This window comes from Chitinophaga caseinilytica (assembly GCF_038396765.1).
In the GTDB taxonomy this organism is placed as follows: Bacteria; Bacteroidota; Bacteroidia; order Chitinophagales; family Chitinophagaceae; genus Chitinophaga; species Chitinophaga caseinilytica.
Map to the genome: position 1 here is coordinate 4,951,492 of NZ_CP150096.1, position 57,671 is coordinate 5,009,162.

Annotated in this window: 46 protein-coding genes and 1 tRNA gene (2 of these 47 only partly in view); 27 read left to right on the top strand and 20 right to left on the bottom strand. The window is 56.8% G+C overall.

Annotated features, from left to right (window positions below; all coding sequences use genetic code 11):
* The 6 genes from WJU22_RS20415 to WJU22_RS20440 form a co-directional block, all read left to right on the top strand.
* Window positions 1-411: the 3' end of an NAD(P)-dependent oxidoreductase gene (locus WJU22_RS20415; protein ID WP_341840021.1), read on the top strand. The gene continues 597 nt to the left of window position 1, outside the view; 411 of the gene's 1,008 nt are visible here — the last part of the coding sequence; the start codon falls outside the window, past its left edge; the stop codon is at window positions 409-411.
* Window positions 404-1,849: an FGGY-family carbohydrate kinase gene (locus tag WJU22_RS20420; protein ID WP_341840022.1), complete on the top strand. Its 1,446-nt coding sequence runs from the start codon at window positions 404-406 to the stop codon at window positions 1,847-1,849. The genes WJU22_RS20415 and WJU22_RS20420 overlap by 8 nt, the downstream gene beginning before the upstream one ends.
* Window positions 1,850-1,876: 27 nt before the next feature.
* On the top strand, window positions 1,877-3,292 hold the full coding sequence (locus tag WJU22_RS20425) for an FGGY-family carbohydrate kinase (protein ID WP_341840023.1): 1,416 nt from the start codon (window positions 1,877-1,879) through the stop codon (window positions 3,290-3,292).
* Window positions 3,285-3,881 carry a histidine phosphatase family protein gene (locus tag WJU22_RS20430; RefSeq protein ID WP_341840024.1) on the top strand — a complete coding sequence of 199 codons (597 nt, stop codon included), beginning with the start codon at window positions 3,285-3,287 and terminating at the stop codon, window positions 3,879-3,881. The genes WJU22_RS20425 and WJU22_RS20430 overlap by 8 nt, the downstream gene beginning before the upstream one ends.
* Before the next feature lie 4 nt (window positions 3,882-3,885).
* Window positions 3,886-4,809: a glycerophosphodiester phosphodiesterase family protein gene (locus WJU22_RS20435; protein WP_341840025.1), complete on the top strand. Its 924-nt coding sequence runs from the start codon at window positions 3,886-3,888 to the stop codon at window positions 4,807-4,809.
* A 116-nt stretch (window positions 4,810-4,925) separates the two neighbouring features.
* Entirely contained in the window at window positions 4,926-5,288 is a 363-nt protein-coding gene (locus WJU22_RS20440) for a DUF1304 domain-containing protein (protein WP_341840026.1), read from the top strand.
* Here WJU22_RS20440 and WJU22_RS20445 read toward each other — a convergent pair.
* The 3 genes from WJU22_RS20445 to WJU22_RS20455 form a co-directional block, all read right to left on the bottom strand.
* Window positions 5,265-6,545: a DUF5690 family protein gene (locus WJU22_RS20445; RefSeq protein WP_341840027.1), complete on the bottom strand. Its 1,281-nt coding sequence runs from the start codon at window positions 6,543-6,545 to the stop codon at window positions 5,265-5,267. The genes WJU22_RS20440 and WJU22_RS20445 overlap by 24 nt on opposite strands.
* 92 nt (window positions 6,546-6,637) lie before the next feature.
* The gene (locus WJU22_RS20450) at window positions 6,638-8,974 is read right to left on the bottom strand and encodes a family 10 glycosylhydrolase (RefSeq protein WP_341840028.1); all 2,337 of its coding nucleotides are present in this window, start codon (window positions 8,972-8,974) and stop codon (window positions 6,638-6,640) included.
* Window positions 8,975-9,278: 304 nt separating this feature from the next.
* Complete coding sequence (locus WJU22_RS20455; RefSeq protein ID WP_341840029.1) at window positions 9,279-9,941, bottom strand: hypothetical protein; 663 nt, start codon at window positions 9,939-9,941, stop codon at window positions 9,279-9,281.
* Between the two features lie 174 nt (window positions 9,942-10,115).
* On the opposite strand from WJU22_RS20455, the gene WJU22_RS20460 reads away from it, so the two are divergent.
* From WJU22_RS20460 to WJU22_RS20470, 3 genes are all read left to right on the top strand, one after another.
* Window positions 10,116-10,469 carry a hypothetical protein gene (locus WJU22_RS20460; RefSeq protein WP_341840030.1) on the top strand — a complete coding sequence of 118 codons (354 nt, stop codon included), beginning with the start codon at window positions 10,116-10,118 and terminating at the stop codon, window positions 10,467-10,469.
* 11 nt (window positions 10,470-10,480) lie between these two features.
* Entirely contained in the window at window positions 10,481-10,888 is a 408-nt protein-coding gene (locus tag WJU22_RS20465; RefSeq protein ID WP_341840031.1) for a hypothetical protein, read from the top strand.
* A gap of 222 nt (window positions 10,889-11,110) precedes the next feature.
* Window positions 11,111-12,373, top strand: coding sequence for a DEAD/DEAH box helicase (locus WJU22_RS20470; RefSeq protein ID WP_341840032.1), 1,263 nt, complete (start codon window positions 11,111-11,113; stop codon window positions 12,371-12,373).
* Window positions 12,374-12,420: 47 nt separating this feature from the next.
* Here WJU22_RS20470 and WJU22_RS20475 read toward each other — a convergent pair whose 3' ends face one another.
* The 8 genes from WJU22_RS20475 to WJU22_RS20510 are packed head-to-tail and all read right to left on the bottom strand — an operon-like array spanning window position 12,421 to window position 26,726.
* Window positions 12,421-14,031 (bottom strand): IPT/TIG domain-containing protein, encoded by a 1,611-nt coding sequence (locus tag WJU22_RS20475; RefSeq protein ID WP_341840033.1) that lies wholly within the window; start codon window positions 14,029-14,031, stop codon window positions 12,421-12,423.
* Window positions 14,032-14,038: 7 nt separating this feature from the next.
* Entirely contained in the window at window positions 14,039-14,740 is a 702-nt protein-coding gene (locus WJU22_RS20480) for a hypothetical protein (RefSeq protein WP_341840034.1), read from the bottom strand.
* A gap of 20 nt (window positions 14,741-14,760) precedes the next feature.
* A complete protein-coding gene (locus WJU22_RS20485; protein ID WP_341840035.1) occupies window positions 14,761-16,257 on the bottom strand; it encodes a RagB/SusD family nutrient uptake outer membrane protein in 1,497 nt (498 codons plus the stop codon).
* 18 nt (window positions 16,258-16,275) lie between these two features.
* Window positions 16,276-19,509, bottom strand: a complete 3,234-nt coding sequence (locus WJU22_RS20490; RefSeq protein WP_341840036.1) for a SusC/RagA family TonB-linked outer membrane protein — start codon at window positions 19,507-19,509, stop codon at window positions 16,276-16,278.
* Window positions 19,510-19,541: 32 nt separating this feature from the next.
* The gene (locus WJU22_RS20495) at window positions 19,542-20,603 is read right to left on the bottom strand and encodes a DUF5007 domain-containing protein (protein WP_341840037.1); all 1,062 of its coding nucleotides are present in this window, start codon (window positions 20,601-20,603) and stop codon (window positions 19,542-19,544) included.
* 11 nt (window positions 20,604-20,614) lie between these two features.
* The gene (locus tag WJU22_RS20500; protein WP_341840038.1) at window positions 20,615-22,237 is read right to left on the bottom strand and encodes a carbohydrate-binding protein; all 1,623 of its coding nucleotides are present in this window, start codon (window positions 22,235-22,237) and stop codon (window positions 20,615-20,617) included.
* An 11-nt stretch (window positions 22,238-22,248) separates the two neighbouring features.
* Complete coding sequence (locus tag WJU22_RS20505; RefSeq protein ID WP_341840039.1) at window positions 22,249-23,733, bottom strand: RagB/SusD family nutrient uptake outer membrane protein; 1,485 nt, start codon at window positions 23,731-23,733, stop codon at window positions 22,249-22,251.
* 17 nt (window positions 23,734-23,750) lie between these two features.
* Window positions 23,751-26,726: a SusC/RagA family TonB-linked outer membrane protein gene (locus WJU22_RS20510; RefSeq protein ID WP_341840040.1), complete on the bottom strand. Its 2,976-nt coding sequence runs from the start codon at window positions 26,724-26,726 to the stop codon at window positions 23,751-23,753.
* A 997-nt stretch (window positions 26,727-27,723) separates the two neighbouring features.
* Between WJU22_RS20510 and WJU22_RS20515 the strand changes: the two genes are divergently transcribed.
* The 6 genes from WJU22_RS20515 (at window position 27,724) to WJU22_RS20540 (ending at window position 34,994) form a co-directional block, all read left to right on the top strand.
* Complete coding sequence (locus WJU22_RS20515) at window positions 27,724-28,068, top strand: YciI family protein (RefSeq protein ID WP_126246436.1); 345 nt, start codon at window positions 27,724-27,726, stop codon at window positions 28,066-28,068.
* A gap of 10 nt (window positions 28,069-28,078) precedes the next feature.
* Window positions 28,079-29,299 (top strand): RNA polymerase sigma factor, encoded by a 1,221-nt coding sequence (locus WJU22_RS20520; RefSeq protein ID WP_341840041.1) that lies wholly within the window; start codon window positions 28,079-28,081, stop codon window positions 29,297-29,299.
* Window positions 29,300-29,606: 307 nt separating this feature from the next.
* The gene (locus WJU22_RS20525; RefSeq protein WP_341840042.1) at window positions 29,607-30,410 is read left to right on the top strand and encodes an SDR family oxidoreductase; all 804 of its coding nucleotides are present in this window, start codon (window positions 29,607-29,609) and stop codon (window positions 30,408-30,410) included.
* Window positions 30,411-30,533: 123 nt separating this feature from the next.
* The gene (locus tag WJU22_RS20530; RefSeq protein ID WP_341840043.1) at window positions 30,534-31,358 is read left to right on the top strand and encodes an SAM-dependent chlorinase/fluorinase; all 825 of its coding nucleotides are present in this window, start codon (window positions 30,534-30,536) and stop codon (window positions 31,356-31,358) included.
* Between the two features lie 19 nt (window positions 31,359-31,377).
* The gene (locus tag WJU22_RS20535) at window positions 31,378-31,674 is read left to right on the top strand and encodes an antibiotic biosynthesis monooxygenase family protein (RefSeq protein WP_341840044.1); all 297 of its coding nucleotides are present in this window, start codon (window positions 31,378-31,380) and stop codon (window positions 31,672-31,674) included.
* A 257-nt stretch (window positions 31,675-31,931) separates the two neighbouring features.
* On the top strand, window positions 31,932-34,994 hold the full coding sequence (locus WJU22_RS20540) for a DUF2723 domain-containing protein (RefSeq protein WP_425165372.1): 3,063 nt from the start codon (window positions 31,932-31,934) through the stop codon (window positions 34,992-34,994).
* Window positions 34,995-35,111: 117 nt separating this feature from the next.
* Here the strand turns inward: WJU22_RS20540 and WJU22_RS20545 are convergent, their stop codons facing one another.
* The 4 genes from WJU22_RS20545 to WJU22_RS20560 all read right to left on the bottom strand — a co-directional run bounded on the left by WJU22_RS20545 (window position 35,112) and on the right by WJU22_RS20560 (window position 38,198).
* Window positions 35,112-35,795: a hypothetical protein gene (locus tag WJU22_RS20545; protein WP_341840045.1), complete on the bottom strand. Its 684-nt coding sequence runs from the start codon at window positions 35,793-35,795 to the stop codon at window positions 35,112-35,114.
* Window positions 35,796-35,808: 13 nt separating this feature from the next.
* On the bottom strand, window positions 35,809-36,627 hold the full coding sequence (locus WJU22_RS20550; RefSeq protein WP_341840046.1) for an AraC family transcriptional regulator: 819 nt from the start codon (window positions 36,625-36,627) through the stop codon (window positions 35,809-35,811).
* Window positions 36,628-36,727: 100 nt separating this feature from the next.
* A complete protein-coding gene (locus WJU22_RS20555) occupies window positions 36,728-37,228 on the bottom strand; it encodes a hypothetical protein (protein ID WP_341840047.1) in 501 nt (166 codons plus the stop codon).
* A 127-nt stretch (window positions 37,229-37,355) separates the two neighbouring features.
* Window positions 37,356-38,198, bottom strand: a complete 843-nt coding sequence (locus WJU22_RS20560; protein ID WP_341840048.1) for a sugar phosphate isomerase/epimerase — start codon at window positions 38,196-38,198, stop codon at window positions 37,356-37,358.
* A 160-nt stretch (window positions 38,199-38,358) separates the two neighbouring features.
* Between WJU22_RS20560 and WJU22_RS20565 the strand changes: the two genes are divergently transcribed.
* From WJU22_RS20565 to WJU22_RS20610, 10 genes are all read left to right on the top strand, one after another.
* Entirely contained in the window at window positions 38,359-39,453 is a 1,095-nt protein-coding gene (locus WJU22_RS20565) for a vWA domain-containing protein (protein WP_341840049.1), read from the top strand.
* A 4-nt stretch (window positions 39,454-39,457) separates the two neighbouring features.
* Window positions 39,458-40,963: a magnesium chelatase gene (locus WJU22_RS20570; RefSeq protein ID WP_341840050.1), complete on the top strand. Its 1,506-nt coding sequence runs from the start codon at window positions 39,458-39,460 to the stop codon at window positions 40,961-40,963.
* 66 nt (window positions 40,964-41,029) lie between these two features.
* Window positions 41,030-42,316 carry a Gfo/Idh/MocA family oxidoreductase gene (locus WJU22_RS20575; protein ID WP_341840051.1) on the top strand — a complete coding sequence of 429 codons (1,287 nt, stop codon included), beginning with the start codon at window positions 41,030-41,032 and terminating at the stop codon, window positions 42,314-42,316.
* A 5-nt stretch (window positions 42,317-42,321) separates the two neighbouring features.
* Window positions 42,322-43,062 carry a DUF1080 domain-containing protein gene (locus WJU22_RS20580; protein WP_341840052.1) on the top strand — a complete coding sequence of 247 codons (741 nt, stop codon included), beginning with the start codon at window positions 42,322-42,324 and terminating at the stop codon, window positions 43,060-43,062.
* An 84-nt stretch (window positions 43,063-43,146) separates the two neighbouring features.
* Complete coding sequence (locus tag WJU22_RS20585) at window positions 43,147-43,722, top strand: sigma-70 family RNA polymerase sigma factor (protein ID WP_341840053.1); 576 nt, start codon at window positions 43,147-43,149, stop codon at window positions 43,720-43,722.
* A 72-nt stretch (window positions 43,723-43,794) separates the two neighbouring features.
* Window positions 43,795-44,946 carry a FecR family protein gene (locus tag WJU22_RS20590; protein ID WP_341840054.1) on the top strand — a complete coding sequence of 384 codons (1,152 nt, stop codon included), beginning with the start codon at window positions 43,795-43,797 and terminating at the stop codon, window positions 44,944-44,946.
* A 344-nt stretch (window positions 44,947-45,290) separates the two neighbouring features.
* A complete protein-coding gene (locus tag WJU22_RS20595; RefSeq protein WP_341840055.1) occupies window positions 45,291-48,482 on the top strand; it encodes a SusC/RagA family TonB-linked outer membrane protein in 3,192 nt (1,063 codons plus the stop codon).
* An 11-nt stretch (window positions 48,483-48,493) separates the two neighbouring features.
* Window positions 48,494-50,020 carry a RagB/SusD family nutrient uptake outer membrane protein gene (locus WJU22_RS20600; protein ID WP_341840056.1) on the top strand — a complete coding sequence of 509 codons (1,527 nt, stop codon included), beginning with the start codon at window positions 48,494-48,496 and terminating at the stop codon, window positions 50,018-50,020.
* A 3-nt stretch (window positions 50,021-50,023) separates the two neighbouring features.
* Window positions 50,024-50,554, top strand: a complete 531-nt coding sequence (locus tag WJU22_RS20605; protein ID WP_341840057.1) for a discoidin domain-containing protein — start codon at window positions 50,024-50,026, stop codon at window positions 50,552-50,554.
* Window positions 50,555-50,784: 230 nt separating this feature from the next.
* Window positions 50,785-53,157: an ABC transporter permease gene (locus WJU22_RS20610; RefSeq protein WP_341840058.1), complete on the top strand. Its 2,373-nt coding sequence runs from the start codon at window positions 50,785-50,787 to the stop codon at window positions 53,155-53,157.
* Between the two features lie 90 nt (window positions 53,158-53,247).
* On the opposite strand, the gene WJU22_RS20615 is transcribed toward WJU22_RS20610, so the two are convergent.
* From WJU22_RS20615 to WJU22_RS20635, 5 genes are all read right to left on the bottom strand, one after another.
* The gene (locus WJU22_RS20615; protein ID WP_341840059.1) at window positions 53,248-53,748 is read right to left on the bottom strand and encodes a hypothetical protein; all 501 of its coding nucleotides are present in this window, start codon (window positions 53,746-53,748) and stop codon (window positions 53,248-53,250) included.
* Between the two features lie 482 nt (window positions 53,749-54,230).
* The gene (locus WJU22_RS20620) at window positions 54,231-54,893 is read right to left on the bottom strand and encodes a pirin family protein (RefSeq protein WP_341840060.1); all 663 of its coding nucleotides are present in this window, start codon (window positions 54,891-54,893) and stop codon (window positions 54,231-54,233) included.
* The gene (locus WJU22_RS20625; RefSeq protein ID WP_341840061.1) at window positions 54,877-55,104 is read right to left on the bottom strand and encodes a hypothetical protein; all 228 of its coding nucleotides are present in this window, start codon (window positions 55,102-55,104) and stop codon (window positions 54,877-54,879) included. Before WJU22_RS20625 ends, WJU22_RS20620 begins: the two co-directional genes overlap by 17 nt.
* 60 nt (window positions 55,105-55,164) lie before the next feature.
* Entirely contained in the window at window positions 55,165-55,758 is a 594-nt protein-coding gene (locus tag WJU22_RS20630; protein ID WP_341840062.1) for a Crp/Fnr family transcriptional regulator, read from the bottom strand.
* Between the two features lie 257 nt (window positions 55,759-56,015).
* Window positions 56,016-56,086, bottom strand: a tRNA-Cys gene (locus WJU22_RS20635).
* Between the two features lie 107 nt (window positions 56,087-56,193).
* On the opposite strand from WJU22_RS20635, the gene WJU22_RS20640 reads away from it, so the two are divergent.
* Both WJU22_RS20640 and dapF read left to right on the top strand, forming a co-directional pair.
* A complete protein-coding gene (locus WJU22_RS20640) occupies window positions 56,194-57,069 on the top strand; it encodes a nucleoside phosphorylase (protein ID WP_341840063.1) in 876 nt (291 codons plus the stop codon).
* Window positions 57,070-57,103: 34 nt separating this feature from the next.
* On the top strand, window positions 57,104-57,671 hold the 5' portion of the coding sequence (gene dapF / locus WJU22_RS20645) for a diaminopimelate epimerase (protein ID WP_341840064.1). It continues 212 nt past the right edge of the window; the window shows 568 of its 780 coding nt (coding positions 1-568); its start codon is at window positions 57,104-57,106; its stop codon lies beyond the right edge, outside the window.

Consider the following 57,671-nt stretch of genomic DNA (forward strand, 5'->3'; position numbering starts at 1 on the left):
CTCTTCGCTACCAGCGACGTTGTGTCCGTTCACCTGCCCGTTACGGAGGAAACGAAAAACATGATCGACGGCCGCCTGTTGACATTGATGAAAAAAGACGCCATTTTTGTGAATACAGCCCGTGCTGCGGTGGTGAAGCGGGAAGACCTGCTCGCCGCCCTCGAGGCCCGCGCGATCCGCGGTGCGGTGCTGGACGTGTTCGACCACGAACCGCCCGATGAAACGGATTACCGGATCATCGACCAGCCGCACGTGATCGCCACGCCGCACATCGCCGGCGCAACTTTCGAGGTGGAAGACCACCACGTCGCCATCATGAACAACGCACTAACACAATGGTTCGCCAACGGAAACCGCCAGGTACGAGAACTGGCGAACCGCCAAATACTGCCAACTCCCGTCAATGGATAAACAACCCGCATACATCATAGCAGACATCGGCACCGGCAACGTGCGCGTGGCCATCGCAACGCCCGGCGGCGAAGTGCTCGGCGTTTCCCGCGAAGACATCCGGTACGAAAAAGACCCGCTGTACCCAGACGCCCTGCAGTTCGACCCGGGCGCGCTCTGGGAACAGATCCTCCGCCTGGCGAAGCAATCGCTCGCAGCGGCGCCCCAGGCCGAGATCCGCGCCATCACGGCCACCAGCCAGCGCGAAGGCATCGTTTTGCTCGACGCGGACGGTAAATCGCTCACGGGCCTTCCCAACATCGACCACCGTGGCCGCGAATGGGAACACATCATTACCGATAAAAGCCGCGTCTACCAACTGACCGGCCGCTATCCCACATCGCTGTTTTCCGCGCTCAAACTGGTGGGCATCCGCGAAAGGAAACCCGAAATCTGGTCGCAAACGGCATCGTTCCTCAGTATTTCCGACTGGGTGGAATACCAGTTCTCCGGCGTCGCCAAATACGAACATTCCCAGGCTTCGGAAACGCTGCTATTCGACGTAGAGCGGAAGGAATGGAGTGATGGGCTTTGCAGCATTTTCGGATTAAGCCCTTCCCTCCTGCCGGAATTACGGGCATCTGCGAGCGTTTTGGGCGAAGTAAAAAAGGAAGTGGCGAAGGAATTGAACATCGCGCCTTCGGCGATCGTGGTTGCCGGCGGCGGAGACACCCAGCTGGCCATCAAGAGCACGCGGCCGGCGGTAGACGATATGGTCATCGTATCGGGCACCACCACCCCCATCGTGAAGCTCACGGGCGGCTATACACTCGATGCCGAAGAACGCACCTGGACGAGCAGAGACATCGTGCCGGGGCGCTTCGTCTTCGAAGCCAACGCCGGTGTAACGGGACTGAACTATCAGCGACTGAAAGAAATCTTCTATCCCAACGAAGGCTACGACGTCATCGAAAAGGAACTCGCCGAAAACCGGCACACCTTCTGCATGGCGAGCCTCGGTTCGCTGCTGGCAGACGAGGAAGTGTCGCTCACCCGCGGCGGCTTCATCTTCCCCGCGCCCGTTTCGCACCTGCTCACCCGCGGCAGCTTCGTTTGGGCCACGATGGTAGACATCGCCTGTTCCATCGTGAAAAACTACAAAATACTCGCCGAAGTGGCCGGCCATCATCCCGATTACATCTGGGGTTGCGGAGGCGGCCTGCAAAGCCTCACCCTCCGCCAGCTCATCGCCAACCTCACCGGTAAAAAAGTGCAGATGCGCAGGGGCTTCCAGCAATCGTCTGCCGTGGGCGGCGCGCTCATCTGCAATGAAGCGCTGGGGATCGACGGGCGGATGGACGACACCATCGAAACGGTGAACCCGCAAGACGAGGCGCATTACGCCGGCATCTATGCGGAATGGGAAAAAACGCGGGATTATTTCAGGAACATGAACTGATCTCCGCGGTACAACAGCAAACAATTCATGGAACATACTTTTATCGGACTGGACGTGGGCACCCAGGGCGCCAGGGCCATCCTCGCCGATGCGCATGGCCGGGTGCTGGCGTCTTTCAGCGAGCCCTTCGCACTGAGCGCCGCATCGCGGGAAGAACAATCCCCCGAACAATGGTGGGAAGCCTGCGAACGGCTGCTCTCACAAATCCTCCAACAGCCGGAAGCTGCATCGTTGCGCGCTATCGGCGTCACGAGCACTTCCGGCACCGTGATCCCCGTAGACGAAGCCGGCACCCCGCTCCACCCGGCCATTATGTACAGCGACGGGCGGCAGGCCGAAACCGGCCAACGCTGCAAAGCCCTCGCCCAAAAATACCACCCGCAGGGATACACGGCGTTCAATACCACCAGCGGATTGCCGAAAATGGTCTGGTTCGCGGAACAATTCCCCGAAAAGGCGCGCCGGATCCACAAATTCATCCATGCCGCCGATTTCATCACCGGCAAACTCACCGGCAATTTCAACGTCACCGATTTTACCAATGTGTTAAAATCCGGTTACGACGTAGCAAACGAACGCTGGCCGGAATATATTTGGGGCCATTTGCCCATCCGCCGGGAATGGCTGCAGGAGGTGATCCCCTCCGGAACGCCCGTCGGCAGCGTAACCGCCCACATCGCCCGTATGCCCGCAAACGTGCTGGTAACGGCGGGCATGACAGACGGATGCGCTTCGCAGATCGCTTCGGGCGCGGTAACGCCCGGCGCCTGGAACACCACGATCGGCACCACCCTCGTCGTGAAAGGCGTGACGGAAAAACCGGTACCCGACCCGCTCGGCCGTTTGTACAACCACCGCCATCCGCAAGGTTTCTGGATGCCGGGAGGTGCCAGCAACACGGGGGCCGACTGGATATCAAAACACTTCCCCGGCAACCTGGACGCGCTCAACGAAGCCGCCGCCGCCATGGTGCCCACCGGCAAATTGTACTGGCCGCTGGAACAACCGGGCGAACGCTTCCCTTTCGTAGCGCCGCAGGCGAAAGCTTTCGAAACGCCGGGGCTGGAAGGTGCGGAGAAATTCGCGGCCGGGATGGAAGGCGTCGCCTACATCGAAAAAATGGCGTATGAACTGATCGAACAGCTGTCCGGCGAAACGGTGAAAGCCGTGTACACCGCCGGTGGCGCCAGCAACAGCCATGTGTGGCTGCGCATCAGGGCTTGCGTGCTGGGCGTGCCCGTGCATAAAATGCAGGAAGTGAGCGGGGCCGCGGGAGCCGCCATCCTCGCTGCTTCGCAGACGCATTACGGCAGCATCAGCGAAGCAGCGGCAGCCATGACACACATCGACAAAACCATGTTGCCCGAACCCGGCCTGCAAGGCGCCTACGCCGAAGGGTACCGGTCGTTCAGGGAAAAACTGAAAGAAAAAGGATATGCTTAACGTTTATTTGCTCCGGCACGGACAAACGGCCTGGAACGCAGACAACAACCGGTATTGCGGCCGGACAGACATTCCGCTCACCGCCAAAGGCATCCAGCAGGCGGAAGCCGTTCGGGAACAGCTGAAAGGCATCGAATTCGACGGCGTGTATTCCTCGCCGTTAGAGCGCGCGTTCATGACGGCGAATATCGCTTCGGGGGCTTATGTCAAAAAAGACGAACGGTTGATAGAGGCGGATTTCGGGGGATGGGAACACAAAACCAAAGAGGAATTCATTGCCGAAGCGCCGGAACACTGGCACCGCTGGATGGAAGACCCCTACGCCCACCGTGCCGGCGGATCGGGCGAAAGCGGCCGGGAGATCGTGGAGCGGGTAGACGCCTTCTTCACCGACGTCCACCGCAAACACCCCGCAGGCAATATCCTCGTGGCCGCCCACAACGGCGTCAACCGCCTGTTCCTCGCATATAAACTGGGCATGCCCCTGCGCAATTACCGCATGCTCGTCCAGGAAAACGCTTCCGTCACCATGTTCACCCTCGACGCCGGTGGCGGTTTCACTTTACAACACCTAAATGCCAAATTCTGATCCCATGAAACGAATCCTCATCGGCAGCGCATTGCTTTGCTGCACCATCACCGGCTTCGCCCAATCGGGCCTGCATGTGCTGAAAATCAGGAATGCAAAAGACCTCCGTTCCTTCTTCCGGTTCACCGGTAACGATATCCCCTTCATCTCCGGCCACCGTGGCGGCGTCAACAAAGGCTTCCCGGAAAACAGCATCGAGGCGTTCGAAAACACCCTCCGCCATACGCCCGCCACGTTCGAGATCGATCCGAGGCTCACCAAAGACAGCGCCATCGTGCTCATGCACGACGCCACCCTCAACCGCACCACCAACGGTACCGGCAAAGTGGGCGACTACACACTCGCAGAGCTGAAAAAAATGCGCCTGAAAGATGTAGACGGCAACCTGACCGATTTCCAGATCCCCACGCTGGAAGAAGCCATCAAATGGGCGCGCGGCAAAACCGTCCTCATCCTCGATAAAAAAGACGTGCCGTTCGAAATGACGGCCGACATTATTCGTAGAAACAAAGCCGAAGGCCACGTCATGGTGACCGTCCACACCGCGAAAGAAGCGAAATGGTACCACAGCCGCAACCCGAAAATCGTGTTCGAAGCCTTTGTGAAAACGCAAAAGGCGCTGGAAGAATACGAACAGGAAAACATCCCCTGGACGCACATCATGGCCTATGTTGGCCCGGATAACAAGCCGGAGCTCAAGCCGCTCTACGAAAATCTCAACAAACGCGGGGTCATGTGCATGATTTCCACGGCGCCTACGTACGACAAACTCCCCGATGCCGCGGAGCGCACAAAAGCGTACCAGGCCATCATCAAAGACGGCGCCAGCCTCATCGAGGCAGACCGCTCGCTGGAAGCCGGTGAAGCCATCCTGCCCCTCATTCCGGCCAAAAGCCCGAAAAAGAAATTCTTCTCCATTACGAAATAGTGAGTATTACCAGTAACGTGTATGACGGCCGGTCCTTTTGCCAGGACCGGCTTTTTTATGGAAGGGAATTGAACAATGCGGTGATAAATTGGGTAAATTGAAGGAAAAGCATCCCCATGTCAATCGTTATCCTCGTTCTCATTGCGCTCATCGCCATCGAGCACCTGTACATCCTCTGGCTGGAAATGTTCGCGTGGACTACGCGGGCGCCGAAAGTGTTCCGGCAGATACCCAAAGAAATGTTCGAGCCTACGAAAGCGCTGGCCGCCAACCAGGGCTTGTACAATGGATTCCTGGCGGCGGGGCTCATCTGGTGCCTCTGCATAGGAGACCCGGCCTGGCAGCAGCATGTGGCGGTATTTTTCCTGGTTTGCGTGGCGGTGGCGGGAATATATGGGGCGGTAACGGCAACCCGGCGCATCTTTTTCGTGCAGGCGCTTCCTGCGCTGGTTACCTTACTGCTGATCTGGCTGCTGTAACAGCGGCGCGCTTTTCCGGTACTTTCTCCGGAACCAGTACATCGCCGCTACGGTACCTGCAAGGCCCGTGACGCCGGCGATCTTCACAAGCCCGGTATAGAACTCCAACCAGTTCAGCTGCAACTGGAAAACGGATTTGGCGAGCATCACGCCTACGCTGCCCAGGTACCCGAAAGCGTCCGCGATATAGATGAGGAAACCCACGTTCCCCGTAAACCGGAAAGCGGCGATGAAACGATCGAACAGCAGGCTATTGAACGGAATATACACCATGTAAAGCCCCAGGCCCGCCAGGAGCATCCAGGCATACATGCCCAGGTGGCCGGCGGAGAACAGCATGGCCCCGCAAAGCGTTAGGGCGAATCCCGCGAGCATGATCCACTGCGTAACAATGAACGCCCTGAAATTATGGTTCAGCCAGCTCATAGCCGCGATCAATACCAAAATGATGAGCGAGATCAGGCTTTCCGTTCCCGCGAAAACACCCGGCTGAAATGGTTCACCGGACGCGCGCCACATGTCGGCCATGAAGCTGTCGCGCACTTCGCGCAGGATCGTTACGAGAATGTAGATCACCACCAGCAGCGCGATCCCCGGCCAGAAGCGCCGCAGCAGTCCGCGCCGCTCCGCCGCAGACATCGGCAGCCTTTCCATCCGCTGTTTCCTGTCGGCAGGCCCGGGCGGAGGGATTTTTTCCAGCAGCAGCACGAACACGATCAATACCGGCATGAACACGCATCCCACCACGAACGGCATCCCGTATTCGCTCACGCCCCATCCTTCCATCACCCACTGCGCCACGCTCTTCGCCAGGCCGGAAGCGAAAATGAAGCTCACGGCCAATGCCGCGCTGATCATGTCTGTGGTACGCCGCCCTTCGATATACGAAAATACGACGCCCCACAGCATCCCCAGCGGAAACCCGTTGAGGAACAGGCACCACCAGTTATGCGGCGGCGGCACCACGGCAAAAAGCGCCCAGGCCAGCCAGGCAACGCCCGTCAAACCCAGGATGAGCCAATGCCGGTTTTTTCGCTGCATCGCGGCAATGAAACGGATTCCGTAAAATTTGCTGAGCATATACCCGAACACCTGCGATACGACCAGCACCGTCTTGTAATCCATCCCCCAAAGCGCATATCCCCCGAAAGCCCCAACGTTAAAGGCTTTCCGGAAACTGAAGATGGCGGTGTAGGCGCAAAAGGCGGTAACGGCCGCAAAGGCCGCCACACCCAGCTCGCGGCGGGAAAATTGCATGTACGGAATATACGCTGAATTACCGGAAATGAAAACAGGGCCGCCAGCTGGCAGCCCTGTCGGGTAAAAAGATCCGGATGTATTTACCATTTCTAATGCCCCAGCTTGATCACTTTCATGACCTGGCGCACGTTCACCTGGATAATTTCGATGTAATAAACGCCCGGCTGGTAATTGCCGCCCAGCGTTACGGAACTGTTCGGCGCCAGGCCCTGCCTTGTTTCCACCAGCTGGCCCGCATTGTTGTACACGCGGATGTTGATAGGTTGCTGGTTTTTACTGATCAGCATAAGCACGAACTGATGGAACGTGGGATTGGGCAGCACCGTGGCCGCCAGCCCGTCGCCATGCGTCCAGGGCTTGTTGCCCGGTACGAGCACATGCGTGGTCTGTACGCTCGATTTGCCGGCAGTATCTGTAGCCGTCACCGTTATCGTATATACGCGTCCGTTACCTAACGGGTTCCGTTGGGCGCGGAGCTTCACGGTATTGTCGTTCACGATCTCGATGTCGGGACTGCCGCTGTCGGGCTCGTTGCTGGTGACTGTCACGGTCCGCTGAACAGGACTGCAATCCGTCACCGAATAACCCAGCGAAACCGTCACCATCTTGTTGTTCGGCGTATTGAGCAGCGCCGGCGACGGTGTGATGTCGGAAATAACCGGCGCCAGCGTGTCTTTCATCCAGATGGCGAAAGAAGCCGTATCCGATTTGCCGCCGGCGTTCGTGGCGATGAGGTGTACGTAATCATCGTGCCGGACGCGACTGCCGGGAACGGGGTATTGGGTGATGGTCACGCCTTCGGCAGGTTCTACCGTTGCAGAATCGCGGTAATCCGGCAGGGAAGCGCCGCAATCCGGATCACCGGTCAGCCACTGGTTCCCCGGGCCCTGCAGCGTGGGCGCCAGGTTGGCCGCCAGCGCCGAGCGCGGACTTTCGTTATGATAGCGGTCCAGCGCCGTCACGGCATAATAGTACGTGACGCCGGGCAGCGCCGAAGTATCGGTATAAGCGATGGAATCCATGGGTGTTACAGCCAGCAGCTGGCCCATGTCGCCGGTGTCGATCGCGGGCGTGGTGGAGCGGTATACTGCGAACTGGCGGGCCCGGTTCAACTGGTCTTGCGGATCGCCGTTGTGCCACCAGATGAGGCGCACATCGTCTCCCGCCTGTTCGGCATATAAACCGAAAGGCGCGGCCGGAGCGATGCTGTCCCGCCATTTCATGGCCGGCAGCAGCGCGGGTTTCGCGTACATGAAAAGGCGCAGCGAATCGCGGAAACCTTTCCTGGTGTTCACCCGCATGCTCGTGGTGTTGTATACCGACTGGCCATACACGTTGGCATGGCTGCGGTTCATGCGTATCTGCCGCGGGATCTGGGTGGAATCCGTCCATCCCGCACCGGCGGCGGCATCCCCCATTTTGTACCCGGCGATGCCGATGTAGATATGCCGGCCGTTGGCCTGGTTGTTCCACCAGGGCACGATCACACCGTAATTGGCGCCCGGCTGTCCGATCCACCAATATACCTGCGGCATGATGTAATCTACCCAACCTTCCTGCAGCCAGCGTTTCGTGTCGGCGTACAGCGTGGTGTAATGTTCCAGCCCGGAAGTGGGCGAACCGATGTCGGGATTGGTGCTGTTTCGGTAGATGCCGGACGGGCTCACGCCGAATTTTACCCAGGGCTTGATGGTCCTGACGCTGTCGTACACCCGCTGGATGAGCAGGTTGACGTTATCCCTCCGCCAGTCGTTTTTCACGGTGAACCCGCGCGGATAATCCGCGAAAGTGGCGGAATCGTTGTAGGGCGCCGTGCCGGCGGGTGCGTTGGGGGGATAGAAGTAATCGTCGAAATGGATACCGTCCACATCATAACGGTGGAGGATATCCGAGATCACGGCGGAGATGTGGTCGCGCACGGGCGGCAGGCCGGGATCGAGGACGCGTAGCGTGCCCTGGCTGAGGAGCCATTCCGGGTGCGTTTTGGCGACGTGGGAATTGGCGAAGCCCGGGAGGTTGTTGGAATTGCCGACGGCGCGGTAGGGATTGATCCAGGCGTGGAATTCCATGCCCCGTCTGTGGCATTCCTCGATGGCGAAGGCCAGCGGGTCCCAGGGCGTGGAGGGCGGTGCGCCCTGCGTTCCGGTGACGTCGGCAGACCAGGGCTCCAGATCGCTGGGGTACAGCGCGTCGCACTGGCTGCGCACCTGCACGTAGAGGGCGTTGAGGCCCGTGGCGCGGTGATGGTCGGCGATGGCGATGAAGGCGGCCCTTTGCTGGGCGGGCGTTTGCGTCTTGTTCGGCCAATCGATGTTCAGATAAGTGGCTACCCAGGCGCCGCGAAGTTCACGTTTCGGGGGCGACTGCGCCAGGGTTACGGCCGGGAAAAGGCTGCAAAGCAGCAGGGTTCGTAAAATTCCAGGCATACAGGGGTGTTTTGGTTGACGAAAAGCGGTTTTCTTCCTATAAGAGCGATTGATGATCTCAAACCGTTATGCCGTTCCAAAAAAAGGCCGCCCCGGGAAAGGGCGGCCACTGCGGTATGTAACCTGCAGCCATCGTGCTCTGTTTCTTCGGTTTTTCAGGCGGCACCATAGCAGCCGAGCGATGAAATTCCGCCACGGGCCGCACATTGGATATGGCCATTTGTAACCTCTCCGTATGTACTCCCTGTCCTGGGAAGATTTGGACCCGAATCCGGCGTTTCGCCGGGACGGGTGAACTGTTTTTTTAAGGCAATGCCGCGATCTTCTTTGCCAGCGAAGCTTCCAGCGTATGCCCGCTGGTTACCTCCCAGATGGCTTGCTGGGCGATGGCGAGGCTGTGCACATCTGCCAGGGATTTATCTTCCAGCGTCATGAGCAGGGCTTGCAGGTCGAAATTGCCTGCCACCGGGCCGAAGCGGTAAGGCCCCTCGGGGCCGGGATGTACGATAGATTCATTGAGTCCGAAAAGGTCGAGGTGCAACCAGGGTGCGGCACCTGCGGGCAGCACGAGGGTGACGGGGCGTGCCAGGAGCGCATCGTTGGCGCGGTCTGCCCGGTGGCGGAATACGAGGCCCGCCGGGAGCACGACCTTCACGGGCGCTGCGGTGTGGTTGCGGAGGCGGAAGCGCAGCCGAACTATGCAGCCGTCGCCGTAGCGTTGAACGGTTTGGGCGCTTTCGCAGGAGCATTCCAGGGTGTTGTGCCCTTTCATAGTGCCCTGGTCGAGGGAAACGCCGGCAGGCAGGCGGAAGGCCTGGCCTTCGATATGTAGTGGCCGGGAAGCCGGTCGGGCGATGGGGGCTTGCGGGGCCGGGGGCTGCTTCGTCCGGCCAGAACGCTTGCCTGCAGCGGTTGCCAGCAGGATGAGCGGCACGATGGTAAGGAATAGCAGGGTTAACTTTTTCATGATCTTGTTTTTGTCGCCGCAAAGATATCCCACTCACCCGTTCCGGCACCTACGCGAAACGGAGCAAAACCTACGGAAAACGGATTTCCATCCACCGGTTAAATATTTTTCTTTCAATATGTTTTGAAAGTTCAAAACTTACTTATACCTTTGACCTATCAAAAGCAAGCCAATATGAATACGATGGCATACTTCGTTTACGGCTGCATCACCGGCCTCATTACCTTCAAAGTAGGATGGATATTTTTCCGCAACGGCCGCGCCTTTATCCTGCACCTCCTGCACGGCAATACGACGTTAACGGACGCCATCAACCGCCTCCTCCTCACCGGGTACTACCTTCTCAACCTCGGCTACGCCGCGCTGATGATCAGCACCTGGGACCGCGTGGAAAACTGGACGGGCCTGCTGGCCAGCGTTACGGTCATGACCGGGCGCATCGTGCTCACCCTGGCGCTCGTCCATTATGGCAACATGGCCGCTATCTATTATTTCAGCAAGAAACATACAACGATACCTCATTCCTAAATGCACTCATCATGACCACCACATTTCACTTCCTCGCCTATCTCGTATACCTGCCCGCCGTTATTTTCCTGACCTGGTTCGTAGCGCACACGCTCTTCCGCAACAGCCGCGTGTTCATGCTCGACATCTTCAACGGGAAAACGGACATCGCCCTGGCCACCAACAAATTATTCGAAACGGGCTTCTACCTGCTCAACCTCGGCTGCGCGTTCTACATCATGACCATCGCCAGCGAGGTGCCCGACCGGCAGACCATGTTGGAAGTGCTGAGCACCAAGCTGGGCGGCTTCTGCATCTATCTCGGCATCATGCTCTTTTTCAACCTGTACCTCTTTTTCCGCGGGCGCCGGATCAGCAAACAGCGCGCACATAATGCGCAGATACTGGCCGGCATGCGCCAGACGCCGCCCGCACCCTGACCGGCCCATTCATCCCTTTACCCAGCCGGAAGTCCGCCCAGCGCGGCTTCCGGCTTTTGTTTCCGGGCAAATGCATGATTATGGCCGATTTAATGATGAATCGTGCCCGCAGTGCCGGATAAATCCTTATCTTTACATATTACCTATATTTAAAAAAGCATATATACATTGTATTTTCACGAATTTGATTTTGACGATGATCTGTTGGATGGTATAGATGCGATGGGATATAAAACCGCTACACCGGTACAGGAACAAGTTATCCCCGTCATTTTATCCGGTCGGGACCTGATCGCTTCCGCGCAAACCGGCACCGGCAAAACGGCAGCCTTCCTGCTCCCCACCATTCAGAATATCCTCACTCATACGAAAGACGACCACCAGATCAATTCCATGATCATCGTTCCCACCCGGGAACTGGCCGTCCAGATCGCCCAGGCGCTGGAAGGGATGTCTTACTTCACGAACATCAGCTCCATTGCCGTTTATGGCGGGGGCGACGGCGCATCGTTCGCCATCGAGAAGAAAGCGCTTTCCCACGGTGCGGATATCGTTATCTGCACGCCCGGCCGCATGATCGCCCACCTCAACATGGGGTATGTAAAACTGAAGGGACTGAAATATCTCATCCTCGACGAGGCAGACCGCATGCTCGACATGGGTTTCCACGACGATATCGAGAAGATCATCTCCTTCCTTCCGAAAGACCGCCAGACGCTGCTTTTTTCCGCCACCATGCCGGACAAAATGCGCAAACTGGCGCTCAAGATCCTCCAGGACCCCATCCAGGTGAACATTGCCATCTCCAAACCGCCGGAGCGCATCAAACAGGAAGCGTTCGTGGTGTTCGATGAGCAGAAAGTTCCCCTGGTCAAACATATCCTCGACAGCCGCAAAAAGGAAAGCGTGATCGTATTCTGCTCCCGCAAGCAGAACGTGAAAACGCTCACCGCCGTGCTCAGCCGCGCCAAGTACGCCGTGGAAGAAATCCACTCCGACCTGGAGCAGGACAAGCGCGAGCAGGCCCTCCTGAACTTCAAGAACGGCAAGTCGAACATCCTCGTGGCAACAGACATCCTCAGCCGCGGGATCGATATCGAAGACATTGACCTGGTGATCAACTACGACGTGCCGAACGACGGCGAGGATTACATCCACCGCATCGGTCGTACCGCGCGTGCCGCAACAGACGGTACCGCCTACACGTTCATCAGCCCGAAAGAGCAGGGCCGCTTCTCCCGCATCGAAGAGTTGCTGGGCGCGCCCGTAGCCAAGACCACCGTTCCCCCGGAACTGGGCCCCGTACCGGAATACTCCCCCAAAACCCGCAGATCGGGTGGCGGCGGCGGAGGCAACCGTGGCGGCAGCCATCGCAGCGGCGGGAAAGGTAAGCCCCGCAGCGGCAATAGCGGCGGCGGCGGTGGAAACGGCAGCAGCGGCAACAAACGAAGAAATAATCGTCCCAAACAACAGAAAAAGCCATAAGACAGAAGTCTTATGGCTTTTTTCTTTATCGTCCTTTTTCGAAAACCCTACTGGAATTTCAGCTTCACGATCCGGTTGGCCATCCGGTTGTCGAACACATCGAAGTTGCCCACCAGAATCACCGAATTCTCCCCTTTCACATTCATGATATCCATCACCGTACCATCGTCTGACGCCGTTGCGTAGCGCAGGCCGCCGATGGCGTTGTAGGTGGGATGGATAGAACCGTCGGCATTGAGCACGATGAAGTTGTTGCGCTGGAGGTTGTTGAATTTCCGGAACGTACCCGTGAGGATGATCACGCCATTGGGCAGTACGCCGATCTGGTCGATCTTGGTGCCGTCCGGCCCCGCGCCCACGCTGAACGTGGGGTCTACGGCGCCATCGGCCGTGAGCCGCACCACGCGGTTGGCGCCCGTACCGTTGAACCGGGTAAAGCCCCCCGCCACAATGATCTTCCCGTCTTGCTGCACGAACAGGTCATAAATGAGCAGATCCGCACCGGAACCGGGGTTGAACGAGTTGTCCAGCGTACCGTCCGCATTGATCCGCGCGATGCGCGGCGCCGGCTGGCCCTTGTAGGTCGTGAAGTTCCCCGCGATGAGGACCTTCCCGTCGGGCAGCAGGTGCGATTTATAGATACGCCCGTTCACCGTGGGCAACCCACGATGCTGGGCAAGGTCGTAGTTCCAGGAAGAATCCAGTTCGCCGTTGGGATGCAGCTTGATGATATGCTGCACGAACGTGGAGTCCAGGTGCATGGAATCCACTCCCGAAGTAGCCACCAGGTTGAAGTTGGGCCGTACGTAATACCTGAAATCGCCTACCAGGAGCATTTTCCCGTCGGGCAGCAGGTGCAGGTTGTTCACCACGCCCCGCACGCCGCCTGCCAGTGAAGAGGCGATGGCCGTGTTCTGCGACGGCAGTTCGATGATGGTGGAATCGATCATCCCCCCGAAACCCAACCGTGCAATACTGAACACGTTCTGCGTACGGGCGTACCGGTTAAAGCTCCCCGCTACGAGGAACTTCTGTTCGTCGGGCAGGTAAACGCCGGAGTAGACATCGCCCTGCGGACCGGTTTGCCAGCCGTATTCCCAGGCGTTGTCGAGCGAGCCGTCGTTGAGGAGGCGCGCCATGCGGTTCACGCCGCCGGGCTTGTTGACGTTGTCGTAGTTATTGAAACGGCCGGCGATGATGTACTTGTTGTCATTTCCCGGGAAAATAGCGGTGATGAGCGCACTGGCGCCGCCTTTCGTGGCGAAGGTGGTATCTACCACCAATCCGCCGAACACCTGGAAGAAAGGCCCGAAATAGAATTCGTCGCCCACTTTCACGTTAATGGCACCGGTGCTGGCCATGGCGGGGATGCGCACGCGCACGGCGGAATCCGTAGTTTCGAGGATTTCGGCTTTTTCGCCGTTGAAAAGCACTTCGAGTTTGTCTTTGTTCTTGAGGAAACCCGTGCCGCGAACGAGCACTTCATCGTTCACGAACCCTTTCGCCGGGTTAACGGAATTTTCCGCGAAGGTGATGGAAGGCAGGATGGGATCGCCATAAGGGTTCTTCCCGCTGCTGTTTACCGTTTCCCTGGTACAAGCCGCCAGCAGCGCGATCATCGCCAGGGCGAGCAGCTGTTTGTGTATGCAGATTTTCATGTTTGCGTTATTCTTTGGTCCTTAAATAATCGAGCGCCACCCGCCTGAATTCCGCGCCGCGGAAACCGAGCGTATGCAGATAACTCAATGCATGTATCACGCCGTTGCGCGGCTGGATGTCGGAAGATGCTACGCGGATGTAGCTGTTCTTCCGGAAATCCACCGGGTCGAACGTTACATCTGTCAGCTGGATGATCCTGGCGCCCACGGCTTCCACACCGCGGTAGTTCGTGTATTCCAGGCCGATGTTGAGGATGTACCCGTTCAGCATGATGTAGTTGATGCCGGGGAAAGCGCGGATATTGTCGCGCTGCACCCGCGGGAATGCGCTTGCGAGCCGCTTTCCGGTGAGGATGTACATGCTGATGAACTGTTTCCAGACTTCGGGCCCGATATCGTCGAGGGTCACGGAATCTTCCTGGTTGGCGAAGCGCTGGGCGTTGAGATCGTCCATCGCCGCTTTGATGGCATCGTCGGTGAAGGCGAAGAAAGTGATCGTGTCTTTGACGAACATGTCTTTCATGCCGGCCAGGTCGATGATATGTTTAACGCTGTCGAAATACAGTGTTTTTTCGGTCAGGTAATCGTATATGGTGCCGTCGTATATCGGGTTGGCGAGGCCACCGTCTTTATAGTACTCCTTCTTGCAGGAGGTGAACAGCATGCAGCCGGCTACCAGGAGCAACATGCAGGTGATCGTTTTTTTCATAATCATCTGGTTTGGGTAGGTTATTGGGCCCAAAAGGCTGTTTGCGTGATCTTGGGATTTCTGCGCATGGCGGATATGGGGATGGGCCACGTCCAGGCGCCGCGTTCGTACTGGTCTTGCGTGAGAGCGTTCTCGCACTGCGAAAAATCGGTCACACGGCCGGTGCGCACGAGGTCGTACCAGCGGTGGCCTTCGCCCCAGAGCTCGCGCGTCCTTTCCAGGAAAATGGCGTCTTTCAGCGCCGGTCCTTCCAGGCCGATCACTTCGGATGCCTGTGCGCGGCGGCGGATTTCGTTCAGCAGTTCGCGCGCGTCGCCGTCCTGCCCGATATTGGCCAGCGCCTCGGCGCGGAGCAGCATGAGCCCGGAGTACCGGAAGATGATCATATTGGCGTCGTACCGGCGTGCCACGGGGTCGGAAATGCTGGAGAACTTCAGGAACATCTGCGACTGGGGGTTCACGGAATTGTACGGGTCATCGAACCAGAGGTCGAACCGCTTGTCGGATTCCCCGGGCGGATACAGGATGTCCATATACTCGCGCTTCACGGTGATTTCGCTGCCGAGGCCGCCGTAGAGGGTCGACGAAGAAGCGATGACCGGCTGGTGCAGCACCCATTGCGAGATGAAGTTGCCGGTTACGTTGCCGTAGTTCACGTCCATGGAAATTTCCCAGATGCCTTCTTCGGAACGGCCTTTGAAAATGGTATGGAAAAGCTCTTCCTCGTATGGCAGGAGCTTGTAGATGTTGAGGTCCATCACTTCCTTGCAAACCGCTGCCGCACTGCGGTTCAGCTCGGTGGCCCTCCCCTTGTCGAACCCTGCCTGCCACATGTACATATGGGCCATGAGGGTAAGCGCGGCGCCTTTGGTGGCGCGAACGGCGCGGTAGGTAGGATCGTTGTAGGAAACGGGCAACACGTCGGCCGCCTTCCGCAGATCTATAATGCAGGAATCGAGGATCTTCACATGGTCCGTTTTCGGTTTCATCTCGATGTCGTACGGCGAAAACTGGAAAGGCACGCTGCCGTAGCTCTGTACGAGGCAATAATAGTCGTAGGCGCGGACGAACCGGGCTTCCCCTACCAGCTGCGCCTTTTCGGATTCGGAAATCTGCGTACCGTCCATCGCGCTGATGCGGGCCACGGCGAGGTTGGCCGCGGCGATGGATTTGTACCAGACGTCCCAGCCTTCGCGCGGCGCCTGGGCGCCGTCGGTTGTCCCGATGAGCGGGCTGCGCAGATCGTTTTGGGCGATGGCGCGGAAATTGGTTTTATTCCAGAAGTCGTAATTCCCCGGTCTGAAATCCCCGTAATTATACTGGATGCAGCGGGTAAACTGGTCGCGCAGCAGCGAATACGCCGCATTCACGCCCATCTGCGCGTCTGTCGCGTTCCGCCAGTAATCGGCCCCTGTGAAACTGTCGTTGGGCTTTACGTCCAGGAAATTCTTGCAGGAGCTCAATCCGGCCCCCGCCATCAATCCTGCCACACACCCTATAGTTAACCACTTTTTCATTGTCTTGCTTTTTCTACGTTAAAACTCGGCTGTGAAACCCGCGGTGTAAGTACGTGCGGAGGGATAGCCATTGATATTGTCGCGGCCCAGCTGGCTCACGTTTTCCGGGTTCGGGCCGGAATAGGGCGAGAAGATGGCGACGTTGAACGCTGTGGCATAAGCGCGCAGCGAGCGCAGCTTCAGGCGTTTCATGAAGTTGAAATCGCGGAAAGTGTACGCCAGCGTCACCTGGTTCAGCTTGAAATACGAACCGTCTTCTTCCCAAAGCGTCTGGTCGGCGCGAAAAGGCTGGATCTGCCCGTTCCTCCACACATAGTAAATGTTGGGGTATTTGGACATGTCGCCCGACTTCTGCCAGTAATCGATCAGGTCGAGGTCGTAGATGTTGACGGACCCGCCGCCAGGGCCGGTATATTCCGTATTGGCCGGTTGCGTCAGCTTCATGAGGCGCGACGTCATCGCCGTGTTCAGGATCGTGCGTTTCAGCAGGTAGGAAGCGAACACGTTGAGCGAAAAGTTTTTATAGCTCCAGGTAGAACTGATACCGCCGGTCACCATCGGCTCGGGATTCCCGGAGAGCACGTTATCGTCGCGGTCGTCGAGGAAATAATCGCCGTTGACGTCTTTCCAGCGGGGATCACCGGCCTGGAAGTACGTAACACCGTTGCCACGGCCGGTTTTGTAGCGAACGCCGCGGATGGGGTCTACCGGCACGTCGGTGTTGCTCTGGTAAATGCCTTCCGTCTGGTAGATGTAGTTGCTGAAGGGGTTACGGCCCACTTTACGCGCCAGGTCGATGTAGAACGGACCGCCGTCGTCGAACCTCGCCATCTGGAGCCCTGCGGGCAGCTTGGTGAGCACGCTCCGCGCGATGGCGCCGTTGAAGTTGAGGTTCCATTGGAATCCGCCCGCTTTGCTGGACACGAACGGCCGGAGGCCCAACACGAATTCATGCCCGTAGTTCACGATCGCGCCGCCGTTCACCTGGATATCGTTGTAACCGGTGATATCCGACAGGCGCTGGTCTTGCAGGATGTTGTAAGACTCCTTGAAATAGGTGTCATACGTCACCGAAACGCGCCCCTTGAACAGGCTCATCTCGAACCCGAAATTGTACTGGTAAGCCTTTTCGGACTGCAGGAAAGGGTTCGGCATCTTACCCCAGTCGGGCCCGATGGCCGGCATGTTGTTGTAATCGGAATAGATGGAATAATAGCCGAGCGAGTTCACGCGCGTGGAGGCCGGGCGACTGTTAATCCCGTAAGAACCGCGAACGGAACCGTAGTCGATGAAATTCATCTCCTTGAAAACAGGCTCTTTGGTAAAGTTGTAACGCACGCCCACAGAAGGGTTGATGGCGTAGCGGCTCTTGGTGCCGGAAGCGGAGTTGCCGTCTGCGCGGTATGAGAAATCGACGTTGTATTTCGTGCGGAAGTTATAGGAGATCACCCCGGCGAAAGACAGTGCGTGATAGGTGGCGCTGTTGAGCGTACCGTTGGTGTTCCAGCCATCCGCGTTGTTCCAGGGGTTGCCCGGATAGAAACGGGGGCTGTAGCCGCGGGGGCCCCAATAGTAATCGCTCGGGCCGTTGCGCAGGTCGCGGACGTGCGTTTCCAGCTCCTTGATATTGGCCTCGGTGAAGGCGGTCACCAGGAGGTTATGCGCCATTTCGCTGTTGGCGGGATTGGTGGTGAAGTTGTATGCCAGTCCATTGCGGGTGTTCAGCTCCCCGCGGCGGGAAATATAGCCGTACACCATGGTCTGGTTGTTGTTGCTGAACGCCTGGTTGAAGCGGTCGCGCGTGTCGGTCGTATAGTCGTACGAGGTAGCCGAAGTAAGGCGGAGGCCCTTGAGCAGCTCGTAGTCTACGCTCAGGTACGAGCGGATGTTCATCGTGTTATTGTCGTCCACGTTTTCGATGTAGGCTCTCAGTTCCGGGAAGTCCAGAAAGTGCGAAGGCCCGGGCAGCAGGGAGCTGGAGAAGGCGCTGCCGGCACCGTTGCCGGTGAGGCCGCCGCCGTTGCCGCGCTGTTTCTGCCCGAGGGCGGCAAACAGCTGGCCGCTGATGCGCAAACGCTCGTTGGGCTGCAGGTTCAGTTGCAGGTTGGCCGTATAGCGGTTGAAGCCGGTGTTCTTGATAACGCCCTGGTACATCTGGTACCCCATGTTCGCCTTGTAGTTCATCTTCGCGTTACCGCCGCTGATCTGCAGGTTGTGGTTGGAGTTGAAGGTTTTCTGATAGAAGAGCCCCTGCCAGTCGGTACTGTTATTGTAGAAGCCGTTCAAGCTGTCGGTAATGAACTGCGCGTTGGCAAACTGCAGCTTGGCCAGGAAGTCGTACTCGCTGTAGTTCAGGATGGTATACGTCCGGAAGTCGCGCTCCAGCTGTCCACCCCAAACCGGGCGCAGTTGCGGCGGCGTGTTCATGAACACGGAGTTGTTGAAGTTGATGATGGGAACGGGGGAATTGCCACGCCGCGTGGTGATCACGATCACGCCGTTGGCCCCGCGGGAACCATAAAGCGATGCGGCCTGCGCGTCTTTGAAGATCTCGATAGACTCGATGTCTTCCGGCGGCAGCAGCGAAAGCGGGCCGGTAGCCGCGCCGGGCTGTAACATCGACTGGTCGATACCGCCGTCGTACTCCACCGGCACGTTGTCGATCACGAGCAGTGGGTTGGAGCTGGACAGGAAGGCTTCGTCGCCGCTGCCGGTCACGTTCAGCTGCGAGATGCCGCGGATGTTGATGGTGCCGCCGAAGCCGGGAGCGCCGCTGATGTTCTGGATGTTCATCCCGGCCACCTTGCCCTGGAGCAATTGTTCCAGGTTGGTAACAGGCACGTCCTGGATGTCTTTATGGCTGACCATCGATACCGCACCGGTCACCGTTTCCTTGGTCCGCTTCTGGTACCCCACGATCACGGATTCTTTCAGGAATTTCTCCGCCGGCGCCATTTGCAGGTTCAGCTCGGCTTTGGTGACTTTGATGGCCTTGTCTTCGTATCCGATGAACCGGAACAGCAAGGTTTTGTTCATTTCGATGGTAACGGAGTAATTACCGTTGGGATCGGTTACGGCGATGCCTTTCTTCAGATCGGCGTCTACGATGCTGACACCGGGAATGCCGGCGTGCGATTGCGCATCCGTCACTCTCCCCTTCACCGTGATCCGCTGCTGCGCCCGGGCCGTTACGCCGGCGAAAAGCAGTACGATCATGCAGAGCGCCACCACTTTCGGGTATATATTTCGCATATCAGTTTCTTTTTTGAATTGGTTTTACGATATCAGTCGTCCTCGAATTTTGGCTTCTGCCTGAATTTGACGGCCACCGTCCATTCTCCGGGTTCCTGGATGGCGAACCGTACCATCACATACCCCGCTTCCTGCCGGCCGAAATTCACGCGCTTGAAATCAAACCCGACCTGCGCCATGTCCAGCCCGCCGGAAACGTCTGTCAGCACGGGGAAAGGACTGGGAATGTCCCAGGTCACGATCGTACTGTCGGTATCGAACCGCTGGTTAAAGCCGAACTTCACGCGGGTGGCGGCCTGTGGACTGTAATAGTACAGGCTGTCCCAACGCTGCATATCGAAAACAGTGAGGGGGATGACGGTGGAATCGGGGTTGAAGAACCGCACGGAAACGGTGTTCTTCGCCGTGCCCGTTTTTACGAAAAACACGTCGATACTGTCCTTCGGCAGCAGGCGCTGCATGTAGTCGCGTACGTTCCTGGCGTCGTGCGCCTTCACGAGACCGCCGCTGGCCAGTGGTTTCTGGATGCCGGTGATATCGTCGATCGTGTAGGGCTCGTAAGGGTGCGGGCGGCGGACGTCGAGCGTGAGGTTGCTGAACACGCGTTCCCCGGCCTTGTTTTTCACCCGTACGTCGAAGAAATACTTACCGTAAGCCACGGTATTGGAATCCACGTTCCAGAAGATGATCTCCCCGGAGTTTTCGCGGATGTCGAGAATGGGGCGCTTGGTGACGAAGGTTTTCGACATGATCTCGTCTATCGTCTTTTCGAACCCGCTATACCAGGTTTTCCACTGCCGGGTATCGATCTGCTGGCGGAGAATGGGCGCGGGCTGTTTATCGCCGGAGCGAATGTTCTCGAGCGTGAAAGTGAGCGGCTGGGTGGAATAATCTGCATTGAATACGTTGATGAAAACGTTCGTTTTGCCGAGCACGGCCACGAAGTTCTCGGTCGTATAGTTCATATTGTTGCTGAGGTGGTCCTGTTCATCCGGGAGCAAATCCTTATAGCATCCGGTGGTGCCCAGCAGCGTGGCAAAGAGCGCAGCGGCGGCATACAGGCGCCCCAGGTCCCAGGTATTTTTCTTTTGCATGGGTTCTCTTTTTATTGGGCGATCAATTTGATTTTATACAGGTTGTAACCGGCGTTATCGATTACATGTTTCAGGATATGCCGACCGGCGGTGAGGTGCACCACGGGCCCGTCGAAATCCTTGTAAACACCATACCCGCCGGAAGCAGGCACGCTCAGGGAGCCGGTGATGGCCACGTCGTCCAACTCCAGGTGCAGTTTCCCGGCGGTGCCGCCGCTGCTGTAGTTGAACGAAATTTTATAATCCCCTTCCTGTTTAACGTCGATCGAATAGGAAGTCCACTCCCCTTTCACGCCGTGACTGAGGGAATAGGTCCCGGGAACGGTAGCGTTCTTCTCGCAATCCGGCCCTTCGAACACGCGGTATTCCGCTTTGCTGTTCGATTTGTTGCCTTCGTCGGAATCGAAATACGTTTGACCGGGCAGGCCGAAGTCGAACTCAGTGGCGAAGATCTCGCCGGGAACGCTGGCGGGCTGCATGTTGTAGGGCACCCTTTCCTCGGGAATGAATGCAAACCGGCCGGCATTGTAACCGCCCGTTTCCAGGAAGTGGTAAATAGTGGCCACGCCTTCCGTCAACTGCACGCCGGGAACGGTCAGCGTTCTCCAGGTCTGGTAACCGCCGGATTTGGGCACTGCCAGGCTGCCGGAAACGTTCACGTCGTTCACCTCGATGCGCAGCCGGCCATGGTCGTTGGGCGATGCTACTTTCACATACAGGCGGTACTTTCCGGTCCAGTTGATCTTTACAGTGAATTTCAGCCACTCGTTGATGTTGGTATAACCGGTGTTGTACAATCCTTCGGTACAGTTATCGAGGTCAACGCCTTCATCTTTCCGGAAATTGGCCGTGCCTTTAGCGGCGATCTCATTGTCGTGATAGGCCAGTCCTTCCCCGCCATGGTCGTAATATCCCAGTTCGATATGCCCGGGAATGCCCATGGGCTGGGAGAAATACGGCCGGCGAACGGGCGGGTAGCCCATGCGGGTGAAAGAGGAAAACCCGAAGATGTGCTTGGGCTCAAGCATATGCACCACGCCGGTAGTGGTTTTGAGGTTGGCAGCTTCCGTGGTGGTCATCACCCAGTTTTTCATGATGCGGCTTTCGTTCTTGTCGGAATACTGGATCACCATCGATCCGCCGTTCTCGATGCCGGAAGCAGTGGTGATGATGGCCTTTCCGTTCATTTCGTAGCCATAGGGCGTTACGAGGTTCATACCGTCTGCATAGCGCAGGGTATCGAGGTCGTATGTGCCTTCGAGCATGTAGCGGGACAGCAATGTGTCCCAGATGCCGAGGCGAACGCTGTCTACCGTCCAGTTACCGGGATCGCCGCGCTTTTCGCGGGTGAAATTGATATCGTACATCGCTGCCGCGATGGAAAAATCCTGCGGAACGAAGAACGTGACCTTGCCGGATTTCAGTTTATCGGCGAGGCCGGTCTTGTCCAGCAGATAGATGAGCGTATCGTACAATCCGCCTTTATTGGCGCTTTTGAGAAAATCGTAGGTCGACATTTTAACTTCCCGGATGGGCTGCATGTCGCGGAATTCCTCGTTCTTCTTCACGCAGGAGAAGGTGGCGGCCATGAGGCCGGCGATAAGAACGGGGATACTGAAGGAAAACTTTTTCATATAGCCGGTTTTTACTTCCAGTAATGGGTTTGAACGAGTTTGGGATTGAGGCCGAGCGCGGCGCGGGAAATCGGCCAGTAGATGGCCCCGTTGTCTACATCGGTTTGGGACAGCCCGGTGTATTCGGGCACTTTGCCGAAGGTCACGAGGTCGTACCACAGCCATCCTTCGCCGATCAGTTCGCGTCTGCGCTCCTGGAAGATCTCTTCCATCAGTTCATCTTCCGAAACCGTGTTCAGCACCGGTGTCAGGTTGCGGTTGGCGCGCTGATCGTTGAGCAGGCCCAGTGCCCCGCTGAAGTCGCCCGTCCGCAGCATGCATTCCGCCTGCAGCAGGAGCAGTTCTTCGTACCGGAACACCGAAATGGCGGAGTTGAAGAACCGCAGCGTGGGGTTCTTCACGGCATTGTTCAGCATCTTGATCTTGTAGAACATCGGCTGCATGGCGCCCATGTCGGTGAAGAACGTGGCGATGCGCGTATCGCTGGCGAGGTGGAAAATGTTGAGTATACTGTCTTTCGACACGAAAATATCCGCTTCTTTCTTCGACACTTCCGGGTAGCGGAGCGTCCAGTTCTCGAGCTGGCCGGTGGTGGAAATTTCCGCGTGGTCGAAGTTCATATCCAGCTGGAAGATATTCTCGTTCCTGCGGCCGCGGAACGTTCCGCCGTTGCTCGTAAGGTCGGTAACGGATACGCGGGCATACGCGGTTTTGGTACCATTGCCCCGTACGATCTGAATGGCGTCGAGCGCGCCCTGGTAATCTTTCTGCCAGGCGCGGATGTGGGCCTGCAGTGTAAGCCCCGCGCCTTTGGTGGCCAGGATCCCGCGCCAGTGGCTGATGCCCTGACCGCGATAGTTGCCGGGCTGCTCCGGATTGGTACCGTCGAACTGCCAGGGCAGCTTATTGATCGCAGTGTTCACTTCGTTGAACGCAAAGTTCAGCACTTCGTTCTGATCGGTACGGGCAACGGTGGTGAAATCGCCGCTGCCGGGCTCGGTGATGAGGGGCACGTCTCCCCAGATGCGCACCATGTAGAAGTAAGTGAATGCGCGGATGAAGCGTACCTGTGCGAGGTCCAGGTCCATTTCGGTTTTGGAATACCGCTCGTCCAACGCCGGGATCCCCTGCAGTTTGGCGATGGCGATATTGCATTGGGCGATGGTGGCGTAAAACTTGCGCCAGTCGCGCCAGGTGTCCATGGTAGCGTAGTTGGCGGTGAGCCGGTTGTCGCGCACGGCCTGGAGATCGCCTCGCTGCGTAACGGTGAATTGTCCTGCCCGCATCTCGCCGTGTGCCCAATAGGCGTTTTCATTGCAGAGTGCCGCGCGCAGCAGCCCGTAGCAGGCGAAGCTGCCCGCCCAGGCGTCGTTCTTGGTGGCCCACATATTCTCCTCGGTGACGGCGCGGGTACTTTCGATGTCGAGCATGTCTTTGCACGACGACCAGCCGGCAGCCAGGAGAAGGGTGAGGCCGCCTATCCATATTTTTCGCATGAGATTGCTTTTTTGCATTAGAACTGTAAGTTGAAGCCCAGTGTGAAGCTTTTCGGCTGGGCCCAGTTATACCCGCCCTGGTCGTATCCCAGGTAGCTGAACGCTTCCGGATCGCCGCCTCGGTAGCGGGTCCAGGTCAGGAGGTTGTTACCGGTACCGTATACACGCAGCGACTGCAGGCCGCGTTTGGCGAGCCATGCGCTGCGGAAATTATAGGTAAGGGTCAGCGAGCGCAGGCGCACGTAGGAACCGTCTTCCAGGAACAGCGTCTGGTTCACCTGGTACGGGCGTACCGCGCTCCAGGGGTTGTACCGCGGGATGCGGTCCATATCGCCCTCGGGCTCTGCCCAGTAAAACACTTCCTTCACCGCACCGATATCGTCTGCACCTTCGCGGTTGGCGAAGTCGTAGCGCGCGGCGAGGTTTTCGTTGATGAGCTTGCGGCCGAAAGCGTAGCTCAGCAAAAAGTTCAGCTCGAAATCGCGGTATTTGAACGTATTGGCCCATCCGCCCTGCACTTTGGGATTGTGCGAGCCTTCCATGATGCGGTCGTTATCGTCGATCACGTTATCGCCGTTCCGGTCGATCCAGATCGGGTCTCCGCCTTTCATGGCGATGCCCTGGTAGGTCATGCCCGCGGGAACGTCTGCATTGGAAGCATAAATGCCTTCGTTCTGCAGCAACCAGAACCGGTCTGTGGGAAAGCCCACTTCGAACCGGCGGTTGCCCAGCACAACGGCGGTTTGCCCGCCGGGCAGCGCCAGCAGTTTGTTCTGGTTCATGGAAGCGTTGATGGCGGACGACCAGGCAAAGGTTTTGTTTTGGATGATGGACGCCTCCAGCGTGAGCTCCACACCGGAATTGCGGATATCCATCCCATTCTGCCATACGCCGGAATAGCCGTACTCCTGCGCTACCGGCGTTTTCAGCAGCAGATCGCGATCGGTGCGCGCATACACGTCTACAGACGCCTTGATGCGATCGTTCGCAAAACCGAAATCGATCCCGCCGTTGATCTGGTCGGTATAGGCCCATCCGATCCCGGGCGCCACGTACCCCAGTTCATACGCCGCATTCAGCACGGGGAAGGCGTTGTAGGTCGACAGGTTGGGCGTTCCCTCCCATCCGATCTCCACGTTGTAAATGGGGCCGTCTTTATAATAGTCGAGCGAGAACACTTTGCCCATGCGCCCCGCGCTGCCGCGCAGGCGAAGCGTGCTGAGGGCTTTGGAATCCTGGAGGAAGGGCTCGTTGGAAACGTTCCACGATACCGCGGCCGTTGGGAACAGCTTCCAGCGGTTCTCTTCCGTAACGTTGGAGCTGCCGTCCTGCCGCAGATACAGCATCACGTTATACTTGCCGGCGTAATCGTATTCGATGTTGCCGTAAAAGCTGGCCAGCGCCGCGCGGATGCGGTCCTTGAAATTGGCCGTGAGCCGCAGGTTGTGAGACCCGTTGTCCGGATTGCCGGGCGAACTGGGCTGGTAGATTTTGATGTAGTCGCTTTTGCCGCGGTAACCTTTGCCGTACATGTAGCTCCAGCGGTCCCACTGGTTGTACTGGCCGGCCGTCACCGTCAGGTGGTGCCGTTTGCCGAGGTAGCGGCTGAACTCCAGCGAATTGTCGAGCGTCATGCGGTTTTGCAGGCCGTCGAAGTTGGAGGCGAAGTTGTTACCGTCGTTCACCGTGCTGGGCATGAACAGGTCGCGGAAATTCTGTCCGTAATCGATGGAGAAACGGGAGTTGAATTTCAGCCAGGGCGCAAACTGGTAGGAAAGATTGTTCAGGACGCGCACGTTGGTGTTGCGGTTATTATCGATCCCGTCGTCCAGGTATCCGTAATAGGCTTCGAGGAGGCCTTTGTTGGGGGAAGGCGGCCGGTCGAGGTTGAGGATGTAATCCTGGTCGCCCATGCGGTCGCGGAGCGACTGGTTCCTTTTCCTGTTCAGCATGGATGCGCTGATGTAGGTGCTCCAGTCGAGCCGTTTGGCTGGTGTGATGTTGATCCCGAAGTTGACGTTGTAGCGGCGCGCGAGGGTGTTATCCTGGCCCTGCTGCGTGGCCTGGCCTACGCCGAAACGGAAGCTGGCGAGGCGATTGCCGCCGCTTACGCCTGCGTGGAGACCTGTCATCCAGCCGTTGCGATAATAGGCTTCGTCCCAGTCGGCGGTGCCGTAATACTGGGCGTTGGTGGAATCTGCCAGGTACGCGGGGAAGCTGCGGTATTGTTCGGCGGTGGCGTAGCGGTCGTAGAACGGCAGGCGGAAATCGCGTTCCCAGCGGCCGTTGACCACTTTCATGGAAGGTTTGAGCGACATGCCCGCGTATCCGTTCACTTCCACGCGGAGCTCGCCGGTGCGGGGCCCGCGGGTGGAGATCTGGATAACGCCGGCGGAAGCCGACGGACCGTATTTCGCGGTGGCGGCGGCGTCTTTCAGCACTTCGATGCTGCGGATGTCGTTGACGTCGATATAAGCGAGCGGGTCTATTTCGGTGCCGATGCGGTTGAAGTCGAACCGCTGGATGTCATACGCAAAGGCATGATCGTATTGCAACGGCATGCCGTCTATCACATACAGGGGTTGTGCAGCGAAAACATCGCCGTTCTTCAGGAGCAGACCGGAGGCGCCGCGGATGAAGAGGGCGTTCCGTTTGCCGGGCTCGGCGGAAGGGATGCGGACGTCCACACCGGTGGCGCGGCCCGAAAGCACGGCGTTGATCCCCATGTACGGGAGTTTGCGGGCCTGGTCGAGGTCCGGCGAGGAAACGGCGCCCCTGTTGCGGAGCATCATGTCCGTATTCCGGAAGTAACCGGCTGTGTCGAGTGAGGAAGCCGGGAGTTGTTTAAGCCGGTCAGTGGCGTCGTTGGCGGCCGGCTTGGAGCTGTCGGCCCTGTTGAACACCTTTTTCTGAGCGGCGGCGCCGGTCCCCATCGTCAGCAGTGCGAGCAGGATGACCTGCTTTTTGCGGAGAGGTGGGTAGAAATATGTCATATGGAGCAATTGGTTGTTAGCATATATAAGTTCCCCTGCCCGCCACGGCAAGGAGGTGGCGGGAATGTGGCATGGCAATGCCTGAACGCGCCATGGTGGCCGTCAGGAATTCATACCTTCGATAATTTCTGCTGATAATACGTGTGGACCCTCAGTTGATACCGGAGTTCCCCTTGGTGGTTCTTACGCATGGCAGTTCGGGCGTCACGTGTATTCGTATAGGTTACTGCCTCATTTCAAATTCGGGGGCCAGGGGAAGCCGATGGGATCGAGGGTTATCCGAAGCTGCGGAATGTCTGGGCAGCGGGTGATAAATAGTGCATGTTGAACGTGGTTTGAATAATGAAGGGATATTTATCCATCCTTCCGGAAATACGATCTGCGATATACAAGTTGGATTGAAAGATACATCGGCTGTTGATTCCCGTCAAGCATGGAGGCTGTTTTGCATACAAATTAAACGTCAAATGTTAAAATTTCTTAAATATTTGCCAAAATCACATGATGAATGATCATAATGACAGTTTAAAAGTATTAAATTCAATTAATTTCCTCTTTCATTTTCACATTATTTTTATGTTAACGAAAGATTATTGAACTCATTGAAAGTAAGTAAAGTCCCCATATCCAGATTTCCCACGCGCACAATCGATTCCATTTTCCAAATCTAGTGGATTGATGGGAGCGTTCCCATACTGAACCACGGAATAGACAAGGTTTTCCAGAAATGAAGCATTACAAAATGGGAAATGAAAGTTGTTTGCGATGCAATAACCGTGTATTTCAGACACTTAAATCAACAACCCCGCGAAACGCCGCCAATCGGGTGTTTCAGACATGTTCAAGTAGTTATGTAGTACTTATTACATGTATTATTTGCTGGCGTAAATTGTTCGTTTTTTTGTGCTTGCGCTCCATTATTATTCTTCAAAAAAATTAGCCGCCCTTGTCCGGATTTATCGGCCAACCGGTACTATATTGAAAAACAATGCAACCCATGAAAAAATTTATGTTCCTCATCCGGGAAGACCTGGCCCGGTTAGCCGCCATGACGGAAGCCGAGCTCCAGGAAGACATTGCGGCGATGACCGCCTGGGCCGAAGCCCTCGCCGCCGGCGGGCACCTCCTTTCCGGAGAGCCCCTCGAGCCGGAAACCCGCTACCTCCGCAAAAACCACATCGCGTCTGACGGGCCGTTCGCCGAAACCCGCGAATCCGTGAGCGGCTATTTCCTCATCCAGGCCGAAAGCCTCGACCACGCCGCACAACTGGCCGCCGGCTGTCCATCGCTGCAGGAAGATAAAATCGCCATAGAAGTCCGACCTTTGATGATCTATGCCTGATGCGCACAACATGCAATTGACAGCGCTCCTGCAGCAGCTCTACCGCAAAAGCTTCGGGAAAATGACCGGCCACCTGCTGTTTATGGACGGTTCCCTTTGCCTCGCCGACGCGGAAGATATGGTGCAGGAGGCTTTTACATCCGCCGCCGCCACCTGGGCGCGCGGCGTGCCCGAGCAGCCGGAAGCCTGGCTGTACGCGGCCGTGCGCAATATGAGCAGGCGGCGCCATGCCCGCAAACCCACCATCATCCCCCTCACCCACCTGCCTTCGGCGCCGGCGCCTGAAAGTCCACCGGAAAACGGCGACCTCGAGCTGTTGCGGCTCCTGTTCGCCTGCATGCACGCGAAGTTCCCGCCGAAAGTGCAGCTCATCACGGCGCTGCGCTATGTTTTCGGGCTGCAGGTGCAGCAGATCGGGGAATTGCTGGGGATGGAGGCAGACAGCGTGTCGAAGGTTTTATACCGCCAGCGGCAGCAGCTCCGCGCGGGCGATATCGCTTTCCGCTCGGGATTCGTGTGGTGGAGCGCGGAAAAAGTGCAACTGGCGCTGAAGGCGCTCTACATCATATTTACCGAAGGCTGGAAGATCATGGACGAAGCCCTTTGCGAAGACGCCCTCAGCCTCACCCGGGAAACCATCCGCCGGGCGCGCGTCCACGTTTCCGACGCCAAGGCCCTGTACGCCCTCATGCTTTTCCAGCTCTCCCGCTGGGAGGCGCGCACAGGCTCCATGGGCGAGCTGCTCGAGCTGGAGCAGCAAGACCGTCGCGCCTGGGACCGCGATATGATCCGCGTGGCGGCCGATTACCTGAAACAGGCCGCGGTGGCGGAGGGAGAAAGCCCTTATCATTTCGAGGCATCGATCGCCTGGTTCCACACCACAGCGAATTCCTTCGCGGAAACGCCCTGGCTGCAGATCGCAGGGCTGTACCGGCAACTGGCGGCTGTGGCGCCTTCGCCGTTCGTGAGCCTCAGTCATGCCATCGCTTTATACTTCGCGGGACAGGCACGTGCCGCCATGGACATGCTGGATGCGCTGCAGGCCGATCCGTTCATGCGGCATCATCATTTGCTGCAGGCCACGCTGGCACGCATATGTGCAGATGGGGGCGATGTGCCGGGGGCGTTGAAGCACTACCGCAAGGCGTTGCAGGGCAAGCCTACGCCCGGGGAGGCGGCGTTTATCCGGAAAAAGATCGGGGCGCTGCTCGGGAACGGCCTTTCTTGCTGATCCCATCCTTCTTTCAAAAAATTTTTTCCCTGTTCCGAAATCCACATCCGGACCTCCAATTTAATTGCGCCACCCAACCAACGCGCCGAGAATCCGATATACGCATTCAACTCCGGGCGCGCACACGAATATGGCGCTCAAACGCGCCATGCGCTTGCTTCAAGTAAAAGTTGAGGTCTTCATACCCGCTGCAGATCAGCGTTTTATACTAAATAAACATGAAAAACCAATACCCGCGTGGATTTTTATTTATTCACTGTGTCTAACATTATTTCACTGTTTTAGCGCGTCCCATTATTTTTGCACCATGCAAAGCTTCCCCCACAAATCCGTCGTAATCACAGGCGCCACATCCGGTATCGGGAAGGCGCTGGCCCTGGCGTTCCTTCGTGCAGGCGCACACGTTTCCGTATGCGGCCGCAAAGAGGAAACCCTTCGCGCCCTGCAGGCAGAAGTGCCGGAGCTGCATGTGTTTAGGGCAGACGTGAGCATCGAGGAAGATTGCAAGGCTTTTATCGGCAGCGTGCTGGAAAAGTTCGGGAAGATCGACATTCTTGTCAACAACGCCGGCATCAGCATGCGCGCCCTCTTCCGGGACGCTACGCCGGATGTCCTGAAAACGTTGATGGACATTAATTTCTGGGGCACCGTGTATTGCACCAAATACGCCCTCCCCTCCATCCTCGAACAGAAAGGCACCGTTGTGGGCGTGAGCAGCATCGCAGGATACCGTGGCTTACCGGGAAGAACGGGCTATTCCGCTTCCAAATTCGCCATGCAGGGGTTCCTGGAAGCGTTGCGGACCGAAAATCTGCATACAGGCGTCAACGTCATGTGGATCTGCCCCGGCTTCACCGCCTCCAATATCCGGAACACCGCGCTGGACAAGAGCGGCCACTCCCAAAAAGAAACACCGTTGGACGAAGGCAGCCTCATGAGCGCGGACACCGTAGCCGCACACACGCTACGGGCCATCGCGAAACGAAAACGGACACTGGTATTGACTTCGCAGGGCAAGCTCACCGTTTTACTCAGCAAACTGCTCCCGGGGCTGACAGACAAACTGGTCTTCAACCATTTCCGCAAGGAACCCGGCTCGCCCCTCTCCTGAAGAGTCTGGCCCCGCTTTTGCACCGTTTGATTTAATTCCATTTTTTTCATCATTACACTGAAATAATGCCTTTCTTTGCAGGGATTCTAAACCCCTGTAGAAAGCGCGACCGTTGAACTCATTATGCCCATCGTTACGCTGACATCAGACATTGGATTGCAGGACTACCTGACAGGCGCTATAAAAGGCCTGCTGCTGCAGCATTGTCCGAATGCCCAGGTCGTGGACATCTCGCACCACATCTCCCCCTTCAACCTGCCGCAGGCGACTTACATCTGCCGCAGCGCCTTTCGTTATTACCCGAAAGACACCGTCCATTTAGTGCTCAATAACCTGTTCGACCGCAAGACGGACTTCATCCTCCTCGCGCGCCACCAGGGCCAGTACATCTGCTGCGCAGACAACGGGCTGCTCACCATGATCGCCGGCGGGATGCCCGAGGAAGTGTACCGCATCTCCCTCGAATCCGCCGAAATCCGCAACACCCTCGGCATCGTGACCGTCATGGCCCGCGCCCTCGCCCGCCTCTTCGGCGGCGAAATGCCCGCACAATTCGGGACCCTGGCCCAGGAGATCGTCGTGAAGAACAACCTGCAGCCCCTCACCGGTGAAGATTATATCGAAGGACAGATCCTCCATATCGATAATTTCGAGAACGTGGTGGTCAACATCACCCGCGAGCAGTTCCACGCCCAGCGGAACGGCCGCCGCTTCGCCATCTTCTTCCGCCGCGACGAAATGATCACTCAGCTCAGCGAAACCTACGCAGACGTGGCCGAGGGCCAGAAGCTCGCCCTCTTCAACGCCGCCGGCTACCTGGAAATCGCCGTGAACAAGGGCAACGCCGCCGGGCTCTTCGGGCTCCAGGGCTTCCGCCGCGACCAGCTCCAGCAGCAAGCCTACCAGCAACTTTCCTTCTACCAGACCGTCCGCATCCTGTTCGAATAACGATCCGTATCTTCGGCCGATGATCCGAATCGTTCAACTCACGTTCGCCGATGCCCATTGCGCCGCCTTCGAATCGCTGTTCGAAACCCTCCGCTCCGATATCCGCCAGTTTCCCGGATGCGCGCACCTCGAACTATGGAAAGACCGCTCCCGGCCAGGCGTTTATTGCACCTACAGCACCTGGTCCGGCCCCGACGCGCTGGACGCCTATCGCCACTCCGACTTGTTTGCCAACACCTGGGCCACCATAAAACCATGGTTCTCAGGCAAACCCGAGGCCTGGAGCCTCGACCGCATCGCATCCGCAAACAGGTGAATGTGTTAAAATATTTATAAAAAGTTAAAACTGTACCGGCGATTAGCTTAATTGCTTAGTTTTTCTATTTTTGTCGGAATTATCTAAAATCGACTTATGAATTTTAACAGGATTAATAACATTACAGGCTGGATCGTGTGTATCATCGCCTGTGCTGTTTATTTAATGACCATGGAAGCCACGGGAAGCCTGTGGGATTGCGGCGAGTTCATTTCCGCGGCCTATAAAGTACAGGTACCCCACCCCCCGGCGCACCGATGTTCGTGCTGATCGGCCGGATTTTCACCCTGCCCTTCTCCCCCGGCTCCGCAGCCCTCGGCATCAACATCATGAGCGCCCTTTCCAGCGGTTTCACCATCCTGTTCCTCTTCTGGACCATCACCCACTTCGCCCGCCGCATCTATACGCAGCACGGTGGCGAACTGAGCCGTAACCAGCTGATCGTGGTAATGGGCGCCGGTGCCGTTGGTGCGCTGGCCTACACCTTCTCCGACTCCTTCTGGTTCTCCGCTGTGGAAGGCGAGGTATATGCGATGTCGTCCCTCTTCACCGCCGTGGTTTTCTGGGCCATGCTCAAATGGGAACATGCCGCGGATTCCGAGCACGGCGACCGCTGGATCGTACTGATCGCTTACCTGATGGGCCTTTCCATCGGCGTCCACCTCCTCAACCTGCTGACCATCCCGGCCATGGTACTGATCTGGTACTTCAAGAAAAGCAAGAAAACCACCGGCTGGGGCGCTTTCTGGGCCTTCGTGATCGGCTGTCTCATCACCGGCGCGGTTCAGAAATTCGTGATCCAGGACACCATTAAGGTAGCCGGTATGATGGACGTTTACTTCGTGAACTCCCTCAGCCTGCCCTTCTTCTCCGGTTTCATCTTCTACTTCGTAGGTATACTCGCCCTCCTCGTCATCGGTTATTTCAAACCGAAAGTGGGCATGTACGCGCCCCTGATCCTCATCGCCACCGTAGTGCTCATCCCCGCCTTCCCCGAAGGCTCGGGCGGCGCGGCGCGCGCCGGCAGGGTGATCTTCGCTATCGCCATCCTCGCCATCCCTTACCTGGTGAAGGCTTTCGGCGTGAAGATCGATTTCAACAAACTCAGGCATCCCGTTCAGCTGGTAAATTCCTGCATCTTCTTCCTGCTGATGGGATACTCCACCTACATCACCACCATGATCCGCTCTTCGGCCAACCCGACGGTGGACATGTACAACGTTGACAACCCGGTTTCCCTCGTGGGCTACCTCGGTCGTGAACAATACGGCGATTTCCCGCTGATCTACGGACAGGTGTTCACCGCCCGCCCGGAATCATACAAGGAAACCAACAACATTTACGCCCGTGCCGGCAACAAGTACATCGTAGCCGGTAAAAAACAGGTGCCGGTATACGGCGCGGCCGATATGATGTTGTTCCCGCGCGTGTGGGACGCCTCCAACGACCAGGGCCACGCCGATTACTATAAGGCGTTCCTGGGACTGAGAGACGGTGAAAAACCTTCTTTCGGCGACAACATCCGCTTCTTCCTCGGGTACCAGGTCTGGCACATGTACATCCGTTACTTCGGATGGAACTTCATCGGCAAACAGAACGATACCCAGGGCTTCGGGAACCCGCGCGACGGCAATATGCTCTCCGGCATCACACCGCTCGACAATATTTTCCTCGGCGACCAGTCCGAAATGCCCGACAGCCTGAAATACAACAAAGCACACAATACCTTCTTCTTCCTGCCTTTCCTCCTCGGCCTGCTGGGCTTCCTGTTCCATTACAGCCGCCACCGGAAAGACGCGCTGATCGTAGGTTTGCTGTTCTTCTTCACCGGTATGGCCATTGTGCTGTACCTCAACCAGGCCGGCAACCAGCCGCGTGAGCGTGATTACGCATACGTAGGTTCCTTCTACGCCTTCGCCATCTGGATCGGTTTGGGCGTGATGAGCATCTACAGCTTCTTCGAGAAGCGTAAATTCCCCGCGGCGGCCACACTCGCCGTGGTGATCAGCCTCCTCGCAGCGCCTGTGCTCATGGCACAACAAGGCTGGGACGATCACGACCGTTCCAAGAAAGTGATCGCCCGCGACGTAGCCAAAGATTACCTCGAATCCTGCGCGCCCAACGCCATCCTCTTTACCGTGGGCGACAACGATACCTACCCGCTCTGGTACGCACAGGAAGTGGAAGGCGTTCGCCCGGACATCCGCGTGATCAACCTCAGCCTCCTGGGTGTGGACTGGTACATCGACCAGGCCCGCAACGCCACCAACCAGAGCCCCGCCATCCCGATGACGCTCACGCCGGAACAATACCGCGGCGAAAACCGCAACTACGTGATGTTCTTCGACAACGGCAAAATCCCCCAAGACCGCTTCTACAACCTGAAAGAAGTGATCGGCTTCCTGGGAGACGACAGCGACAATGCCAAAGTGCCCCTGAACACCGGCGAAAAAGTGAACTACCTGCCCACGCAGAAACTGTTCATCCCCGTGAATAAAGCCGCCGTGCTCGCCAACGGCACAGTTGACGCCGCAGACAGCGCGCGCATCGAAGCACAGGTGCCGTTCGTTATCAGCAAGCAGATGATCTTCAAGAACGATCTCGCCGTGTACGACATCATCGCCACCAACGAATGGAAGCGCCCGATCTACTTCACTTCGCCCATCGATCTTGGATTCAACGACTTCCTTTCCGTGGAAGGCATGACCTACCGCTTGTCGCCCACCCGCCGCAACACGCCCGACCAGATGTTGCCCGGCCTGAACGACCAGGTGAATACCAAACGCACGTTCCAGACCATCATGGAGAAATTCCAGTACGGCAGCGTAAACGTGCCCGGCGTTTATTTCGACGAGCCTAACCGCCGCATGCTCCAGACCATCCGTAACGCCCACACCAAACTGGCCGTTGCCCTGGTAAACGAAGGCAAGAAAGATCAGGCGCTGACCATCCTCAATCGTCAGGACACTATGTTCCTGCCCGGCAACATGCCTTACGCCATGACATCGCCCGGCAACATGCACAACCTGTGGGGCATGGAAATCGTGTACGCTTACTACATCGCCGGCGACGCGAAGAAAGCGCAGGACATCTCCGCACAGATCGTCAAGGACCTGGACCAGCAGATGCGCTACTACCGCGCCCTGCCGGCCTCCAAGTTCACCAACGACCTGCAGGATGATGCACGCCGTGCCGAACAGTTCAAAGCCATGCTCCAGCAATGGCACCAGCAGTTCACTTCCGACAGCGCGAAGCTGCTCGAAGGCAACCAGCAGTTCGGCAACGCTCCCGCGCCTGCGCAGGATTCTCCGAAACCATAACGAGATTTTCGATAATGAAAAAGCCGGTCAACACATCGTTGACCGGCTTTTTTTGTGCTTTCACAACCGGTGCCAAACTGCCGGTACGATGGCGAGGATCATGACGCCTCCTGCCAACTAATCCTTCAATACCCCTTGCAGTCGCCCGATGGCTTCATTCCGTTGCAACTTTATAGCAGTCGCCATTTTAGCGATATGCCAAGCCATCCAGAAATACGCCGCGCCCCAGGTAATATTGGCCACGAACTGGACGATCACGCCCGGAACGGGGATCAGTGCAAACCCCAGTAAAGCCAGCCAGCCCGAGAATTTGGGGAGTTTTCCGCTCTTTTGGACCGCCACTGCCATACAGGCCAGGCCTGCCATCGTACAAACGAGCGACAGCGCGAAAAACAATCCCAGTGCGCCTTGCATGGTAACGAAGGGGATCGCCTGCGGGATGCCGTTTTGGTATAAAGCTCCGGCGGCGGGAAACAGGAAATACGCGATCGCGAAAACGCCCATCCCCAGCAACTGATGCGTTAACGTGAGGAGCAACCCGGCGAAGGCCCATTTCTCCGCCTTCGTTTGTTGCAGATGGAAATACAGGCCGAGGGTGCCCACCATTTCGAGGAAAACGCCCAGGAAGCCGCGCCCGGCCCACCAGTAGTACGCGCCGGACGTAGTGAGCGCCGCGAACTTCTCCGGTTCCTGGCTGGCTTTGAAAATGACGTTTTCCTGGTCGATGAGGAGGTCGCCAAAGGCAAATACGAGCCCTGCCACCCCTAAACAGCAAAGGGATGCTACGATTCTATTTTTCATATGTCAGATTTGATTACGCGATAGGGAGATACCAGTTAATGAACAGGTTATCGGGGTTGTGGGGGCTTGGCATGGAATCGTACCGGAAATACGAAGCGCCTTCCCTGTGGCGGATTTCCGGTTGCGCGGCAACGGCGTTATTAACTTCCGCGCTCACGCTTTCGTATTCCTGCACGGCGCTGCAGAAATTGAATTTGATATACTTTCCGTCTAAAATACTGGATTGGAGGAAGGGCTCCGCCGGCAGGGTGAATCCTTTCGGAACGATGGCCGCATCGAAGCGGGAGTCGCGGTTGCCGGTGATGTGCGGACATTCGTGGAAGACGGAATAATGCTCGAAATCGTCCGGCGTTTTGCCGATGGAAGCGATGTATGCGGCAACGTCTTCCCAGATGGCGAAGCTTTCGCGGGAGAAATAATCGCCGCGGGAAGTGAAGATCCTGGCGGTTTTCGGCGCTTCCCGGCAGATGGCGCCGTTGGTGGAAATGTACCGGGAAGTTTGATGGGGATGCGCTTGCTGGTGGGTTTGTGAAGACCTGTATTGCAGCGGCGGTACGGCATACAGCTTTTTGAACGCCCGTCCGAATGCGCTGTTGTCTTCAAAACCGACCATGGTCATAATATCGAGGATCGGGAGGCGCGTAAGTGCCAGCAGGTAAGCTGCGGTGTGTAGGCGCTGTTCCTGGATATACTTCCCCAGCGGCGTTCCCAGTTCCCTGCTCAGTTTCTTCTGGAGGTGGAAGGGGGAATAGCCGGTCACCTTGCCGAGGGATTCCAGCGAAATCTTGCTGTCGAGGTGATGATGGATGTAAAGGAGCACTTCGCTGGTCATTTGTTATCGTTTACAATGCAAAAATAACGGCTGAATGTGAAACGGGATGTGCAGATCTTGCTATAGGCTTGTCATGATATTCACTTCCGATCATCAGAACTCAATCCGCTTCTCCGGAAGCAGTTTTCTTCCCCGGAGGCGGCATCCACAAAGCCGCGAAACCACAAGCAACCGCAAGTACCAACATCGCCACAGCCGTCATTGTTTCAAAAAGATCCCGCTCATACCCCCATGAACCCGGGAGATAATCCCTCCCGAAACCGGTACAAAAAACGACGATCTGCTCAAACCAGGCTATGCCTGCACCCATTGCAATAAAAAGCAGCGAACCCCATCCTGTCAGATTTTTACGCGACCGGAACAAAAGTAGCAGGATGATATAAAAACCCGTGAGCAACAGCAGAAAAACAATCCGATCGCTTACAAATTCATGTTGGATTTGTAATACCGTCGATATGCCTGCAAAAATCATCGTAAAAACGGAAAGGAAGGTCTGTACCCTTTTCACGTAAGTGCCTTTCCGTGAAAAAATGGCCAAAACCGGCCACCAGATGAGCATGGCTACCACTACCCCAGGCGTTAGCTTTGCACTGGCGTTCATGAAGAACATTAGCCACATCCCAAAAACATACATAGGCAGAAAATAAATGCAACAGATACGTCTATAGGCCAGGAATACAAAAAACGCCGGGCCAAAAGCCCGGCGCTGCCAAAATAATCTATTTCAATCAGAGTTTCGAGATCATCTCCCGCACGTTCTTCACGCCTTCCGCGATCTCGGGCCAGTTACGGTCCCAATGGTATTCATATTCCGCGCTGAAAACGCCTTTGAAGTTCTGTTTCTTCAGCTCCGCCAGCACGCCGGGAATATTGCACACGCCCGTTCCCCAGGGCACATCGTGGCCTTTGGGGCTCTTCTCGTGGAGGTCTTTGAAATGCAGGCTGAACACACGTCCGTTCAGCTTCTGAAGGCACTCCACCGGATCGAGGCCGGAACGCACCCAGTGGCCAATGTCGGCACAGGCGCCGAGGTATTTGCTGCGGCCCTGGATGTTAACCAGCACGCTGTCCGGATGCCAGTAATGGCTCGGTTTCGGATGGTCGTGGAACGCCACTTTGATCTTGTACTCGTCTGCCAGGCGGCTCAGCGCGTCCAGGTCGGCCAGGCGCGGTTCGGACGTGATGATCTGGATGCCCATCGCTTTGGCGAACTCGAACATCTGCTTCCATTCTTCCTCACCGTTCGGAGAAACGACGCCGTACGCCACGAGGGTCTTCTTTTTCTGCTTGAAGAGGTCTTTGACCTGCTGCCGCTTCGCCGCATCCATCTTGAAATCCATCTTCCCGTCGATACCGCCGCCGATGGTCTGCCCGTTATAGCATTCCACATACTGCAATTTGCAGGAATCGATACGGTCGAGGGCTTCGGAAAGGGTGAAACGATTGAAGGAATACGCCTGCGCACCGAGCTTCCAGCCCAGTTTGGCCTCCTTCTTCTGCGCCAGTACCGGCTGCGCGAACATTAATGCCGCCGCGCCCAACAGCACCAGCGATTTTCTCATTGAGATCATAGACGTGTATTTTAAAAATTGCCGTAAGTATGTATTAGTGTACAAAATACACGGTAGTTTCCAGATTTACAAGTCGTTACGGACGAACGGCCGTATTTCCCCATGTGATACGGCCATGACAAACGAATGTGTGTTTTGTTTTTCCGTAATTTAGTACGCTATGAAAGGGTTTATATTTACCCGTTTCAACCCGTCAGACGACAGCCAACCCTCGTTCGAAAAGCTGCTGGACGTATTTACCCAGCTGCTGACGTACACGAGCGGCGACGTATCGGAGGCCCTGCAATGGATGACCGAACTGGACAAGGAATATCAGCTGACCAGCGAGGAATACGGGATCGGGGATTTCATACAGGATTTGAAAGACAAGGGTTATATCCGGGACAATGAAGAAGAAGGCACTATCTCCATCACGGCCAAAACGGAACAGTCGATCCGCAAACGCGCGCTGGAAGAAATTTTCGGGAAACTGAAGAAATCCCGCATCGGGGACCATAATATCCGCAAATCCGGCCAGGGCGACGAGCAGAACGCCGAAACCCGGCCCTATCTCTTCGGCGATGCGTTGGAGCAGATAGACATGACGGCTTCCATCCGCAACGCGCAGATCAACCACGGCATCGAAACGTTTTCCATGCAGCGAGACGATCTGGAGATCCGGGAAACGGATTTCAAGACGCAAACGTCTACCGTGCTCATGATCGATATCTCCCATTCCATGATCCTTTATGGGGAAGACCGCATCACGCCGGCCAAGAAAGTGGCCATGGCGCTCAGCGAGCTCATCACCACCCGGTACCCGAAAGACACGCTGGACATCATCGTGTTCGGGAACGACGCCTGGCAGATCGAGATCAAAGACCTGCCCTATCTGCAGGTCGGGCCTTTCCACACCAATACCGTGGCGGGGCTGGAACTGGCTATGGACATCCTCCGCCGCAGGCGCAATCCCAACAAACAGATCCTGATGATCACCGACGGGAAGCCGACCTGCCTCAAACAAGGGAAACAGTATTATAAAAACAGCTTCGGGCTCGACCGGAAGATCCTCAACCGGACTCTCAACCTCGCCGCCCAATGCAAAAAACTGAAAATCCCCATCACCACTTTCATGGTAGCCACCGACCCGTGGCTGCAGCAATTCGTCAACGAATTCACGGAAACCAATAACGGTAAAGCATTTTTCTCCGGGACCGATAACCTGGGACAGTTCCTGTTCCACGATTTCGAGAGCGGGAAAAGGAAAAAGTTGTAAAGACATGGAACAAATCAAAACGCTCGGCGCACTAAAGAAGAGCGGACATCAGCAAAGGTCCGTCAAAGAAGAGATCAGACAGAACCTCATCGCCAAACTCAAAAGAAAGGAAAGCACTTTCCCGGGCATCATCGGGTACGACGATACCGTGATCCCCGACACCGAAAGAGCCCTGCTTTCCCGCCACAATATCCTCTTCCTCGGCCTGCGCGGACAGGCAAAAACGCGTATGGCGCGGCAAATGATCGATTTGCTCGACGAGTTCGTGCCCATCGTGGCCGGATCGGAAGTCAACGATCACCCGTATGCGCCCCTCTCCCGCTACGCGCGCGACCTTGTGGCCAAAATGGGGGACGAAACGCCCATTGAATGGATCCCGCGGGAGGCGCGGTACGGCGAAAAGCTCGCCACGCCCGACGTGTCTGTAGCCGATCTCATCGGCGACGTAGACCCCATCAAGGCGGCGAATGAAAAGCTCAGTTATGCCGACGAACGGGTGATCCATTTCGGGATCATTCCGCGCTCGAACCGGGGGATTTTCGTCATCAACGAGCTGCCCGATCTGCAGGCGCGCATCCAGGTGGCGCTGTTCAACATCCTGCAGGAAGGGGATATCCAGATCCGGGGGTTCAAGGTGAGAATGCCGCTCGATATGCTGTTCGTTTTCACCGCCAACCCGGAAGATTATACCAACCGCGGCTCCATCGTAACGCCGTTGAAAGACCGGATCGAAAGCCAGATCATCACCCATTACCCGAAAACGCTGGAAAACAGCCTGCTCATCACCGAACAGGAAGCCGCCGTGCATGAGGAACAGCAAGGCAAAGTCACGATGCCCGACCTGATCAAAAGGATCATCGAGCAGGTGGCGTTCGAAGCACGGGGAAGTGAATATGTGGACAAGAAAAGCGGGGTTTCTGCCCGTTTGACCATCGCCGCGTTCGAAAACGCCGTGAGCTCCGCGGAACGGCGGACCCTCCTGCACAACGAGCCCTCCACCTACGTCCGCATCAGCGACCTCCAGAGCATCGTTCCGGCCATCACCGGCAAGATCGAGCTGGTATACGAAGGGGAACAGGAAGGTCCGCTCCAGGTAGCCCTCAACCTGCTCGACAAAAGTCTCCGCACCACGTTCGCCCAATATTTCCCCAACCCGGAAACCTTCAAGAAACGCAAGGCCGCCGGCGCGCAGGACGCCAATCCCTACCGCCCTATCATCCAGTGGTTCGACGCGGGCAATGCGCTCCAGTTGCTGCAGGACGCGCCCGACAAGGAGTACGCGTCGGCATTGCAAAAGGTAGCCGGCCTGAAGGAGCTGGTGGAGAAAATGTTCCCCAAAGCCAATAAAAAAGAACAATTGCTCCTCATGGAAATGGTGCTCCACGGGCTGGCGGCGCATTCGCTGCTCAGCAAGAAATCCATCGGGAACGCCACCCGGTTCTCCGACCTGCTGGGCACCATGATGAATTTCAGTACCACGGAAGATCCGGAAGAAGATGAAGAACTTTAACGGGATTTTTTTATATTGTCAACTTAACAGTTATTTTTATTTCTTTCCACGTCAAAACATGAAAACATGCACAGAAGGAACTTTTTGTTCAACACTTCCGCATTCCTGGCCGGATCGGCCCTGCTGCCCTCATCCCTCCGCGCCCTGGCTCCCAGCGACCGCGTCAATATCGCAGTGATCGGTGTGAACGGGATGGGCTGGAGCAACCTGAACGCCCTGTTGAAGCACCCTGAAACCAATTGCGTTGCGCTCTGCGACGTAGACGAAACCGTCCTGAACAAGCGCGCCGGCGAATTGCAGCAAAAAACCGGCAAAAAGCCCGCGCTCTATGGCGATTACCGCAAACTGCTGGAAAACAAGGACATAGACGCAGTGGTGATCGGCACGCCCGACCATTGGCATTGCCTGCAGATGGTAGACGCAGTGAGCGCCGGCAAAGACGTGTACGTCGAAAAGCCCATCGGCAACTCCATCGCCGAGATCCGCGCCATGGTGAACGCCCAGGAGCGGACGGGGCGCGTGGTACAGGTAGGGCAATGGCAGCGCAGTATGAACCATTTCAACGACGCCATTGCTTACGTACATTCCGGGAAACTCGGTAAGGTAAGACTGGTAAAGGTTTGGGCGTATATGGGATGGATGAAGCCCGTGCCCGTGGCGGCCAACGCTATGCCACCGGCCGGTGTGGACTATAAAACCTGGCTGGGCCCCGCCCAGATGCGCGAGTTCAACGCCAACCGCTTCCATTTCAACTTCCGCTGGTTCTGGGATTACGCGGGCGGCCTTATGACCGACTGGGGCGTGCACCTCATCGATTACGCGCTGTACGGCATGAAAGCGTCCAATCCCAAAAGCGTGGTGGCCGCAGGCGGAAAATTCGCTTACCCCGACGATGCCGCCGAAACGCCCGACACCCTCACGGCCCTCTATGAGTTCGACGACTTCAACATGCAATGGGAACACGCTACCGGCATCAACGGCGGCCCCTACGGCAGAGACCACGGCATCGCCTTCATCGGCAACAACGGCACGCTGGTACTGGACCGCGGGGGATGGGAAGTGATCGCGGAGAAAGACAAGATGGAACCCATCAGCCGGATCAAAGCCAACGACAACGGGTTGGACAAGCACACCAAAAACTGGCTGGAAGTGATCAAATCCCGCAAGCTGACCGATCTGCACTGCGACATCCGCACCGGCGCCAACGTGGCCACCAACGCGCAGATGGGCAACATCGCGTTCCGCACCGGGGAACGGATTTATTATCGTCCGTACGAAGGTAAATTCGACAACAAAAAAGCCAACGCCTTCATCACGCCCGAATATCATAACAATTACAAACTTCCCAAATAACCGACATGCAACGGATCACGAAACTCTTCCTCTGCGCAGCCTTCGCCGCGCCCGCATTATCCGCGTCTGCGCAAGACGCCAAGCCGCAAGACACTGAAGTTTGGGAGCCCGTGCCCCCGAAAGTAACGCCCGGAACGGCCACCACGGCCCCTTCTGACGCAATCGTGCTGTTCGACGGCAAGAACCTCGACAGCTGGGTGTCTGACAAAGACGGCAGCGCAGCGCCCTGGACCATCAAAGACGGCGCCCTCACCGTAGCGCCCGGCAAAGGCGGCATCAAGACCAAGGCTTCCTTCGGCGATTTCCAGCTGCATATCGAATGGCGCGCACCTTCCGTCGTGAAAGGCGAAGGCCAGGGCCGCGGCAACAGCGGCATTTTCCTGCAGGAACAATACGAATTGCAGGTGCTCGACAACTACAATAACAAGACGTATTCCAACGGCCAGGCCGGCAGCCTCTACAAACAGGCCATTCCCCTCGCCAACGCCTGTCTGCCTCCGGGCCAGTGGCAAACGTACGACGTGATCTATACCGCGCCCCGCTTCAATGCGGATGGCACCGTAGCATCTCCCGCCCGCGTGACCGTTATCCACAATGGCGTGCTGGTGCAGAACAACTACGCATTGCTCGGCAAAACGCTTTATATCGGCAAGCCGTTCTACGAAAAACACGGCGATCTGCCCATCGCATTACAAGACCATGGCGATCTGGTGAGCTACCGCAACATCTGGCTGCGCAAACTCTAATCTGCCTGTCAAATTTTCGAAGGCCCGATGCACTCCGCATCGGGCTTTTTCTTTATGTTTACGGCCACACACAAACTTCACCTGTTGCCAAACAACGTTGTTGATATCAGTGCCACGTTACTGGAAGTGTCCCGGGGCGATGAAAACGCCTTCCGCGACCTCTTCCGCCAATATGCCGACCATCTCTACGCCTACATCTGGCAGCTGACGAAGTCGCGCGAGCTGGCGGAAGAAGTGGTGCAGGATATTTTCCTTCAGATTTGGATCAGCCGCGAGGCGCTGGCCGGTGTCCGCAATTTCCGGAACTATCTATTCGTGATCGCCCGCAACCATGCCCTGAACGCCATCAAAAAAATGATGCGGGAAAGGAAAAGGGCGATGGAATGGGAACTGGCACGGGGTGAAGCAGATACGCCCGTTTCCCCGGAGCCCGATCTCGACATCGTGGAAGAAGCCATCCGCCAGTTGCCCTCCCAGCAACAGAAAGCCTGGCTCCTCAGCCGGCGGCAGGGTAAGAAGTACCACGAGATCGCCCGGGAAATGCAGCTCTCCCGCGAAACGGTCAAAAAGTACATCCAGTACGCCACGCAATCGATCGTCAGGTACGTGACCAGCCGCATCACTACCCTGCTCACCATCTGCATTCTCCATTCCCTCTGAAAAAAATTTCCGGATTTTTTTACCGGGCATAGCCCCTTTTTCTTTTCACCGTTGTCCCTATATACAACCACTATGCAAACGAATCCGTCACAACTGCCCGAATTACTGGAACGCTGGATGAGCGGCCAGGCCAGCGAGGCCGAAAAGGAAGCTTTCTTCGAACTGCTCGACCGGCAGGGCGCAGACGCGCTGGCTCCCCATCTCCGCGACGCCTGGGAACAGCTCAGGCCCGGCCCGGTGATGACGGACGTAACTAAAGACGCGATCACAGACCGCATCCTTCAACGCCCGCAGTCGGCCCCTGTTCGACGCCTCGGCTGGTGGTACGCTGCCGCCGCCGTGCTGGCACTCGCCATCGCCATTCCCTTCGGATATAAATACTGGAAAGGGAAACAGCCTGCCGATGTAGCGGCGAGCGGCGCCCACGACGTGGCCCCCGGAAAGGAAGGCGCCATCCTCACCCTGGCGGGCGGCCGGCAGATCATCCTCGACTCCCTCGGCAACGGCCTCGTGGCCAGCCAGCAGGGCACCCGCATTACGCTGCAAAACGGAAGTCTTGCCTACGATGCCGCCGACGCCAGCGAGATCACCTTCAATACCATGACCACGCCCCGCGGCCGCAAGTTCCAGCTCGTGCTGCCCGACGGCACGAAGGTCTGGCTAAACGCCGCATCTTCCCTCCGCTTCCCCACCGCTTTCTCCGGCGCCGAACGCCGTGTGGAAATGACCGGCGAAGCGTATTTCGAAGTGGCCAAAGACGCGAAGCACCCTTTCTTCGTGAGTATCGGCGACGGAACGGACGTGCAGGCGCTGGGCACCGCGTTCAATATTCATGCGTATGAAGACGAGCCCCACATCCAGGCCACATTGCTGGAAGGCTCGGTGCGCGTGCGCAACGCCACCGGCTCGCGGGTGCTCGTTCCCGGCCAGCAGGCGCGCATCGCACAGGGGGGCGCCATGACGGTGCTGCAACCCGACCTGGAACAAGTGACCGCCTGGAAATCAGGGTTCTTCATCTTCCAGGGCGCACCGCTCCGCGACGTCATGCGGCAACTGGCCAGGTGGTACGATATTGACGTGATTTATGAAGGCAACGTGCCCGACCAGATTTTTGAAGGAGAACTGCCACAGTCGCTCCAGTTATCACAGGTAACCAGGATATTAACCAAAGTCAACATAAAATTCAGGATCGAAGAAGGCAAACGCCTGATCGTATTGCCGTAACAGTGAAATTGTAACAGCTAACTAAAGACAGAAACATATTGCCATGTTAATGCGCTCAAAAAAGCACCGTCGACGACGGTGAGGGGAAGTATTGTCTGCCAGCAATGAAAAAGGGAAGTGTTCGTACCACTTCCCCGGATAAGTTCAGGCAGATCGATAAAACGGCCCGTTGGAACAAGCTACTTATTTACTCCACCTTAAACCTTTACAAAAGTATGAATTTTTGGACTTTTTGTAAGTATGTCTTCCGTTGTCCGCAATGGAAGGCAGGCCAAAATCTATGTAAGGCGGGGCCCGGTTCCGGGAGGTACCGGAGCAGCCGCTTCACCACAATCGTGAATACGATGAAATTAACCGCCGCCTGTCTTTTTGCGGTCTGCATGCACGTCAGCGCAAAAAGCCTATCGCAAACGATCACGTTTTCCGGGAAAGACGTTCCTCTCGCCAGGGTGTTCGCCGCCGTGAAGAAGCAAACGGGATTCGTTTTCTTTTACAACAAAAGTATCGTCCGCGATGGGGCTACCATCAGCATCAACGCCAGTAACCAGCCGTTGGAAAACTTCCTGAAAGAAGCTTTGCGCGGCCAGTTCCTCGAATATTCCATCGAAGACAAGGTGATCGTGATCTCGCGCAAGCCGGTGGAATCGTTGCCGGACATGCCGCCGCCCATTAATATCACCGGCCGCATCTCCGACGACCGGGGGCTGCCGCTGCCGGGGGTTTCCATCAAGGTGAAAGGTACCGGGCGCGGCGCTACCACGAACTCCGACGGGGTTTTCAGCATTTCCAACATCCCGGAAGATGCGTTCCTCATCATTTCCTACATCGGGTTCGAAACGCGCGAAGTGGCCGTACAGGGCCGCACGGCGCTCGATCTGCAACTGATACCCGCCAGTAAGGATATCGAAGGCGTGACGGTGGTGGGATATTCCTCCAAGAACGTCAAATACCTGTCCAGCGCCGTGAGCACCGTTTCCCGCGAGAAGCTCCGCGACGTGACGAGCAACAGCCTTTCCAACCTCCTCCAGGGCAAGGCGCCCGGCGTAGTGGTGAGCTCCGGTTCCGGCGATCCGGCATCCGGCAACAGCGTTACCATCCGCGGACAGGGCACCCTGGCCGGCAACCCCTCCCCGCTCATGGTGGTAGACGGCAACATCGGCGGATCGTTCAACCCCTCCGACGTGGAATCCGTCACCATCCTCAAAGACGCCGCCGCTACGGGGCTTTACGGTTCCCGCGCCGCCAACGGCGTTATCATCGTTACCACCCGCCAGGGCCGCGCCGGAAAAACCCGCATCGAAGTGAACGCCGTCACCGGTTTCAACAAAGCCGATTTCGGGAAGTTCAAACTGATGAACAGCCGCGAGCTGTACGACTACCAGAAAACCTTCACCACCCGGTCAGACACCGTCCTCAATACGGATACCGACTGGCTGGACATCGCCTTCCGCACCGCCATGACGCAGAGCTACACCGTTTCCGCATCGGGCGGTAGCGAAAAGACGCAGTTCTATACCGCGGGAACGTATTACAAGGAAGACGGCACGCTGCTTACCAACAGCAAATCCGCCTATAACTTCCGCGCCAACATTACCCATAAACTGAGCAGCAAGGTGAAGCTGGCCGTACTTATCAACGGCAGTTACGAAAAAGCCAACAACCACCACAGCAGCACGTTGTACGGCGCATATACCAACCTGCCGTGGGACAAGCCCTACAATCCCGACGGCACCCCGCGCTTCGGCAGCGGCACCGGCTGGCTGGGGCGCGAGCAGCACAACTTTTTGTATTCGCTGCAGTATAACCAGTCGTTCAACCGCGCCATGACCTTCAACGGCGACCTGAACCTGGATTACGCCATCAACCGGCATTTCACGTTCAGCACGTATAACCGCGCCAATATTTACAACTACAAATCCACCGAGTACTGGGACCAGCGTTCCAAAGAGGGTACCGCCGACAAGGGGTACCTGGCGCACAACATCAACTACAGCAACACGCTGCTCAGCTCCAACCGCCTCCGGTACGAAAACAGCTGGAGCGATCATAACCTCACCGTGCTCGGCGTGGCCGAAGCCGAGAAATTCTATGGCGACAACAACGGCATCGTTGGCCGCGGGCTACCTGCGGGGATGACGGCCATGAGCACGGCTACCGAAGCCAAATCCACGCCCACCGGCGGCCGCGACGAATACAGCTTCCAGAAATGGCTGGTGCAGGGCGATTACAATTTCGATAACCGGTATTTCTTCCTCGCGTCTTTCGTGCGGGATATCAGTTCCAAATTCGGCAACAACAACCCGGGCGGGAGCTTCTACCAGATCGGCGCCTCCTGGATTCTGAGCAACGAGAATTTCCTCGCCGGCAACCGCACCATCTCTTTCCTGAAGCTGCGCGCGAGCCATGGCACCGTGGGCAATCCGCCCATCCAGAACTATCAGGCGCTGGGTTTGTACCAATATGACCAATCGGCCTCCTATGCCGGGCAGAGCGGCTCCTTCCCTTTCCAGAAAGCCAATCCCAACCTCACCTGGGAAAAGATCCGGGTGAACAACCTGGGCGTGGAGGTATCGTTCTTCAAAAGGATCGAGCTGAACGTGGATTTGTATGACAAACAGGCGAAATCCCTCCTCATGCTGCGCCCGCTGCCGCTCACGACCGGTTATACCAGCGTGATGGAAAACATCGGATCGATGCGCAACCGCGGGATGGAAATCACCCTGAACACGAAGAACCTCGTCAATGAGTTCAAATGGGAAACTTCGCTCAACTTCGCACTGAACCGCAATAAAGTGACGAAGCTGAACGGGAACGACAAGTTCGCCAGTCCCGGCACCAACCAGCCCGTGGGCCTCAACGAAGATGTGGACAAATGGTACATGCGCATCTGGGCCGGCGTAGACCCCGCCACCGGGGATCCGCTCTGGGAGCGCGTAGTGACCGACGCCGACGGCAAAACCTACCTCACCTACACCAACAGCTACAATGCCGCCACGCTGCAATATACCGGCACATCCTCTGCGCCGAAATTCACCGGCGGGATGCTGAACACGTTCAGCTTCAAAGGCGTGTACATGAGCGCGTTCTTCAATTTCGTGTACGGGAACGAGGTGTTCAACAGCTCGCGCCAGTTCTTCGATTCGGACGGTATTTACGACAGCTATAACCAGATGGTACTGGCCGAAGGCTGGAGCCGGTGGAGCAAGCCCGGAGACGTGGCCACCCATCCCAAACCCTTGCTGGGCGGCAACAAAGCGTCTAACGAGCCATCGTCGCGATTCCTGGAAGACGGCAGCTACGTTCGCCTGCGCAACGTGCAGATCGGGTACGACTTTCCCGCGGCGATGCTGCAAAGGATCAAGATCGGCAGTATCCGCGTGTTCCTCAGCGGCGACAATCTCTGGACCGGCACCAAATTCTCCGGCATGGACCCCGAGGTTTCTTTCGTGAACGCGAACGGCTTTACCAAAGGCGTTTCCGGCACGAAGTACCCGATCAGCAAGAAAATATTACTGGGCGTAAACATCGGTTTCTAAAAATGAGAACAATGACATCAACATACCGCTTTCTCCTGCTGGGCGTGCTGGCCCTGAGCCTCGGCACCGCCTGCAAGAAGACCTTCGAGCCGTCGACCGCCAAGAACGAGGACGATGCGCTCAAAAATGAGGCGGACGTGAAATCCGCCACCATCGGCACCTACGCAGTGCTCAAAAACGCCGACTATGTGCGCTCCTTCCACTTTTTATCGGAATACCAGGGAGATAACATTGCGCAGGCCCAAACGTCTTCCGATGCGCTGTCTAACGCATACAGATATACGCATCTGGTGGATATGAGCCATGTGAACAACGTCTGGCGCCAATCGTACGGCGTGGTGAACGCCGCCAACAAGGTGATCGCCTTTACGCCGGACGGGGCTTCGGCCGGCATGAAGCAGCTGAAGGGCGAAAACCTGTACCTCCGCGCCATGATCTACTTCAACCTCGTCCGCATTTTCGGGCGGCCGTATACCCAGGGCAACGGTACCAACGAAGCCGTGCCCCTCATATTGGAATCTACCACCACCGAGCTGCCGGCACGCAATTCCGTGAAGGAAATCTACGATCAGGTGGTAGCCGACCTGCTCAAAGCCATCGACCTGATGACTGAAAGGAAAAGCAATAATTTCGCGTCGAAGGAAGTGGCACAGGCACTCCTGGCCCGCGTGTACCTTTATATGGGCAACAACGCCAAAGCCATCGAATTCGCCAATCTCGTCATCAATTCCGGCCGCTACAACCTGCTGACGGGCGATGCGTACAAGAATTATTTCCGCAGCGTGCCCGAAGACAACCGCGAGACCATTTTCTGCATCCGCCACACCAAGGCCGAAAACCGCGACTTCAGCGCCATCGGTTCCATGTACTTCAGCGAAGGCGGCCAGGGGCAAACCGGCTGGGGCGAGATTTACGCTTCCACCCAATACATGGCCCTGCTCGATCAGCAGCCTGCCGACCTCCGTCATGCCTTCATTTCGCCGTACACCAACGCAGGTGACGTGCTGGGCTGGCCGTACGCCGTGCCCGTGGCGGATATCCGGATGAACACGCGCCTCAATCCCAACACGCCCATGTATTACATCAATAAGTACAATTACCAGGAAGGCCTGGTGAACCTCAGTTCGCCCGTGTACATGCGCCTGGCGGAGATGTACCTCATCCGCGCGGAAGCGAACGCCAAACAGGGAGGCGCAGGGCTCCAGCTGGCGGTAGACGACCTGAACATGCTGCGCCAGCGCGCAGGGCTTTCCGGCACGGGCCTGCATACCCTCGCCAGTCTGGCCGCAGCCGGCAAATCCGTACTGGACGCAGTGTTGGAGGAAAGACAACTGGAGCTCGCGTTCGAAGGGCACCGGGCGTACGATCTGTTCCGGAACAATCGTCCGCTGGAAAGGAACTACCCCGGCACGCATTCCCTCAACAACACGCCCAGCACCAACATCCAGCAAACCATCCTGCCCTCCGACAACCGGGTGATCTATTTTATCCCCAACCGCGAGCGCCTGGTGAACCCGAACCTCACCCAAAATCCGTAAAGCATGAAACCATCAATTCTCTATCTATATCTCATGGCATGTATCGCGGCGGCAGGATGCGGCAAGGCCGATGCCGTTTTCTTTCAGGACAAATCCACCGTGATGAAAGCCGACCGCACCGGCTGGAGCGCCACCGCCTCCAGCGAGGAAACCACTTGCGAAACCGCCACGGCCAACCTTGTGCTCGACGGCAAAACCGCCACTTACTGGAGCTCGCAGGGTTGCCCGACCGTGTTGCCCTATCCACATTCCATCACCGTAGACATGAAAAACGCCATTCATCTCGTGACGATCGACATCATTGCCCGGCAGAACGATGCCAACGGGATGACGCGCTTCAAGCTGGAAGGCAGTACCGACGGCGCTTCGTGGACGGTGCTGAAAGACAATCTCGCATTCGTCCCCACCACGCGTACCGCCCAAAGCTATCCCGTGCCCTCTTCCGGCACGTTCCGGTACCTGCGGCTCACGGCCCTGGCGGGGCCCATCCAGAAAACCTTCCTGTCCGAAATAGAAGTATACACAACTAAATGATCATCATACCTGCCAACGGTAGATGCTACTCTGAACCCCCGAAGCCCGTGACGCGCAAGCGCACGGGCTTTCGCATTCCCGCACACTCCACTGTCCGGAAACGGACATATATACACACGCTGGAAATGCTAACAAGCAATTACACAGCCGGTTAATTTACTGGCATAACAGTTGTGCCCCGTTTCCCGGGTGGTGCCGTTGTTCATCTCCCCCAACCAAAACCCGTCGGCATGTTGTACAATTACTTCAAGATGGCCTGGCGTTCCCTGCTGAACGACCGCCAGTTCGCGATCATCAATCTGCTGGGCCTTTCCATCAGCCTGGCCTGCGCATTACTGATCTGGCTATGGACGGTAGACGAGCTGGCCGTAGACCATTTCCATACGGCCGACAAACGGTTGTACCAGGTGATGCAAAACATCCGGCACGGGAACGGGATCGAAACAACGCCCAATACACCCGGGCCGCTGGCGGCCGCACTGAAAGCGGAATTTCCCGAAGTGGAAGAAGCCGCCACCGTGATGACGCCTTCCTGGTTTTCGGCGAGGGCCGGCATTGCCAACGGGGATCTTCGCATGAAGGCGAACGCACAATTTGCCAGCGCAGGCTTTTTCAGGATGTTCAGTTATCCCGTTTTGAGCGGCGACACGGCAAGGCTTTTCAGCGATACCCGCACCATCGCCATATCCGACGAGCTGGCGGCGCGCCTTTTTCCCGGCGTGGACCCGGTTGGCCGGTCGGCCGACTTCCAGCTGGATGAATTCAGTGGCAATTATGTTGTAGCGGCCGTGTTCGCGCAAACGCAGGCTGCCAATTCCCAACCTTTCGATATCCTCCTCGGCTTCGAAAGCTTCCTTGAAAAACGCGCCGGGCTGCGCGAATGGGGAAACAGCGATCCGGCTACCTACGTGTTGCTCCGTAAAGACGCGGACGTTGCCGCATTTAAAAATAAACTGGAACACTTTTTCCAGGACCGGAAGCAGAATGAAGGCAGTACATTATTTGCGCGGCCTTTCGCGGACAGGTACCTGTATGGGCAGTACGAGAACGGCGTACGGCAGGGCGGGCGCATCGCATATGTAAGATTGTTTACGCTGATCGCGGTTTTCATCCTCTTCGTAGCCTGTATCAACTTCATGAACCTCTCCACCGCCAGGGCCGCCCGGCGTATGAAAGAAACCGGTATCCGCAAAGCGGCCGGCGCTACCCGTGGCCACCTGGTGTTGCAACACCTCGGCGAATCGATGCTCATGAGCGGCTGCGCCGGGATGCTGGCGCTATTGTTCATCTGGCTGCTGCTACCTGCCTTCAACCAGTTCAGCGGCAAAAGCCTTGCTTTGCAGCCCGAACTACCGCTCGTGCTGACCATGCTGGCCATCATTTTGGTTACCGGCCTGCTGGCAGGCAGCTACCCCGCCTGGTACATTTCCCGTTTCCGGCCCGTAGCGGCGTTGAAAGGAAGCTTCAAAGCGGGCAACGGCGAAGCCTGGGTTAGAAAAGGACTGGTCGTTTTTCAGTTTGCATTGTCGGTAGCGGCGATCTGCGCCGTGCTCGTTATTTACCGGCAGGTAAGCTACATCCAGCATAAACATCTCGGCTACGACCGCAGCCACATCATACATTTTGAAATCCCCCTGGAAATGGAGCCCGCTAAACTCGCGGCGGCAGAAAGCTTCGTGGGCGCGCTGCGGCAGTTGCCCGGCGTAACGGACGCGTCCAGCTACGGGCATAACCTGCTCGGAAAGCACGGCGAAGTAGGCGACATGCAATGGCCCGGCAAACCTTCCGGCAAGGGCGTTAATCTTGCGAATCTCGAAGTCGGTTTTCGCTTCCTGCAAACTACCGGCATCCAACTGAAAGCTGGACGGTACTTTTCGGAAAGCGCCGGAGCGCAGCAGGAAATCATCTTCAACGAAACGGCTATCCGGCAAATGGGCCTGCAAGACCCTATCGGCAAAACGGTCCGGCTTTGGGACCAGGACCGCCGGATCGTGGGCATCGCGGCCGATTTCAACTTCGAATCCCTGTACAACAACGTGGGGCCGTGTTTCTTCCAGACTTACCCCGTGATGCCGAACATCATCGTGAAGCTCGGCAACGGCGATCCATCCAACGCATTGGCCAACATCCGCCAAACTTTCGATCAATTCTTCAAAGGGCATGTGTTCGAGTTCATCTATATGGACGATGAATACCAGGCGATGTATGCCGCCGAGCACCAGGTAGCCGTGCTATCGCGCTACTTCACGGCGCTGGCGGTCCTCATTTCGTGCCTGGGCCTGTTTGGCCTGGCGGCGTTTACGGCGCAGAAAAGACGGAAAGAGATCGGTATCCGGAAAGTGCTGGGCGCAACGGTAGGCGGCGTAGTGCTGCTGCTTTGGAGAGATTTTCTCAAACTGTTGCTGCTCGCGGCGTTGATCGCTTTCCCGCTCGTGTGGTACGTGATGCGCGGGTGGCTGGACGACTTTGCCTACCGGGTGTGCTTCGGGGCGGATGTGTTCCTCATTGCCGGTGGCACAATGGCGGCGATCACACTGCTGACCATCAGCTATCAATCCATCAAAGCGGCATTGGCCAACCCGGTGCAGTCGCTAAAGCAATAGATATCCAGTATCAACCACGGCCTTAAAAAGAAAAGGCTCCTCCGGATGAACCGGCGGAGCTTTTCGTATTGGTCAAAAAAGAGGAAATACTTATTTACCGCCGCAATTGGCGTACTCGATCGGCAATTCGTAATACTCGCTCGCATCCGGGCAACCGCTCACCGTCACCGTAGCGATGATGCTGTAAAAACCCACCGGTAACGTGGCCGGCAGCGCATAGGAATTCGTGTCTGAGAAATTGTAAATATTCCCCTGCGACACGATGTTGCCGAATCCGTCCCAAACCTCGTAATGCAGCGTGATGGCGCCTACGGAAAATGGCTGGTTCAGCCAGGCGCGGAACGTATTCACATAATCGTCGAAATCATAAGGATGGTTGCAGAGCGTGGAACCGCCGCCCAGGCCGTTGGAACTGGATTCCATGTAAGAAATAACGAAATCGTTGCAGGGATCGGCGGCGTTCTTCAGATGTTTTTCGAATTTCCTTTCCGCATTCACGACGTCGAGGATGTTGTTGCTTTGGGCTTTAAGGAGGGCGGGCAGGAACAACAGGGACATGGAAGCCATCGCCAGTTTCAGGATTGTTTTCATGGAGCTTTTATTGAGGGTTTTTAAAAATGAATATGGTTTTCCAGGTTACAAACCGATCTTTCCGGTCAACGAACAACAATTTACGGCTACCCTGGCTCAAGGCTGCGCCTGCGGCGTTAAGAAATTGAAAAGTTTAAGGAAACGTAAGCCTCCCCACTGATATCAATACAATTTAATCAATTTTCAATACAATTTATACTATTTAAAAAGATATTGTAAGAAATTAAAATCAAATGGAACCCATGTAATTAGTACAAGATTCCTTGCAGAAAGCCAGGACTGGTGAATCCGAAAAAACGAACATCCGGCCCCAAGGAGGAGCCGGATGCAGGATATGGTCCGCGCAGAAGCGTTAATTGGATTCGGTACGGTCGTACGAGAACTGGATGGGTAAACTTGCCATTGCATTCCGATTTAAGTGATGTAATTAATGATGAATATTTTCTGGAAAAGCGGGCGCCCGAACGGCGCCCGCCGGAATATCAATCTTCGAGGTAACCGAATTTACCGGTGTTGAAATCGCGGATCGCTTCTTCGATCTCTTTTTCGGTGTTCATCACGAACGGCCCGTAAGACACGATGGGCTCGCGCAGCGGCTCACCGCTCAAAAGCAGTACGGTAGCGTCTTCCGAAGCCGATACCTGCACTTCTTCCCCATCGTTGGCGAACAGCACGAAATGGTCTTGCGCCACGGGCGTATCGCCATTTACCTGTACGGATCCCTTGATCACGAGGAGGCCGGTGGTATAACCTGCGGGGAAGCTGAAAGCCGCATCGCCACCGGGTTGCAGGTACACGTTGTACAAATGCACCGGCGAAAAAGTGGTGGCGCTGCCTTTGGTACCCTTATATTCCCCGGCGATCACTTCCACATACCCTTTCCCGTCGGGCAATGCCGATTTCGCCATGTTTTCGTGTTTCAGGGCCTGGTATTTGGGCGGGCTCATTTTATCTTTCGCGGGAAGGTTCACCCACAGCTGCACCATCTGAAAATCCCCACCCTTGCGGCTCCATTCCTTTTCGTGGAATTCTTTGTGCAACACGCCGGAAGCGGCCGTCATCCATTGCACGTCGCCCTCGCCGATCACACCACCGCCGCCACTGCTGTCTGCATGCTCCACGCGGCCTTTATAGGCGATGGTCACGGTTTCGAAGCCGCGGTGCGGGTGAACGCCCACGCCTTTCGGCCTCGTTGCCTGCCGGCACGTTCCAGGTAGAGTTGTAGTCGAGCATGATGAAGGGGTCTGTCCGCTGCTGGGTCAACCCGCTCGGAATAAAATTGTGTACGCGGAAGCCGTCGCCCACGAAATGGGGCGCCCGGGGCGCGATGACTTTTTCGATATTTTTCTTTGCCATAGTTTTTGATTTTCTACAGCAAAACTACGACGGTCGGCCCCGCCCGACCATTGACCTACGTTAAGATCCGTGATGGCGCTGAGCCATTTCCTTGCGGACGCGGCTGAGGCTTTCGGGCGCGATGCCGAGATAGGAAGCGACCATGGATTGGGGAACGCGCAGTAAAAGACTGGGGTATAATTCGATAAAGCGGAGATAGCGCGCTTCGGCCGTAAAACTGAGCAGTTCGTTGACACGGTCCTGCAAATGGCGGATATGATTATGGAGCAGGCGGTTGTTGGCTTCGGTGAACGCGGGATCGTGGCGGGAGATATCCAGCACGAAGGCTTCGTCGAGCGAAATCACGCGGCTGTCTTCCAGCGCCTGGATGAAATACTTCGAAGGGTTCCCGAAATACACGCTTTCCCGGTCAGACACGATCCAGCTTTCCGGAGCAAACTGCAGGATGTGCTCCTTCCCTTTATCGTCGATGGAATAATACCGCAGCAATCCTTCTTCCACGAAAAAAGAATTGCGGCACACCTCGCCCTGCCGGAGCAGAAAAGCGCCTTTGGGCACCGAAACGGTTTTCAGGGAAGCTGCCAGTCCGGTAGCGCTTTCGATGCCGATATGGGTATTGTTGGCGAGGTATTCCGCCAGTCGGGACGATGCCATGCACAAAGTTTGAAACTGCTGCAAAGATACGGCATGGAAATTTCCGGAATTTTACCCGGGAAAGGGGATCGAGCATGAATTTTGCGCCGCTCTGCTGCCGGAATACGGCATCCTGCTGCGAAATACAACCAAATTCCCGTTAATACGTTGTTTGAAATTGGGATGGGATATTTAGGGAACGGACAGGAGGCAGTAGGCGGACGGAGAAATCCGGGAAAAACAAAACCCGCCATGAAGGCGGGTTTCAGATGATCCTGAGGTACCGAGCGGATTCGAACCGCTGTACGAGGTTTTGCAGACCTCTGCCTAGCCTCTCGGCCACGGTACCTTGTTTTTGTTCCCATCCGTTTTTGATGGACTGCAAAAGTAGTAAATTTTAGATATTTGCCAAATCTGATTACAAGATATTTCTTTACGGAATAAAAAAATCGATTTATGTCAACAGGAATTGCCGCATCAGAACTGATTCTCAACGCCCGCGGGGCCGTTTACCATCTGGACGTCAGGCCCGAAGAAATCGCGCACACCATCATCACCGTGGGCGATCCTGACCGGGTAGTGAACGTCAGCAAACATTTCGACCGGGTGGAAGGGCAATTCCGGCACCGCGAGTTCGTCACCCACACCGGTTACGTCGGCAACACGCGCATCTCGGTAGTGTCTACCGGTATCGGGACAGACAATATCGACATCGTCCTCAACGAACTAGACGCCCTGGTGAACATCGATTTCGAAACCCGGCAGATCAAAGACGCGCTGACCAGCCTGCGGATCGTGCGGCTGGGAACGTCCGGCTCGCTGCAGGAACATATCCCCGTCGATAGTTTCGTGGCTTCCTCGCACGCCATCGGGCTCGATAACCTGCTGCCATATTATACCTGGCACAATACGCCCGAAGAGCTTCAGCTCCTGGAAGCCTTCCGCGGGCAGGTGCGGCTCCAGCCCCACGCCGCCCGGCCTTACCTGTTCGAGGCCGCGCCCGAATTACTGGGGCTTTTCGGCGAAGGGTTCCATTCGGGCATTACCGTTACCTGCCCGGGATTCTATGCCCCGCAGGGCCGCCAGCTCCGTGGCGCGCTCTCCCACCCCGAGCTGATCGACCAGTTGGGCAGGTTCACCTTCGAAAACCAGCGCATCACGAACTTTGAAATGGAAACTTCGGGGATATACGGGCTGGGGCGCGTTTTCGGGCACCGTTGCCTTTCGCTGAGCGCCATCGTGGCCAATCGCGTCAGGGGCGAATTCAGCGCAGACGGGAACGCCGCCGTGGAAAAACTCATTACCACCGCCCTTCCCATCATCGCCGCTTGAATACCACCACAACAATGCGTAACTTTGCCCAATCATGCAGATCCATTTCTATAAATACCAGGGAACAGGGAACGATTTCGTGATCGTAGACAACCGTTCCGGCGAATATTCCGGCCTCACGACCGAACAGATCGAACATTTGTGCGACCGCCGCTTCGGCATCGGGGCAGACGGGTTGATGATGCTGGAAAACGAGGACGGGTACGACTTCCGGATGAAATACCACAATTCCGACGGCCGCGAAGGCAGCATGTGCGGGAACGGCGGCCGCTGCCTCACCGCTTTCGCCCGGAACATGGGGATCAAGGGAGATACGCTCCGGTTCATCGCGTCTGACGGCGAGCATGACGCCAAATTCCGCGACAATGGCTGGGTGGAACTGAAGATGAAGGATGTGGACCAGGTGGAGGTCGGGAACAACTATTTCTACCTCAATACCGGCTCCCCGCACTTCGTGCGCTTCGTGACCGATATCCAGGAAGTGGACGTGTACGAGGAAGGGCGCGGCATCCGCTATAACGAGCGTTTTGCCGCTGTGGGCACCAACGTCAACTTCGTGCAGGAAACCGACCAGGGCATTTTCGTGCGCACCTATGAGCGGG

Coding starts and splice junctions, on each gene's coding strand:
- WJU22_RS20630 (WP_341840062.1), bottom strand. CDS start 55,758: ATGGCATCGTCCCGACTGGCGGAATACCTCGCCAACAATACCCATATC.
- WJU22_RS20435 (WP_341840025.1), top strand. CDS start 3,886: ATGAAACGAATCCTCATCGGCAGCGCATTGCTTTGCTGCACCATCACC.
- WJU22_RS20425 (WP_341840023.1), top strand. CDS start 1,877: ATGGAACATACTTTTATCGGACTGGACGTGGGCACCCAGGGCGCCAGG.
- WJU22_RS20580 (WP_341840052.1), top strand. CDS start 42,322: ATGCAACGGATCACGAAACTCTTCCTCTGCGCAGCCTTCGCCGCGCCC.
- WJU22_RS20525 (WP_341840042.1), top strand. CDS start 29,607: ATGCAAAGCTTCCCCCACAAATCCGTCGTAATCACAGGCGCCACATCC.
- WJU22_RS20540 (WP_425165372.1), top strand. CDS start 31,932: ATGTTCGTGCTGATCGGCCGGATTTTCACCCTGCCCTTCTCCCCCGGC.
- WJU22_RS20555 (WP_341840047.1), bottom strand. CDS start 37,228: ATGAACGCCAGTGCAAAGCTAACGCCTGGGGTAGTGGTAGCCATGCTC.
- WJU22_RS20625 (WP_341840061.1), bottom strand. CDS start 55,104: ATGGCAAAGAAAAATATCGAAAAAGTCATCGCGCCCCGGGCGCCCCAT.
- WJU22_RS20565 (WP_341840049.1), top strand. CDS start 38,359: ATGAAAGGGTTTATATTTACCCGTTTCAACCCGTCAGACGACAGCCAA.
- WJU22_RS20500 (WP_341840038.1), bottom strand. CDS start 22,237: ATGAAAAAGTTTTCCTTCAGTATCCCCGTTCTTATCGCCGGCCTCATG.
- WJU22_RS20520 (WP_341840041.1), top strand. CDS start 28,079: ATGCAATTGACAGCGCTCCTGCAGCAGCTCTACCGCAAAAGCTTCGGG.
- WJU22_RS20470 (WP_341840032.1), top strand. CDS start 11,111: ATGGGATATAAAACCGCTACACCGGTACAGGAACAAGTTATCCCCGTC.
- WJU22_RS20455 (WP_341840029.1), bottom strand. CDS start 9,941: ATGAAAAAGTTAACCCTGCTATTCCTTACCATCGTGCCGCTCATCCTG.
- WJU22_RS20420 (WP_341840022.1), top strand. CDS start 404: ATGGATAAACAACCCGCATACATCATAGCAGACATCGGCACCGGCAAC.
- WJU22_RS20430 (WP_341840024.1), top strand. CDS start 3,285: ATGCTTAACGTTTATTTGCTCCGGCACGGACAAACGGCCTGGAACGCA.
- WJU22_RS20515 (WP_126246436.1), top strand. CDS start 27,724: ATGAAAAAATTTATGTTCCTCATCCGGGAAGACCTGGCCCGGTTAGCC.
- WJU22_RS20640 (WP_341840063.1), top strand. CDS start 56,194: ATGTCAACAGGAATTGCCGCATCAGAACTGATTCTCAACGCCCGCGGG.
- WJU22_RS20550 (WP_341840046.1), bottom strand. CDS start 36,627: ATGACCAGCGAAGTGCTCCTTTACATCCATCATCACCTCGACAGCAAG.
- WJU22_RS20535 (WP_341840044.1), top strand. CDS start 31,378: ATGATCCGAATCGTTCAACTCACGTTCGCCGATGCCCATTGCGCCGCC.
- WJU22_RS20440 (WP_341840026.1), top strand. CDS start 4,926: ATGTCAATCGTTATCCTCGTTCTCATTGCGCTCATCGCCATCGAGCAC.
- WJU22_RS20510 (WP_341840040.1), bottom strand. CDS start 26,726: ATGACATATTTCTACCCACCTCTCCGCAAAAAGCAGGTCATCCTGCTC.
- WJU22_RS20600 (WP_341840056.1), top strand. CDS start 48,494: ATGACATCAACATACCGCTTTCTCCTGCTGGGCGTGCTGGCCCTGAGC.
- WJU22_RS20460 (WP_341840030.1), top strand. CDS start 10,116: ATGAATACGATGGCATACTTCGTTTACGGCTGCATCACCGGCCTCATT.
- WJU22_RS20610 (WP_341840058.1), top strand. CDS start 50,785: ATGTTGTACAATTACTTCAAGATGGCCTGGCGTTCCCTGCTGAACGAC.
- WJU22_RS20590 (WP_341840054.1), top strand. CDS start 43,795: ATGCAAACGAATCCGTCACAACTGCCCGAATTACTGGAACGCTGGATG.
- WJU22_RS20570 (WP_341840050.1), top strand. CDS start 39,458: ATGGAACAAATCAAAACGCTCGGCGCACTAAAGAAGAGCGGACATCAG.
- WJU22_RS20495 (WP_341840037.1), bottom strand. CDS start 20,603: ATGCAAAAGAAAAATACCTGGGACCTGGGGCGCCTGTATGCCGCCGCT.
- WJU22_RS20560 (WP_341840048.1), bottom strand. CDS start 38,198: ATGATCTCAATGAGAAAATCGCTGGTGCTGTTGGGCGCGGCGGCATTA.
- WJU22_RS20615 (WP_341840059.1), bottom strand. CDS start 53,748: ATGAAAACAATCCTGAAACTGGCGATGGCTTCCATGTCCCTGTTGTTC.
- WJU22_RS20480 (WP_341840034.1), bottom strand. CDS start 14,740: ATGAAAAAAACGATCACCTGCATGTTGCTCCTGGTAGCCGGCTGCATG.
- WJU22_RS20475 (WP_341840033.1), bottom strand. CDS start 14,031: ATGAAAATCTGCATACACAAACAGCTGCTCGCCCTGGCGATGATCGCG.
- WJU22_RS20605 (WP_341840057.1), top strand. CDS start 50,024: ATGAAACCATCAATTCTCTATCTATATCTCATGGCATGTATCGCGGCG.
- WJU22_RS20505 (WP_341840039.1), bottom strand. CDS start 23,733: ATGCGAAAAATATGGATAGGCGGCCTCACCCTTCTCCTGGCTGCCGGC.
- WJU22_RS20545 (WP_341840045.1), bottom strand. CDS start 35,795: ATGAAAAATAGAATCGTAGCATCCCTTTGCTGTTTAGGGGTGGCAGGG.
- WJU22_RS20465 (WP_341840031.1), top strand. CDS start 10,481: ATGACCACCACATTTCACTTCCTCGCCTATCTCGTATACCTGCCCGCC.
- WJU22_RS20575 (WP_341840051.1), top strand. CDS start 41,030: ATGCACAGAAGGAACTTTTTGTTCAACACTTCCGCATTCCTGGCCGGA.
- WJU22_RS20530 (WP_341840043.1), top strand. CDS start 30,534: ATGCCCATCGTTACGCTGACATCAGACATTGGATTGCAGGACTACCTG.
- WJU22_RS20450 (WP_341840028.1), bottom strand. CDS start 8,974: ATGCCTGGAATTTTACGAACCCTGCTGCTTTGCAGCCTTTTCCCGGCC.
- WJU22_RS20490 (WP_341840036.1), bottom strand. CDS start 19,509: ATGCGAAATATATACCCGAAAGTGGTGGCGCTCTGCATGATCGTACTG.
- WJU22_RS20595 (WP_341840055.1), top strand. CDS start 45,291: ATGAAATTAACCGCCGCCTGTCTTTTTGCGGTCTGCATGCACGTCAGC.
- WJU22_RS20445 (WP_341840027.1), bottom strand. CDS start 6,545: ATGCAATTTTCCCGCCGCGAGCTGGGTGTGGCGGCCTTTGCGGCCGTT.
- WJU22_RS20485 (WP_341840035.1), bottom strand. CDS start 16,257: ATGAAAAAGTGGTTAACTATAGGGTGTGTGGCAGGATTGATGGCGGGG.